Source organism: Acinetobacter sp. UBA3106, from assembly GCA_002365595.1.
Taxonomy (GTDB): domain Bacteria; phylum Pseudomonadota; class Gammaproteobacteria; order Pseudomonadales; family Moraxellaceae; genus Acinetobacter.
On record DFAM01000016.1, the window covers coordinates 19,640 to 73,476 of the forward strand.

57 protein-coding genes and 1 pseudogene are annotated in these 53,837 nt (G+C 41.0%); 17 read left to right on the forward strand and 41 right to left on the reverse strand.

Annotated elements, in window-relative coordinates:
• The 5 genes and pseudogenes from B4C48_RS08020 to rdgB form a co-directional block, all read left to right on the forward strand.
• A pseudogene (locus tag B4C48_RS08020) lies at nucleotides 1-491 on the forward strand (homoserine O-acetyltransferase); the annotation flags it as partial.
• On the forward strand, nucleotides 491-1,084 hold the full coding sequence (gene metW / locus B4C48_RS08025) for a methionine biosynthesis protein MetW (RefSeq protein WP_291355302.1): 594 nt from the start codon (nucleotides 491-493) through the stop codon (nucleotides 1,082-1,084). The pseudogene B4C48_RS08020 and the gene metW, both read left to right, overlap by 1 nt.
• A complete protein-coding gene (locus B4C48_RS08030; protein ID WP_291355304.1) occupies nucleotides 1,081-1,668 on the forward strand; it encodes a tetratricopeptide repeat protein in 588 nt (195 codons plus the stop codon). The genes metW and B4C48_RS08030 overlap by 4 nt, the downstream gene beginning before the upstream one ends.
• Before the next feature lie 140 nt (nucleotides 1,669-1,808).
• A complete protein-coding gene (locus B4C48_RS08035; protein ID WP_291355307.1) occupies nucleotides 1,809-2,030 on the forward strand; it encodes a kynureninase in 222 nt (73 codons plus the stop codon).
• A gap of 78 nt (nucleotides 2,031-2,108) precedes the next feature.
• Nucleotides 2,109-2,735, forward strand: coding sequence for an RdgB/HAM1 family non-canonical purine NTP pyrophosphatase (gene rdgB, locus B4C48_RS08040; RefSeq protein WP_291355308.1), 627 nt, complete (start codon nucleotides 2,109-2,111; stop codon nucleotides 2,733-2,735).
• Nucleotides 2,736-2,910: 175 nt separating this feature from the next.
• Here the strand turns inward: rdgB and B4C48_RS08045 are convergent, their stop codons facing one another.
• Nucleotides 2,911-3,792, reverse strand: coding sequence for a permease (locus tag B4C48_RS08045; protein WP_291355309.1), 882 nt, complete (start codon nucleotides 3,790-3,792; stop codon nucleotides 2,911-2,913).
• 191 nt (nucleotides 3,793-3,983) lie between these two features.
• Between B4C48_RS08045 and tatA the strand changes: the two genes are divergently transcribed.
• The 4 genes from tatA to B4C48_RS08065 all read left to right on the forward strand — a co-directional run bounded on the left by tatA (nucleotide 3,984) and on the right by B4C48_RS08065 (nucleotide 7,606).
• The gene (tatA, locus tag B4C48_RS08050) at nucleotides 3,984-4,202 is read left to right on the forward strand and encodes a Sec-independent protein translocase subunit TatA (RefSeq protein WP_291355311.1); all 219 of its coding nucleotides are present in this window, start codon (nucleotides 3,984-3,986) and stop codon (nucleotides 4,200-4,202) included.
• A 12-nt stretch (nucleotides 4,203-4,214) separates the two neighbouring features.
• Entirely contained in the window at nucleotides 4,215-4,637 is a 423-nt protein-coding gene (gene tatB / locus B4C48_RS08055; RefSeq protein WP_291355313.1) for a Sec-independent protein translocase protein TatB, read from the forward strand.
• Nucleotides 4,634-5,395 carry a twin-arginine translocase subunit TatC gene (gene tatC / locus B4C48_RS08060; protein WP_291355315.1) on the forward strand — a complete coding sequence of 254 codons (762 nt, stop codon included), beginning with the start codon at nucleotides 4,634-4,636 and terminating at the stop codon, nucleotides 5,393-5,395. Before tatB ends, tatC begins: the two co-directional genes overlap by 4 nt.
• Before the next feature lie 225 nt (nucleotides 5,396-5,620).
• Nucleotides 5,621-7,606 carry a PhoX family protein gene (locus tag B4C48_RS08065; protein ID WP_291355317.1) on the forward strand — a complete coding sequence of 662 codons (1,986 nt, stop codon included), beginning with the start codon at nucleotides 5,621-5,623 and terminating at the stop codon, nucleotides 7,604-7,606.
• A gap of 40 nt (nucleotides 7,607-7,646) precedes the next feature.
• On the opposite strand, the gene B4C48_RS08070 is transcribed toward B4C48_RS08065, so the two are convergent.
• A complete protein-coding gene (locus tag B4C48_RS08070; protein WP_291355319.1) occupies nucleotides 7,647-8,429 on the reverse strand; it encodes an NRDE family protein in 783 nt (260 codons plus the stop codon).
• A gap of 92 nt (nucleotides 8,430-8,521) precedes the next feature.
• Between B4C48_RS08070 and lgt the strand changes: the two genes are divergently transcribed.
• From lgt to B4C48_RS08085, 3 genes are all read left to right on the forward strand, one after another.
• The gene (lgt, locus tag B4C48_RS08075; protein ID WP_291355321.1) at nucleotides 8,522-9,334 is read left to right on the forward strand and encodes a prolipoprotein diacylglyceryl transferase; all 813 of its coding nucleotides are present in this window, start codon (nucleotides 8,522-8,524) and stop codon (nucleotides 9,332-9,334) included.
• A 96-nt stretch (nucleotides 9,335-9,430) separates the two neighbouring features.
• Complete coding sequence (locus tag B4C48_RS08080) at nucleotides 9,431-9,817, forward strand: hypothetical protein (RefSeq protein WP_291355323.1); 387 nt, start codon at nucleotides 9,431-9,433, stop codon at nucleotides 9,815-9,817.
• The gene (locus B4C48_RS08085) at nucleotides 9,817-10,188 is read left to right on the forward strand and encodes a hypothetical protein (protein ID WP_291355325.1); all 372 of its coding nucleotides are present in this window, start codon (nucleotides 9,817-9,819) and stop codon (nucleotides 10,186-10,188) included. Before B4C48_RS08080 ends, B4C48_RS08085 begins: the two co-directional genes overlap by 1 nt.
• A gap of 68 nt (nucleotides 10,189-10,256) precedes the next feature.
• Here B4C48_RS08085 and rplT read toward each other — a convergent pair whose 3' ends face one another.
• Together rplT and rpmI are read right to left on the reverse strand one after the other, a co-directional pair.
• Nucleotides 10,257-10,616: a 50S ribosomal protein L20 gene (gene rplT, locus B4C48_RS08090; RefSeq protein ID WP_291355327.1), complete on the reverse strand. Its 360-nt coding sequence runs from the start codon at nucleotides 10,614-10,616 to the stop codon at nucleotides 10,257-10,259.
• Nucleotides 10,617-10,628: 12 nt separating this feature from the next.
• Nucleotides 10,629-10,823, reverse strand: coding sequence for a 50S ribosomal protein L35 (rpmI, locus tag B4C48_RS08095; RefSeq protein ID WP_004637967.1), 195 nt, complete (start codon nucleotides 10,821-10,823; stop codon nucleotides 10,629-10,631).
• Between the two features lie 236 nt (nucleotides 10,824-11,059).
• On the opposite strand from rpmI, the gene B4C48_RS08100 reads away from it, so the two are divergent.
• A complete protein-coding gene (locus B4C48_RS08100; protein ID WP_291355338.1) occupies nucleotides 11,060-12,319 on the forward strand; it encodes an MFS transporter in 1,260 nt (419 codons plus the stop codon).
• A gap of 102 nt (nucleotides 12,320-12,421) precedes the next feature.
• Complete coding sequence (locus B4C48_RS08105) at nucleotides 12,422-13,162, forward strand: energy transducer TonB (RefSeq protein WP_291355339.1); 741 nt, start codon at nucleotides 12,422-12,424, stop codon at nucleotides 13,160-13,162.
• Nucleotides 13,163-13,199: 37 nt separating this feature from the next.
• On the opposite strand, the gene B4C48_RS08110 is transcribed toward B4C48_RS08105, so the two are convergent.
• The 3 genes from B4C48_RS08110 to B4C48_RS08120 form a co-directional block, all read right to left on the reverse strand.
• Nucleotides 13,200-13,625 (reverse strand): YqaA family protein, encoded by a 426-nt coding sequence (locus B4C48_RS08110; RefSeq protein ID WP_291355361.1) that lies wholly within the window; start codon nucleotides 13,623-13,625, stop codon nucleotides 13,200-13,202.
• A gap of 15 nt (nucleotides 13,626-13,640) precedes the next feature.
• Nucleotides 13,641-13,925 carry a hypothetical protein gene (locus B4C48_RS08115; protein WP_291355363.1) on the reverse strand — a complete coding sequence of 95 codons (285 nt, stop codon included), beginning with the start codon at nucleotides 13,923-13,925 and terminating at the stop codon, nucleotides 13,641-13,643.
• 88 nt (nucleotides 13,926-14,013) lie between these two features.
• On the reverse strand, nucleotides 14,014-14,631 hold the full coding sequence (locus tag B4C48_RS08120) for a glutathione S-transferase N-terminal domain-containing protein (RefSeq protein ID WP_291355364.1): 618 nt from the start codon (nucleotides 14,629-14,631) through the stop codon (nucleotides 14,014-14,016).
• Between the two features lie 324 nt (nucleotides 14,632-14,955).
• On the opposite strand from B4C48_RS08120, the gene B4C48_RS08125 reads away from it, so the two are divergent.
• Entirely contained in the window at nucleotides 14,956-15,444 is a 489-nt protein-coding gene (locus B4C48_RS08125; protein ID WP_291355366.1) for an Hsp20 family protein, read from the forward strand.
• Between the two features lie 102 nt (nucleotides 15,445-15,546).
• Here the strand turns inward: B4C48_RS08125 and infC are convergent, their stop codons facing one another.
• From infC to B4C48_RS08145, 4 genes are all read right to left on the reverse strand, one after another.
• Nucleotides 15,547-16,098, reverse strand: coding sequence for a translation initiation factor IF-3 (gene infC / locus B4C48_RS08130; RefSeq protein ID WP_291355881.1), 552 nt, complete (start codon nucleotides 16,096-16,098; stop codon nucleotides 15,547-15,549).
• Between the two features lie 5 nt (nucleotides 16,099-16,103).
• On the reverse strand, nucleotides 16,104-18,026 hold the full coding sequence (gene thrS / locus B4C48_RS08135; RefSeq protein ID WP_291355368.1) for a threonine--tRNA ligase: 1,923 nt from the start codon (nucleotides 18,024-18,026) through the stop codon (nucleotides 16,104-16,106).
• A gap of 234 nt (nucleotides 18,027-18,260) precedes the next feature.
• Nucleotides 18,261-19,418 (reverse strand): alanine racemase, encoded by a 1,158-nt coding sequence (locus B4C48_RS08140; RefSeq protein ID WP_291355370.1) that lies wholly within the window; start codon nucleotides 19,416-19,418, stop codon nucleotides 18,261-18,263.
• Between the two features lie 10 nt (nucleotides 19,419-19,428).
• Nucleotides 19,429-20,715 carry a D-arabinono-1,4-lactone oxidase gene (locus B4C48_RS08145; RefSeq protein ID WP_291355372.1) on the reverse strand — a complete coding sequence of 429 codons (1,287 nt, stop codon included), beginning with the start codon at nucleotides 20,713-20,715 and terminating at the stop codon, nucleotides 19,429-19,431.
• Between the two features lie 233 nt (nucleotides 20,716-20,948).
• On the opposite strand from B4C48_RS08145, the gene B4C48_RS08150 reads away from it, so the two are divergent.
• A complete protein-coding gene (locus B4C48_RS08150; RefSeq protein WP_291355374.1) occupies nucleotides 20,949-22,589 on the forward strand; it encodes an acyl-CoA synthetase in 1,641 nt (546 codons plus the stop codon).
• 126 nt (nucleotides 22,590-22,715) lie between these two features.
• On the opposite strand, the gene yjgA is transcribed toward B4C48_RS08150, so the two are convergent.
• The 12 genes from yjgA to B4C48_RS08210 form a co-directional block, all read right to left on the reverse strand.
• Nucleotides 22,716-23,249: a ribosome biogenesis factor YjgA gene (gene yjgA, locus B4C48_RS08155; protein ID WP_291355376.1), complete on the reverse strand. Its 534-nt coding sequence runs from the start codon at nucleotides 23,247-23,249 to the stop codon at nucleotides 22,716-22,718.
• 2 nt (nucleotides 23,250-23,251) lie between these two features.
• On the reverse strand, nucleotides 23,252-23,521 hold the full coding sequence (locus B4C48_RS08160) for an HPr family phosphocarrier protein (RefSeq protein ID WP_086198359.1): 270 nt from the start codon (nucleotides 23,519-23,521) through the stop codon (nucleotides 23,252-23,254).
• The gene (gene rapZ, locus B4C48_RS08165; RefSeq protein ID WP_291355378.1) at nucleotides 23,518-24,369 is read right to left on the reverse strand and encodes an RNase adapter RapZ; all 852 of its coding nucleotides are present in this window, start codon (nucleotides 24,367-24,369) and stop codon (nucleotides 23,518-23,520) included. Before rapZ ends, B4C48_RS08160 begins: the two co-directional genes overlap by 4 nt.
• Before the next feature lie 26 nt (nucleotides 24,370-24,395).
• Nucleotides 24,396-25,241, reverse strand: coding sequence for a pantoate--beta-alanine ligase (panC, locus tag B4C48_RS08170; protein ID WP_291355380.1), 846 nt, complete (start codon nucleotides 25,239-25,241; stop codon nucleotides 24,396-24,398).
• A gap of 2 nt (nucleotides 25,242-25,243) precedes the next feature.
• A complete protein-coding gene (gene panB, locus B4C48_RS08175; protein ID WP_291355382.1) occupies nucleotides 25,244-26,053 on the reverse strand; it encodes a 3-methyl-2-oxobutanoate hydroxymethyltransferase in 810 nt (269 codons plus the stop codon).
• Between the two features lie 47 nt (nucleotides 26,054-26,100).
• A complete protein-coding gene (gene folK, locus B4C48_RS08180) occupies nucleotides 26,101-26,586 on the reverse strand; it encodes a 2-amino-4-hydroxy-6-hydroxymethyldihydropteridine diphosphokinase (RefSeq protein ID WP_291355883.1) in 486 nt (161 codons plus the stop codon).
• Entirely contained in the window at nucleotides 26,586-28,046 is a 1,461-nt protein-coding gene (gene pcnB / locus B4C48_RS08185) for a polynucleotide adenylyltransferase PcnB (RefSeq protein WP_291355383.1), read from the reverse strand. Before pcnB ends, folK begins: the two co-directional genes overlap by 1 nt.
• A gap of 137 nt (nucleotides 28,047-28,183) precedes the next feature.
• Nucleotides 28,184-28,591, reverse strand: a complete 408-nt coding sequence (locus tag B4C48_RS08190; protein ID WP_291355385.1) for a ComEA family DNA-binding protein — start codon at nucleotides 28,589-28,591, stop codon at nucleotides 28,184-28,186.
• 11 nt (nucleotides 28,592-28,602) lie between these two features.
• Nucleotides 28,603-29,364: a nucleoside triphosphate pyrophosphohydrolase gene (mazG, locus tag B4C48_RS08195; protein WP_291355387.1), complete on the reverse strand. Its 762-nt coding sequence runs from the start codon at nucleotides 29,362-29,364 to the stop codon at nucleotides 28,603-28,605.
• A gap of 339 nt (nucleotides 29,365-29,703) precedes the next feature.
• Nucleotides 29,704-30,396 (reverse strand): hypothetical protein, encoded by a 693-nt coding sequence (locus B4C48_RS08200; protein ID WP_291355389.1) that lies wholly within the window; start codon nucleotides 30,394-30,396, stop codon nucleotides 29,704-29,706.
• A gap of 12 nt (nucleotides 30,397-30,408) precedes the next feature.
• On the reverse strand, nucleotides 30,409-32,469 hold the full coding sequence (locus tag B4C48_RS08205; RefSeq protein ID WP_291355391.1) for a hypothetical protein: 2,061 nt from the start codon (nucleotides 32,467-32,469) through the stop codon (nucleotides 30,409-30,411).
• Nucleotides 32,460-33,968, reverse strand: coding sequence for a hypothetical protein (locus B4C48_RS08210; protein WP_291355393.1), 1,509 nt, complete (start codon nucleotides 33,966-33,968; stop codon nucleotides 32,460-32,462). The genes B4C48_RS08205 and B4C48_RS08210 overlap by 10 nt, the downstream gene beginning before the upstream one ends.
• A 700-nt stretch (nucleotides 33,969-34,668) precedes the next feature.
• Here B4C48_RS08210 and B4C48_RS08215 point away from each other — a divergent pair.
• A complete protein-coding gene (locus B4C48_RS08215) occupies nucleotides 34,669-35,097 on the forward strand; it encodes a hypothetical protein (RefSeq protein WP_291355394.1) in 429 nt (142 codons plus the stop codon).
• Between the two features lie 75 nt (nucleotides 35,098-35,172).
• Here the strand turns inward: B4C48_RS08215 and B4C48_RS08220 are convergent, their stop codons facing one another.
• From B4C48_RS08220 to B4C48_RS08305, 18 genes are all read right to left on the reverse strand, one after another.
• A complete protein-coding gene (locus B4C48_RS08220) occupies nucleotides 35,173-35,814 on the reverse strand; it encodes a 4'-phosphopantetheinyl transferase family protein (protein ID WP_291355396.1) in 642 nt (213 codons plus the stop codon).
• Nucleotides 35,815-35,906: 92 nt separating this feature from the next.
• Complete coding sequence (gene der, locus B4C48_RS08225; protein ID WP_291355397.1) at nucleotides 35,907-37,316, reverse strand: ribosome biogenesis GTPase Der; 1,410 nt, start codon at nucleotides 37,314-37,316, stop codon at nucleotides 35,907-35,909.
• 162 nt (nucleotides 37,317-37,478) lie between these two features.
• A complete protein-coding gene (gene bamB / locus B4C48_RS08230) occupies nucleotides 37,479-38,627 on the reverse strand; it encodes an outer membrane protein assembly factor BamB (protein WP_291355398.1) in 1,149 nt (382 codons plus the stop codon).
• Nucleotides 38,627-39,328 (reverse strand): YfgM family protein, encoded by a 702-nt coding sequence (locus B4C48_RS08235; protein WP_291355400.1) that lies wholly within the window; start codon nucleotides 39,326-39,328, stop codon nucleotides 38,627-38,629. The genes bamB and B4C48_RS08235 overlap by 1 nt, the downstream gene beginning before the upstream one ends.
• A gap of 29 nt (nucleotides 39,329-39,357) precedes the next feature.
• A complete protein-coding gene (hisS, locus tag B4C48_RS08240) occupies nucleotides 39,358-40,653 on the reverse strand; it encodes a histidine--tRNA ligase (protein WP_291355402.1) in 1,296 nt (431 codons plus the stop codon).
• Nucleotides 40,650-41,765 (reverse strand): flavodoxin-dependent (E)-4-hydroxy-3-methylbut-2-enyl-diphosphate synthase, encoded by a 1,116-nt coding sequence (gene ispG / locus B4C48_RS08245; protein WP_291355404.1) that lies wholly within the window; start codon nucleotides 41,763-41,765, stop codon nucleotides 40,650-40,652. The genes hisS and ispG overlap by 4 nt, the downstream gene beginning before the upstream one ends.
• A gap of 24 nt (nucleotides 41,766-41,789) precedes the next feature.
• Complete coding sequence (locus B4C48_RS08250) at nucleotides 41,790-42,581, reverse strand: helix-turn-helix domain-containing protein (RefSeq protein ID WP_291355405.1); 792 nt, start codon at nucleotides 42,579-42,581, stop codon at nucleotides 41,790-41,792.
• Nucleotides 42,572-43,333, reverse strand: coding sequence for a type IV pilus biogenesis/stability protein PilW (pilW, locus tag B4C48_RS08255; protein ID WP_291355406.1), 762 nt, complete (start codon nucleotides 43,331-43,333; stop codon nucleotides 42,572-42,574). The genes B4C48_RS08250 and pilW overlap by 10 nt, the downstream gene beginning before the upstream one ends.
• A gap of 61 nt (nucleotides 43,334-43,394) precedes the next feature.
• Nucleotides 43,395-44,630, reverse strand: coding sequence for a 23S rRNA (adenine(2503)-C(2))-methyltransferase RlmN (gene rlmN / locus B4C48_RS08260; protein ID WP_291355408.1), 1,236 nt, complete (start codon nucleotides 44,628-44,630; stop codon nucleotides 43,395-43,397).
• 122 nt (nucleotides 44,631-44,752) lie between these two features.
• The gene (gene ndk / locus B4C48_RS08265) at nucleotides 44,753-45,184 is read right to left on the reverse strand and encodes a nucleoside-diphosphate kinase (RefSeq protein ID WP_086179247.1); all 432 of its coding nucleotides are present in this window, start codon (nucleotides 45,182-45,184) and stop codon (nucleotides 44,753-44,755) included.
• Nucleotides 45,185-45,294: 110 nt separating this feature from the next.
• Nucleotides 45,295-45,495, reverse strand: coding sequence for a Fe-S cluster assembly protein IscX (gene iscX / locus B4C48_RS08270; RefSeq protein WP_174558460.1), 201 nt, complete (start codon nucleotides 45,493-45,495; stop codon nucleotides 45,295-45,297).
• Between the two features lie 89 nt (nucleotides 45,496-45,584).
• Nucleotides 45,585-46,136, reverse strand: coding sequence for a phosphatase PAP2 family protein (locus B4C48_RS08275; RefSeq protein WP_291355415.1), 552 nt, complete (start codon nucleotides 46,134-46,136; stop codon nucleotides 45,585-45,587).
• Between the two features lie 31 nt (nucleotides 46,137-46,167).
• Nucleotides 46,168-47,451 carry a glycosyltransferase family 4 protein gene (locus tag B4C48_RS08280; protein WP_291355417.1) on the reverse strand — a complete coding sequence of 428 codons (1,284 nt, stop codon included), beginning with the start codon at nucleotides 47,449-47,451 and terminating at the stop codon, nucleotides 46,168-46,170.
• Nucleotides 47,452-47,955: 504 nt separating this feature from the next.
• Complete coding sequence (locus B4C48_RS08285; RefSeq protein ID WP_291355419.1) at nucleotides 47,956-48,366, reverse strand: hypothetical protein; 411 nt, start codon at nucleotides 48,364-48,366, stop codon at nucleotides 47,956-47,958.
• A complete protein-coding gene (locus B4C48_RS08290) occupies nucleotides 48,363-50,702 on the reverse strand; it encodes a fimbria/pilus outer membrane usher protein (protein WP_291355421.1) in 2,340 nt (779 codons plus the stop codon). The genes B4C48_RS08285 and B4C48_RS08290 overlap by 4 nt, the downstream gene beginning before the upstream one ends.
• Nucleotides 50,703-50,706: 4 nt before the next feature.
• Nucleotides 50,707-51,408 carry a fimbrial biogenesis chaperone gene (locus B4C48_RS08295; protein WP_291355423.1) on the reverse strand — a complete coding sequence of 234 codons (702 nt, stop codon included), beginning with the start codon at nucleotides 51,406-51,408 and terminating at the stop codon, nucleotides 50,707-50,709.
• Between the two features lie 111 nt (nucleotides 51,409-51,519).
• Nucleotides 51,520-52,008: a hypothetical protein gene (locus B4C48_RS08300; protein ID WP_291355425.1), complete on the reverse strand. Its 489-nt coding sequence runs from the start codon at nucleotides 52,006-52,008 to the stop codon at nucleotides 51,520-51,522.
• A 902-nt stretch (nucleotides 52,009-52,910) separates the two neighbouring features.
• On the reverse strand, nucleotides 52,911-53,738 hold the full coding sequence (locus B4C48_RS08305) for an XAC2610-related protein (protein ID WP_291355427.1): 828 nt from the start codon (nucleotides 53,736-53,738) through the stop codon (nucleotides 52,911-52,913).
• Nucleotides 53,739-53,837: the final 99 nt, after the last annotated feature.

Genomic DNA, 53,837 nt, shown 5'->3' on the forward strand with positions numbered 1-53,837 from the left:
TGGCGCGTATGGTCGGTCATATCACCTATTTGTCTGAAGAAGCCATGAAACAGAAATTTGGCCGTGACTTAAAGTCGGGCAAATTTATGTATGGTTTTGACGTTGAATTCCAGGTGGAAAGCTATTTGCGTTATCAAGGTGAACAGTTCAGCCGTAACTTTGATGCCAACACCTACCTGATTATGACCAAGGCGCTGGATTACTTTGACCCATCGCGCGAGTACGAGCAGTCACTCAAAAAAGCCATGGCAAATACCAAATGTAAATTCCTGGTGGTTTCATTTACCACTGACTGGCGTTTCACACCGCAGCGCTCGCAAGAAATTGTCGATGCACTGATCAGTAACCATAAGCCTGTAAGCTATCTCGATATTGATGCAGAACAGGGCCACGACTCGTTTCTGTTCCCGATTCCGCTTTACGTTAAATCATTACGTGCATTTTTAGGTGGTGCAGAACACCTCCAAGCCACACCTAAGGAGACTGTGTAATGCGTATCGACCATCAACTTGCAGAAAAATGGATTAAACCCGATTCTAGCGTACTGGATTTAGGCTGTGGCGATGGTGAATTACTGGCGCATATGAGCAAAAAGCACAATATTCGCGCATATGGGTTAGAAATTGATCAGGAAAAGATTGCAATTGCAGTAAGTCGAGGGTTAAATATTATCCAGCAAGACTTGAACCTCGGTTTAAGCCGTTTTGCAGACCAGTCCTTTGACTATGTGGTTATGGCACAGGCTTTGCAAGCTGTAGATGCACCGGACGTATTATTGCGTGATATGGTGCGTGTGGGGAAACAGGCGATTATTACCTTTCCTAATTTTGCCCATTGGAAGACCCGTTCTTTCTTGGCTTTAAAAGGAATGATGCCGGTTTCGGAAGCTTTACCGTATATGTGGTATAACACTCCAAATATTCATTTATGTACTTTCCGTGATTTCGAAGCACTTTGTGCTGAAAACGATATCCGGATTATTAATCGACTCGCCGTGAATGGGGATCAACAAGGAAGTTTACTTAGTAAACATATCCCAAATCTGTTTGGTGAAGTCGCTATTTATAGAGTGAGCGCACTATGAAAAAAATATTATTAAGCACACTATTGGTTGGATTATTTAGCATTCAAGCTCATGCAGAATATGTGGCACCTTCGGCATCGATTTCAAGCCAGGCTGCACAATATTCTGTCATGGATATTAATAGCTTGATCAAATCTGCCAAAGCAGGTCAGGCAGCTGCACAATTTTATCTCGCCACCAAATATCAACAAGGTAAAGATATTCAAAAAGATGATCAGCAAGCTTTTTCCTGGTACAAAGCTGCTGCCGATCAAGGTCTGACTGCTGCCCAGTTGAATGTCGGCCGTATGCTGGCAGATGGTATTGGCACCAAGAAAGACGAAACTTTGGCACGTAAATATTTTGAAAAAGCGGCAAGTCATGGTGATAACCGTGCCAGCTTTAATCTTGCGATGATGGAAGAACAAAAGAAAAATTACATCGGTGCTTACCAGTGGTATGAACTGTCTACCCGTGACGGCATGCTCGACAATAAAGTGATTACTTTATCTGAAGGCAAGAAGATGGCATTGGCTGCCAACTTGACTCAAGAACAGATTCGCATGGCACGTGACCGTGCGGACAAATGGATTCAGGCACAGTAATTCTGCCTGATTCTAAAAAGCACCTACGGGTGCTTTTTTATTTCGTAAAAATAAAAAGTTAAATGAAAAAATATTTAATAATTTATAAAAATTCCTTTATGTTATAAAAAATCTAAAATATAAAATTAAGTTAACAATAAATGAAAATCATTATTCTGACCTGTCTAATACTAATGCTTACTGCATGTGAAAAACCTAACAGTAAACCAACTTATGGAGAAACTGGATTACCCAAAAATTGTCGTGCAATTGTACAAGTAAACATCGATGCTTGGCGATCTCATAAAAATACAGCAGAGGAAGTAATGAACTCTCTTGAACGTAATTGTGGCGCTAATGGTTATTCTTGGGAAAATAAATAAATTGTTAACTTGAAAACAATTTTAAAAAGTAAAATCCGCTAAAATAGTCTTATTCATTGTCACATTAAGATCGAAATAATGGCATCTCAAGATTGGTTATCTCAAGGAACACTCGTACTCGCAAGCAATAACAAAGGAAAAATTGCCGAATTTGAAAAAATGTTTGCAGAGTTAAATCTCCCTGTAGAGGTGATTCCCCAAGGCAAACTGAATATTGAAGATGCGGTTGAAGATGGCTTGAGCTTTGTTGAAAATGCCATTATTAAGGCACGTCATGCTTCTAAGATTTCAGGTAAACCCGCAATTGCCGATGATTCCGGAATTTGTGTTCCACTCCTAGGTGGTGCGCCAGGTATTTATTCTGCACGCTTTGCCGGTGAACATGGCAATGATGCAGCCAACAATGAAAAACTGTTAACCCGACTCAAACCATTTCGTAAAGAAGGTGAAAGCATTGAAGGCATGTTTGTTTGCGTGCTTGCACTGGTTCAGCATGCTGAAGATTCGCTACCTCAAATTTTTCAAGGCATCTGGAAAGGTGAAGTGCTAGAAGCAGCGCGCGGTGAAAATGGTTTTGGTTATGACCCGCTGTTCTGGTTGCCTGAACTGGGCATTTCCAGTGCCGAAATGAGTAAAGAAGATAAAAATAAAATCAGCCATCGTGGTCAGGCGATGCGTTTGTTTAAGGCAAGTTTGGAGAAGTAAACTGCTTTATATCCCCTTTCCTTAGGAGATGTGAGTATCCTCAGAATATATTCTGAGTGCGCAAGGAAGATATCCCCCTCCCTTTTTTAAAGGGTGAGGAACACTGTTCAGCAAGGGGGGATTTATTGTGAATAATGAATCCCCCTAAATCCCCCTTTGAAAAAGGGGGACTTTTTTAAAAACCCGGCACCAATGCATGCAACACTACGCCATAAATCCCGATCAATATCGCACTGGCCACAGTTCCCGACGCAATATATTTCGCTGAGTATCCTGTTCCTTGATAATGCGTTTCCAGCGCCACAATATTGGCTGCGGGAGGTAAACAAAAGAACATCAACATCACTGCATAAGTCAGCATTAAATGTGGAATCGGCAAAAGCAGATAAGCTGCTGCACACAATAAAACTGCCAATAACATACGGCTACTGATGATCAGTAAACTACGCTTTAAATCACGCCAGCCAATCCTGACTTTACTCAGCCACATGCCCAAAACGCACATGCCTGAAAAGGTTACCAGCACCTTGTTCAGCTGATACACCCCTTGCACGACAGGATGATATTCAAAGGGACTGAAATCCCAGAATGACAAAACAGCAGCCGTGGTCAAGGCAATCACTGGCGGCGACAGCAATACATTTTTAATGATGAAACTCAAATCCTGTTTGGCTTCACTGACTGCCATCACCGCACAGATATTGCCAAATAAGGAACCGCCGATATATAAGGCCACGATGGTACTGCTGGCTTCCGGTCCAAATACCGCTAAAGCAAAAGGCAGACCCAACCATGCACCATTTAAATAACTAAAACACAGGGCACGTAATTTGTCTTTTTGAAAATAATAAAAAATACTAAAGAAAATAATGGAACTTAAAAAGCTGAAGCCAATCAGCCACAGACTGCCTTCTTTATAAAATACCATGTTGTAAATGATCAGCAGCGGTATAAAAATCCGGGCCAGTAAAGCTGCCAGTAAGGGCCGTATCGGTTTTAAAACATGCACTCCCCAATATCCAACAAGAAAAGAAATCAAAGGAAGAATCAGGGCCATGACAGTACAGCTTAGCTTATTTAATAAAAAAATATCCTAGCACAGCTGCTATTCAAACATGATTTTGAAAGGTTAATTTTTTATGTTTAACCTTGCCTAAACCTCCCTTGTCTTGAAACCGAAACAGAAATGTCACGTCCTTGTCATCAAACCCTGTTGAGATAAGGACAACAAAAATAGAGGAAAATAACATGGCAGGACTTTCGATTTGGCACGTGCTAATTTTTGCAATCGTGGTGATTTTATTATTTGGTACATCCAAACTCAAAAATCTGGGTAAAGATGTCGGTGGTGCAGTCAAAGATTTTAAAAAGTCGATTAAAGAAGATGACGCTGAACATGCTCAACTCCAAGAGCCCCGTACCATTGATGCTCAGATTAAAAACACTGAAAGTACTGTAAAAAGCTAAGCGAGCGCAGCCATGCTAAATGTCGGTATGACTGAACTGCTGTGCTTTGCCATTATCGCACTGCTGGTTTTAGGCCCTGAAAAACTGCCTGAAGCTGCACGCTTTGCTGCGAAATGGTATGGCAAAGCAAAACGCTTTATTCAGAGTGTGCAAACTGAAGTCGATCGGGAACTGAAACTTTCAGAGTTTCGTGAAGAAATTCAAAAAGAAATTGACCGCATGACAGAAATAGAACAGCGCTTACAAAAGCAGCTGGATGATTTGACTCAGTCAACACAACCACAAAAAACTCAAGCGCCCTCTCCACAGCTTTACACCTGGCTTAGTCCCTGCCGTTTGACCCCATTTTCAGTGAATTTTGTTCAGTCACATGGCGCTGATGTATTCAAGGTTTCGCGCTCTTATCTCCCATCTACATTGAAGATTGCCGTATGAGCCAAAGTCAATTACCTGCCTCTGTAGTCAAATCAGAGACTGAAAATCTAGAACAGATGCCTGTAATGCAGCATTTAATCGTTCTGCGTCAGTATTTATTTAAAATCGTCGGTATTACGCTGCTGCTGTTTTTCTGCTTGTTACCATTTCGCAATTACACCTATCAGCTTCTGTCGGAACCGCTTAGACAGCAATTACCTGTCAGTTCCACCATGATTGCCACGGATGTTACCGCGACCTTTATGGCACCGTTTAAGCTGAATCTCTTTGTGGCCTTGATGTTGGTGATGCCTGTAATCATCTACTTTTTATGGTCATTTGTACGCCCTGCCCTGTATGAAAAAGAGCGCCACCTCGCCATTCCGCTTTTGGTCGGCAGTATTTCTTTATTTTACTTGGGCATAGCTTTCGCTTACTTCATTACCCTACCGGCGATTTTGCATTTCTTTATCAGTGTATCGCCGGAGAGCGTTGCACCGATGACCGATATCAACAGTTATTTAAGTTTTTGTTTAAAGCTGTTTTTGGTGTTTGGGTTAACCTTTGAAATTCCGATTGTCACTTTAGTCCTGATTCTGATTGGTTTGGTCAGCACGCAACGCTTGGCAGAAAAACGTCGCTTTATTGTGGTGGGCTGTTTCTTTGTCGCCATGTTTGTGACTCCGCCTGATGCACTTTCCATGGTCATGCTCGCTATTCCAATGTGGTTATTATTTGAAATAGGCTTATTTTTTGGAAAGATTTTAGAAAAACGTTAAACATTCACTCTTTAATCAACCTGCTTTTATCCAGCTCCACACTTGAAATGTATAGTTTGGAGCTTTTATTTATACCTATTAAAATATTGATTTTATTATTTTTTAAATATAAAAAACTGTCTTCAAATTGACCCAAAAGTGTAAAAAAACTGTCATCACCCGTTTATACAATCGCTCATGATAATCAACTAAACAATAACTTAATTACTATCATACGGATTTAATATGACAGCCACTTCTCATCAGCCAACTCGTCGTGATCTTTTAAAATGGTTTGCGGGAATTCCTTTTTTACCGCTTGGGGCAATGACCACTGCAGCAGCATTAACAGGCTGTAATAACAGCAATAACGACAGTGTCGTGGTAACTCCGCCTGTCGTCAAACCTGCAAATTTAAAAGCAGCTACCTTTACGGCCATGGCTGCGCCTGTGGCAATTGCAGACCGTGCAAAAACTTCAGTCAGTTCAAAATTAAAAATCGATTGGGATGATTCCAGCACCAGCGAATACCAGTTAGGTTATAAGAGTTTCTTTGAAACTGGCACAAAAGTACCGAAATGGGGTGGCGGTGAAATTATCGCAGGCGGTTATTTCAATGCCAAAGGCGAAGCTATTATGGATCTCTCTGTCCCAACGACGCCGCGTCAATATTTTTCAGACTGTCCGGATGGCTCATCACTCATCCATTTAGCAGATGCGAAAGTCGATGGTGTGAACAATCCTGTGTTCCACGTGGTGCAATTTGAATATGCTTCGCAAAACCTGGCAGGTGTCAGTGAGTACGGCAACCTTCCTTCACCTATCGCCATTTTGACTTTAGACCAGAATCAGACCACCGGTCATTTGGAATTGAAAAAATATTTCAATGTGGACACTGCATCCGCACATGGCTTGTGGATTACCTGTGGTGCCAGCATGTCTCCATGGAACACGCATTTATCCAGTGAAGAATACGAACCCGATGCATTTAATCAGGGTATTGGCGGGCCAAGTGTAGCGGGCATGGGCAAAAATTTCTTTGGCGATGTGAATACAGCTAAACCTTATAACTATGGTCATCTTCCAGAAGTGATTGTCAATAAAGACGGTAGCGGCAAGATCGTGAAACACTTCTGTCTGGGTCGTATCTCGCATGAGCTGGTGCATGTTATGCCAGACAACCGCACCGTGATTATGGGTGATGACTATACCAATGGCGGATTCTTTATGTTCATTGCAGATAAAGAAAAAGATTTGTCTGCAGGGACTTTATATGTGGCGAAATACACTTCGGTACTGACTGAAAATAGTACCGGCTCAATCAAGTGGATTGAGCTTGGACATGCCACCAGCAAGGAAATTGAAGATCTGGTCAATGTCAGCAATATCCAGCCAACGGATATTATGGAAAGCCTGACAACGAATCCGAATGATGCGTCTTATACGGAAGTTATTCTTGCCAAGAAAAAGCTTTGGGTCAAAGTGAAACCGGGTATGGAAAAAGCGGCGGCTTTCCTGGAAACACACCGTTATGCAGCGCTGAAAGGCGGCAGTATGGCGTTCACCAAAATGGAAGGCACAACCGTGAATATTAAGGACAAAGTGGCATATTCCGCTTTGGCCAATATTCAGGATTCAATGATTCAAGGCAATGCCGCATGGGTTGAAATGCATAATGTTTCATTTAGCAAAAAAATCAGCGCAGGCGGCGTGCTTGCCCATGACCTTGCTGCATCACAAAGTACGGTTTTTAGTCAGCCCATCAATAGCGAATGGGTGCCTTATCAATCAAAAATGCTGTTGATCGGTGAAGATATTACCGTGGATAGTTTAGGCAACACAGCAAATCCAGATAAAATCGCCAGCCCGGACAATCTTAAATTCTCTGAAACATTGCGTACTTTATTTATTGGTGAAGATAGCGGTAATCATCCGAACAATTTCCTTTGGGCATATAACGTGGATAGCAAAGCCAATCCTGTACGTTTATTGTCGACCCCGGCAGGTGCTGAATCGACAGGTTTACATGCCGTTGACTCGGTAAATGGCTGGACCTATATCATGAGCAACTTCCAGCATGCGGGTGATATGAGCAGCTTGTCAGCTGACTTAAAAGCTGCCACCTTGGCCAACTACAACAATGGCTATAGTGCAAGCGTCGGTTATATTACTGCTGATCCTATTGCACCATCAGTGACCAAAAAAGTGACGAATACCAAGACAGCTTCGTAAATTCAACAGATGAAAATGCCGACCTCATGTCGGCATTTTTTTATTCATTTAAAGGTAAATGTATCTGGATGATGTTGCCTTGGGTTTCCCCTTGCTGGGATTTTTCCTGCCACAGCCACGTATCATTTTTCAGCCTTAAAAAATTGGAACAGCGCGTGCCATACACCGGGCTTTGAATAAAAGTAGATGAAAGCAATTCTTCCATCTCGATGCTAATGCCGGTTTGTGGCAAAAGTTCGGGAATAATTTTCCGTTCATCTTCCAGAATATCCCACACTGCAAATTCCAGATCGGCTTCTGCTGTCTCGGTATGCTGTAGCATCGGCAAAAATTCCTGGGTAAAGCGTTTACGCAAATGTCTGGTTTTTTCCCAATGCTCGGTCATTAAGCCGTTAGAGACCACATATACGCCTTTGGCTAAAACCTGCGGTGCTTCACCGCGGTTACTCATGTATACCGCCTGACTGGAGTCACCTAAAAATAAATTAAATCCGGCATAATCACATTGCCTTTTTTCTAATTCTTGAGCAAATCGGATCGGAGCTAAATCAGATTCTAAAAAGACCTGAATCAAATGACCACGTGAAGTGGGATACTGCTTTTTATCCGTCGCGTCTCTAAAATTGGTCACGACTGCCCAACGACCTGATGCAGTAATTCCCATCCACGTCCCGCCAGACTGCAGGTCTTTTCCGGCAATAATCGGGCTATTTTCCCAGGCATGTAATGCTGAAGTCGGGCGCTGATAAAATTCATCCCGATTGGAAATCAGGCATAAGGGAGTATCCTCAAGGACCTGCCAAGCTAAAGCGACAATACACATAATTCATGCTCTTTATCTTTACACATTGAATGTACAACATTTTTCCTTGGTTTCAGCTAAAATCTGTGCAAAACATAATACAAGGAACAGGAATGCTGACCTATCCCAATATAGACCCAATTGCGGTATCGCTGGGACCTTTACAAGTGCACTGGTATGGACTGATGTATCTACTGGCATTTTTATTTGCCTGGGGACTTGCCACCTATAGAACCAAACAGCGTGATGGATGGACGCCTGACATGGTGTCTGACCTGATTTTCTATGGAGCCTTAGGTGTTGTGGTCGGTGGTCGTATAGGCTACGTATTCTTCTATGGTTTTGAGCAGTTTCTGGCCAATCCACTGTGGTTATTTCAGGTCTGGACTGGCGGTATGAGCTTCCATGGCGGCTTTCTGGGTGTAATGCTTGCCATGCTATTCTGGTGCAAGAAATACCAGAAAACCTGGTTTCAAACACTGGACTTTATTGCCCCTTGCGTCCCGACTGGCCTGATGTTCGGCCGTATTGGCAACTTCATTGGCGGTGAACTTTATGGCCGTCCGGTTTCTGATCCAAACTTTGCATTGGGGATGATTTTCCCAACCGATCCTCTACAGCTGGCGCGTCATCCCTCACAGCTTTATCAGGCTTTGGGTGAAGGTTTAATCCTGTTTATTGTTTTATGGTGGTTCAGCTCCAAGCCGCGTCCACGTATGGCGGTTTCTGCCCTGTTCCTGATTGGTTACGGTATTGCCCGTTTTGTCGTGGAATTCTTCCGCGAACCGGACAATGGCCAGCTGTTCATTGGCTGGATGAGTAAAGGCCAGTTCCTGACTGTACCGATGATTCTGATTGGCCTGTGGATGATGTGGTATGCCTACCACAAGAAAATCTATGATTGGGGTCCACAGAAAAATAGTTGATTTTTAGCGAGGCAAAAGCCTCGCTTTTTTATGGCTGTTTTTGCTACCCGGTTTTTGCTAAAGTGCAGTCAGTTCCCATCTATTTATCAGAAAAACATGCTCGAATTTTGGTTTAATCCTAAAGTTTCCATCCTCCATAAACTGCTGATCTTTGGGGTCATTGCCATTGCAACAGCTGTGCTGTACTGGATGGAACCATTAAAACCGGATGCCATTCTGATGTTTATGGGTACAGGTATTGTTTTCCTGATTTGCCGGTACTGTAAAATTCATTTTGCTGCAAAAAATCCGACTGGCCTGTTCTATCGACTCTTGGTCTGGATTCCAATTGCCCTGCTGCTGGCACTGATTTTCATGCATATGCAGGATGGTGAAATTCTCATTCCGGGTGCCCAAGGCATTGGTTTTATGGCTTTGGCCATCTGTCTGTTTTCACCCTTATCTTTACTGAATAAAAATGATTCTTTGGATGAGCCAAAATAATGCTGGAGTTCTGGTATTCAGACCAATGTAGCCGCCAGCTGAAACTGATGGTCTGCATTGCAACGTGTGTGATCATTTATCTCTGTTCTACCGTACAGCAGCTTTCGCCCATGTTGACAGGAATAAGTGTGGGCATCGGTATGGGGATTCATGTTTTAAGAGCGTTAAGTTTAAAAATTGCAGCAGATAACCCTTATAAGAAAGGTTTTGCCATCCTATTTTTTGTTATACCAATTATTGCATTGATCACTTTAATTTCAGCGTTGCCAGCGCAACATCAGCTGATGCTGGCCATTCAGGCAATTGGATTTACTGCCATTGGCTTATTTATATTAGCGGGCTTTCCCAAGCGCAGCCTGGATGAGAACTGATTCAGATAATAAAAGCCCAAATAAAAAAAGACCGCTAAAAGCGGTCTTTTTCAATCATCGGAAGATGATTAAGCAGCTAATGCATCTTTAGCTTTAGAAGCTAAAGCAGCAAATGCAACTGCGTCATGCATAGCGATGTCAGCAAGTACGCGACGGTCGATGATCACTTGAGCTTTTTTCAAGCCATCGATCATACGGCTGTACGACAAACCATTTTGACGAGCACCAGCGTTGATACGTGCAATCCACAAAGCGCGGAATTGACGTTTCTTTTGACGACGGTCACGGTAAGCGTATTGACCTGCTTTGATTACTGCTTGGAACGCAACGCGGTAAACGCGTGAGCGAGCGCCATAGTAACCTTTAGCACGAGCAAGAATTTTTTTATGACGGCGATGAGCCTGTACACCACGTTTTACACGAGCCATTTATAAATCTCCTTAGATGTATGGGCACATAGCACGAACTGAAGCAACGTCACTTACGTGAACCATCACACAGCCGCGCAATTGACGGATACGTTTAGCAGATTTTTTGGTCAAAATGTGGCGTTTGAACGCTTGTTTACGCTTGAAACCGTTAGCAGTCGCTTTGAAACGTTTAGCTGCACCACGGCGAGTTTTTAACTTAGCCATAACAACCTCTTTAAACACCTGTTCGGCACGTCTGCACCATTGCAAAAACGACCTGCAGGTAAGGGAGCGAGTATTCTAAAGCATCTTTGCTTAAAACGAAAGCAGAGATACTGAAAATTGCACACCAGTGATCAGATTCCCTTAGTCTTATTTTCAATATCAAAAGCGGGATGTTTTTGTTAATAAATCAATTATTCAGCATTATAATTATCACACCATAAGAATACTGGACTGCTATGAACCCTGCACAGGATGCTTTTGCTGCCCTGCGTTATCGTGACTTCTCTATTGTGACGATTAACCAGTTCTGTCTCACCCTCGCCATTTTAATTCAAGAAATCATTGTCGCGTATTCTCTTTATCAAATTACCAAAGATCCGTTGACGCTAGGCTTAATTGGTCTGGCTGAAGCCATTCCATTTATTGCCCTGTCTTTATGGGGCGGTTATTTTGCCGATCGTTTTAATAAACAGACCATCATGAAAATCTGTCTGTTCTTTGCCCTGCCCCTGCCTTTGGTTTTATGGTGGCTGTTTCATGCTTATGGCTTAGGACAGATCGACGTCACAACGCTGTCTTGGGGCATTTATGCGGTTATTTTTGCTTTGGGTACAATTCGCGGTTTTTATAATCCCTCCGCCACATCGTTAAAACCTTTCCTGATTCCGCGTGAACTCTACGCCAATGGTGCAGCCTGGACCACGATTGGCTGGCAAAGTGGCGTGATTATTGGTCCCATGCTCGGTGGTTTCATGCTGGCTTTTTTAGGTCGTGAAACCAGCTTGCTGTCCGTAGCAGTACTTTTGGCCATCTGTTTTATCCTGATTAACCTGCTGCAAAAACGCAGTTTCCCCAAGATTGAAACTGACAACTTGCTAGAAAGTTTGGGCGATGGTTTCCGCTTTATCTGGAAAACCAAAATTGTACTTTGGGCCATTTCGCTGGATCTGGTTTCGGTACTGTTTGGCGGGGTCATTGCCTTACTGCCGATCTTCGCCGAGGATATTTTAAAAGTCGGTCCTGAAGGTTTGGGTTACTTGCGTGCAGCGCCATCAATTGGCGCCCTGATTACCATGATTGCCTTAACCAGATTTCCACCGACCCAAAACGCGTGGCGTAATATGTTGCTCGCCGTTGCCGGTTTTGGGGTATTCACATTGCTGTTTGCCTTCTCGAATAACATGTGGCTGTCTTTGTTTGCTTTAGCCATGACCGGTGCCTGTGACAGTATTTCAGTGGTCATTCGCCAGACCATTCTGCAAATTTATCCACCCGAAAATATGCGTGGCCGTGTTGCAGCCGTGAATGGCATGTTTGTCTCATCCAGTAATGAACTGGGCGCTTTTGAATCCGGTTTGGCCGCTAAATATATGGGCACCATTATGGCAACGGTATTTGGGGGCTGCATGACCATGATTGTGGTGGCAATGAGCTGGGCAAAAACCCATGACTTATTTGGTGTCGATATTACCAAAGTGCATGATCAGGAACATTAATTGTATTTTTAGACTTGCCAGTATTTCCAATTCAGGAAATACTGCGCACTCACCACACTCCGCTACCGCTGCAACATCTGGTTTGACAAGAAATAAATATTTATGAAGCAAATACTGTGTTTTTCTCTACTCATTTGTGTACCCTTCAGTACCGTTTACAGTGCTCAATCTAAAGCCCCAAAACAGCTTGCCGTTCAAAAAAGCGCAGCCCTTCCCGCGCATTTGACCACACGCATTCAGTGGACCAAATTTCCACGCCCGAACTATAAAAATGAAGATTTAAAAGAGCAGAACCGCAGTGCCATTATCCGCATTTATGCAGATGAAAGCGGCAATATCACCAAGGCCAGCGTACAGGAAAGTACCGGCTTAACCCATCTGGACAATCTGCTGGTTCAAGCGGTACGTGAAGCGCATGTCAAACCGCATATCGAAAATGATACGGCAACACCGCTCATTGGCTATCAAACCTTTAACTTAAAATTAAGCCAGGATGATGCTGAAATTTGTCCTTATCCTTTTGAGTCGAAAAATTGGCAGGCTCAACAGCAGAACAGAAAAACACCTTTTACCTACCGTACTCAGCCTCAGTTAGATATGGATTCTGACTTGCTGAATGGACACAATCGCGCGGTAAAATTTAACTTTAAAGTAAATAAACACGGGGACGTGAAAAAGGTCAAAGTCACTCAGGGTTCGGGTATTTATGCTTTAGACCAAAAAGTGGTTCAAGCCGTATCCAATAGTCAAATTAATGTAAAGCGCACCGCCAGCACGTTATGGATGTATAAAAAATCCAAATTTAAAGACGAGATTAAGTTCGACTTAAATCACTGTGAATAGACAAAATAAAAACGAGATGCACAAACATCTCGTTTTTTTAAAATAGACTAAAAGCCAAATAGATAAATAAGTATCGCCCTATTTTAGCCATCGAAACCAGCAATAAAAATCGGGCAAAGTTTTCTTTCAGCAAACCGGCAATCAGGGTAATTGGATCACCAATGACGGGCACCCAGCTGAATAACAGCGACCAGTTACCATACTTTTTATAAACTGTCTGGGCTTTTAACATTTGCTGTTCTGAAACAGGAAACCATTTTTTATCTTTGTAGTGTTCGATCTTAAAACCGAGCCACCAGTTCACACAGGAACCTAAAATATTTCCCAAACTTGCAACAAATAATAGCCCCACAACTGAATGACTACCCTCCGCCAAAAAAGCCAATAAAACCGCTTCAGACTGCAAGGGCAATAAAGTTGCCGCACCAAAGGCAGCAATAAACAGTAAAAGGTAAGCCGGCATTAGGCTGCTACCAATTTAAAGCCCGAGTTTTTTCTTGGTAGAAATATATTCATAAGCTGACCATAGCACCGCTAAAACCAGAACCAGGTAACGGCTATAACTATAGCGTTGCGTCAAAGGCTGAATGGCGACATATAATGCATTTTGGTTCTGCGTATTTAAAGTGGCCATAAAATTCTGGATATGTACGGCTTCTGCAATAAACAGGATTAAACATGCAGCAATACCAAAAATAATGCTCCAATAGACTTTTGCATTTTGTTCCAGAATACGCGTTGAATTTAAAAAGAAATTTTTCATACCAGCCATCCAATAAAAAACCACCGCGAAGGTGGTTCTTATGCATTATTAGCTGCATCTTAGCATAACTGCATGGCGGCGCAATTGATTACACTTTGATTGACAATGCTTTCTGCACAGCAGGACGTGCCGTCAAACGCTCAATATATTCTTTTACGTAGGGATAATCTTCAAGCTCAATTTGCTGCCAGTCGTAACGTAAAATCCACGGCAGAATAGCCATGTCGGCAATCGAATATTCACCGGCCACATACTTTTGACCCATCAGCTGCTTATTCAGCACACCATACAAACGTTTACTTTCATTGACATAACGCTCTATGGCATAGGGAATCTTTTCAGGAGCAAAACGGCCAAAATGATGATTCTGCCCCAGCATCGGCCCCAGTCCACCCATTTGCCACATCAGCCATTGTTCGACTTCAACGCGCTGCTGTTCATCAGTGGGATAATACAGTCCTGTCTTGCGTCCCAGATACTGTAAAATTGCCCCAGATTCAAACACTGAAATGGCTTCACCACGCGGTCCATTTTGATCGACAATCGCGGGAATTTTATTGTTGGGGGAAATACGTAAAAAGTCAGGTTGAAACTGATCATTTTCCAAAATATTGATGGGGAAAATTTGATATTCCAAGCCCATTTCTTCTAATGCTATTGTAATTTTATGACCATTGGGCGTTCCCCAATAATAGAGATCAATCATGTTTCCTACCTTTTGCCTTTTTCGTTTTACATGACATTATTGAACTGCGTATTTACTTATAGCATGTTTTTTATGGATAAATCTTAATTCTGGCTTAAGCTTAAATACGCAAATACTCATCTAAATCATCATTTTCATTCAGTATTCTTGATTTTTAAATACTTTTAAAACATTTTTATGAGCATGATTGAAAATGCTCAAAACAGTCTTATATAACACATAGAGCGATAATCTTTTTAAAGATTGCTTCAAATACTGTGCATGCAATAGCAAACAGGATTTTTCTTGTTTATAAAACTTCGTGATACTCAGGAGGTTCTATCAATGAGCAGTTTCAGCCTTAGTCCCCTATTCCGCCGAAGCATTGGCTTTGACCGTTTAAATGATCTATTCGATTATGCAATGCAAAGCGATACTCCCAACTATCCACACTATAACATTGAAAAAACAGGCGATAATAATTACCGGATTGTTGTCGCCACTGCCGGATTCAATCAGGATCAACTGGAAATTAATCTCGAAAACCAGTTATTAACCATTACTGGTAAAGCAGTTGACGAGTCTTCAGACAGCACGGTTGAATTTCTGCATAAAGGTATTTCCAGCCGTTCATTTAAATTGTCACTACGTCTGGATGAACATATAGAAGTTCAACAAGCCGATTATGAAAATGGTTTATTGAAAATAGATTTACAACGCAGTGTTCCGGAAGAGGCCATGCCGCGCCAGATTCCAATTGGCGGCAAAAGCACAGAAAAAATTGCTTCACCTCAACAGCAAACAGCGGAAAACTCCCAAGAAAATGGACAATGACGGGTCTTTTGAATGCTTGAGATGATCTATTCAAACCCAATTCAAAAATCATAGCCAATAAAAAAGCCCTGCGATTGCAGGGCTTTTCTAATCAACGAGTGCTTACTTTTTCTTTTTAGGACCAAGTAGCATACCCATTTGACGACCTTCCATTTTTGGTGTTTGTTCAACTACACCGAATTCAGCCACATCTGCTTCAACTTTTTGCAATTGAGCAAGACCGAGTTGTTGGTGAGCCATTTCACGACCACGGAAACGAAGCGTGATTTTTACCTTGTTGCCTTCTTCAAGGAACTTGATAATGGCACGTAATTTTACGTTGTAATCACCAACATCAGTCGCAGGGCGTAGCTTGATTTCTTTCACCTGTACTTGATGCTGTTTTTTCTTCGCTTCTTTTTGCTTTTGCTTAAGATCAAACAAATGCTTGTTGAAGTCCATGATCTTACAAACGGGTGGCTCTGCATTGGCAACGATCTCTACAAGATCAAGCTCAACGCTTTCTGCTGCACGTAAGGCCTCAGTTAAGCTTACGATACCTTTTTGCTCGCCATTTTCGTCTACAAGACGGACTTCTTTTGCACGAATTTCATCATTCAAGGCAGGACGGTTTGATTTGTTACCGCCCTGTTGATTACGGTCAGGCTGTTTAATCGCTGTTACTCCACAATGTACCGGCCGCGTTCGGCAACGGCTGCTTTTACTAAGTCAACGAAAGCATCGATTGACATAGTACCCAAATTTGTTCCTGAGCGGGTACGCACGTTTACTGTACCTTCCTCAACTTCACGGTCCCCAAGTACCAGTAAGTAAGGAATACGCTCTAATGTACGTTCACGAATCTTAAAGCCGATTTTCTCATTTCTCAAGTCAGAAATTGCTCGAATTCCGTTTTCTTTTAGTTTCGCGACGACTGACTCACAAGCTTCAGCTTGGGAATCGGTAATATTCATCACACACGCTTGCACTGGTGATAACCAAGGTGGCATGAAGCCTGCGTAGTGTTCAATCAGTATACCAATAAAACGTTCAAAACTGCCAAGAATTGCACGATGTAACATTACTGGCTGATCACGATCGTTATCTTCTGTAACATAAGAAGCATCTAAACGCTCTGGCAAGTTGAAGTCACATTGAATTGTACCGCACTGCCAGACACGGCCTAAGCAGTCTTTCAATGAGAATTCAATCTTCGGACCGTAGAATGCACCTTCACCCGGTTGAAGCTCCCACTCCAGACCCGCAGCATCTAAAGCATCCGCCAAAGATTTTTCTGCCATATCCCAAAGTTTGTCATCACCGACACGTTTTTCTGGACGTGTCGACAATTTCATTTGCACTTCTTCAAAGCCAAAGTCTTTATACACATCCAACGTCAATTTAATAAAGTCTGCAACTTCAGTACCAATTTGTTCTTTGGTACAGAAAATATGCGCATCATCTTGGGTAAAACCACGTACACGCATAATGCCGTGCAATGAACCTGATGGCTCGTTACGGTGACATGAACCAAATTCTGCCAAACGTACCGGAAGATCACGGTAAGATTTTAAACCTTGATTGAACACTTGCACGTGACAAGGACAGTTCATTGGCTTCACCGCATAGTTACGGTTTTCAGAATGCGTAGTGAACATATTGTCTGCATAGTTGGCAGCATGTCCAGATTTTTCCCACAATGTGAAATCAACCACTTGCGGTGTGCGGATTTCTTCGTAGCCATTGTCTTGCTGAACTTTACGCATGTATTGTTCAAGCACTTGATAAATGGTCCAGCCGTTCGGATGCCAGAACACCATACCCGGCGCTTCTTCTTGCATATGGAACAAATCAAGCGCTTTACCGATTTTACGGTGATCGCGTTTTTCTGCTTCTTCAATCCGTTTTACATAAGCCGCGAGCTGTTTTTTGTCTGCCCAAGCTGTACCGTAAATACGTTGTAGCTGTTCGTTTTTCGCATCACCGCGCCAGTAAGCACCAGAGATTTTAGTCAGCTTGAATGATTTTAAGAATTTGGTATTTGGAACATGCGGACCACGGCACATATCCAAATAATCTTGATGGTAGTACAAGCCCATTTGTGTTTCTTCAGGCATGTCTTCAATCAAGCGGAGTTTGTATTCTTCGCCACGTGCAGTAAATTCTTTAATGACTTCATCACGCGGTGTCATTTTTTTGATGACATCATAGTCTTGGTCGATGAGCTTTTTCATACGCTCTTCGATGGCTGCCATGTCGTCTAAAGTAAACGGACGCGGCATCCAGATGTCATAGTAGAAACCTTCTTCAATGACTGGACCAATAACCATTTTTGCTTCTGGGAACAACTGCTTAACCGCATGACCGACCAAGTGCGCACAAGAGTGACGAATGATGTGAATACCATCTTCATCTTTAGGCGTGATAATTTGTAAGGTTGCATCTTCAGTGATGAGATCAGACGCATCAACCAAACGGTCGTTGACACGACCTGCAACTGTATTTTTCGCAAGACCTGGACCAATGCTCAGTGCAACGTCCATCACAGATACGGCTTGATCAAACTGTTTTTGATCGCCATTTGGCAAAGTGATAATTGGCATAAGAAATCCTTAAGGAGTGATGCCCCGTACCATAGGGCATGTCACCGCGAGATTATGATCGAGGCAGAACCTCAAAAGATAAAAACGGTGGATAAATAAAAATCGACTCGAATTTTACACGTCTTATCCACAGGATTAAACCTTTTCACCCAGAAAATTCGCGATTTGGCACATTTTGAATTTATTTGCCACTACTTCGCCTTTAGTTCAATCACGGAATGCCAGTTTTCTTTTTTATTCTCTAAAGTTATCCCATGCTTCGAACTTGCCCTGTGTGTAGGCATACAACTGAGCAAATTGCGGAATTACCGCTTCACTTTGAGTCGGTCGTAAAAATACATATTCATCCCGCTCAATCTCACAGGATTTCGGCAACAGCAGCATTTCCTGATTACTGCTGCGTCCATACAAACTATGCAGCTTACTTTTTTCTGGATAAATATAGTTGGCCTGCCAGTAACCGCCATATACGAACACAGCCTTATATTTATGTGGAAGATGATTCAGCAGTTCCAGACCAGGTAACTGGCTATAGCACAAAACTTTAAGTACCGGTGTGGCAATCCAGAGTGCACAATTTAAGGCAGATAGATTTTCCAGATCAAAATCGCCTGGCTTGAGCAGCATCGAGCCAAAAGCCAGATCATTACAGATACTGTGCTGGCAATGTTGCATAAAGGTTGGACTGCCACCGCCATTAAAACACAGACCTTCATGCCATAAATCCGGGAATTGCTGCTGCAAAATAGTTTTATATTGTTGATAAATCTGCTGCGATTGCTGATAACTTTTGTCGGGACTTTTCAAAATTTTAGGCAGTTTGGCGATATGTGCATCATAGCCCATTAAACCGGTTAATTTGAGATGGGTTGCGTTGTGCTGAATCAGCTCCATTAAGGCTATAAATTGCTGCGAGTTTTGTACACCCCCACGATGCAGTCCGACATCAATTTCAATATTTACGTTCAGGCAGATATTCAAGCTTTGCGCGAGTTGCAAATATTGTTTCAATCGCTCCACATCATCAATTAGCCATTGAATATAAGGCTGCTGATTACTTGTTGTAGCCTGATAAAACCTTTCTACTGCGTGGATCGGCATCGGCTTGCCCAGCAAGATATCGGCTTGCTGAAATGTCTGAATAATCTCTGAAATATGCGGCAGATGAAAAACCATAAAACGCTGGCTATTTAGTTTTTCACTGGCAAGTTTGAGCAGTTGCATATTGGCTAGGGATTTTACAACTAAACGTGGTTTTAACTGCATGGGTAGTTTTGACTGCACAACCTCCAAATTACGTTGATAGGTTTTTAAATCCAAAATCAGTTGTGGTGTTCCGCTGCCCTGCTGTTGTAAATGCTGAGTCAATTCCTGAAAATAGTTCGATTGCATTACCCTCTCCTTATTTTCCAGACAGGAATAACTGTTTCAAATAGGGATTCAACCATTTTTGCTGCGGGTCCAGTTGCTGACGCAGCAGCATAAAATCTTCCCATTTCGGATAAAGGTCGCGCAGCGAGGCTGCGCTCATGCTATGCAACTTGCCCCAATGTGGCCGTCCCTGATATTTCTGAAAAATCGGCTCGACCAGATTAAAGATCGCGTGGTAATCCTGTTTATAAAACTGGTGGATGGAAATGGAGACTGAATCGCGCTGATAAAAAGGACTCAGCCAGATATTATCCGCTTTGACATAACGGAACTCGATCGGGAAAAACATCGGCACCTTATGCTTTCTTAAAGTCGCCAAAACCTCGTCCAGACACTGCAAGCCCAATGCCGCTGGAATCTGATATTCCATTTCATTAAATCTGGTATTGCGCGGAGTTGGAAAAATCTGGTTTGACCAATCCACATAGCAGGTCGGTTTGAGAAACACGCCGAGCATTTTTTGCAAATAGGGATTTGTCCTTGGCAATAGCTGCGTCAATTCAGAACATAGGGTTAATAAGGCATCCTCCGAAGGCCAGCTCTCTTGCCTGGGCTGAATCGCTTCATTGGTTTCATCTAGAGTTTTCAGCATCACTTGATCTGAATGCAGGAATACCCAAAATTCTATGTGCCGGTGCTGCAGCTTCCATTGATCAATATGTGCAAAAATCTCCTGAATCGGGCACAGCCGAATCTGTTCTTTTAATTTATATCTGGGACGATTTTGCAGGGTAATTTGGGTCATCACTCCCATACTACCAAGGGCAACCCGCCCAGCCTGAAAGATGTCTGCATTTTGCTCGCGATTACATCCCAACAGCGCGCCAGCTGCTGTGAGTAATTCAAAACCTTCCACAAAAGCAGATAGACAGGGTAAATCCATCCCTGTGCCATGCGTTCCTGTAGCAATCGCCCCGGCCAAACTTTGCTGGTCTATATCGCCCTGATTGGGTAAGGCCTGATTGATCGGGGCAAGATATTCACCCAGGTCATATAAACGTGTACCCGCTTGAACTGTGCACTGGGTTTTCTTTTCATCAAAAGTCACCACGCCTTTGAACTGATCAAGATTAAGCAAAATGTCATCAGTCTTGGCCAAAGCACTAAACGAATGTCCTGCACCCACAACACGGATATGCTCACAGGATTTCACTATTTTTTGTAATTCATTGATATGCTGAGGTTGAAGAATTTGTGGATGTGCCTGCTGGCTTCCTGACCAGTTCTGCCATCCTTTATCCGCCTGTTGTATTTTCATTATTATTCCTTGGCTGATGCTATTTTAATTGCCCGGTTAGAGTAAAATACCTAAAAAAGCAAATATGGGAACCCATGAGTTCAAAAAAAATCTGTGCTATGAAATAATTTCTTTAATTTTCAATATTTTAAAAATTATTAAATTACACTCGACTAAAGCATAAATGCAAGATTTCTGATAAATGCATATCTTTTCAACAGGATATGAAAATAAATATAGAACGGAGTTTTAAAATGGTTAGCGCATACGATGAATTACCGCGTACCCCCGCAAATTTTGTAGCGTTGTCACCTTTACGCTATCTGGATCGCGCAGCTTATATTTACCCGAATCAAAATGCGATTATTCATGGTAAACGTCGTATTACCTGGCGTGAGAAATACAACCGTTGCCGTCAGTTTGCCAACCAACTCCAAAAATTAGGCATTGGTAAAAATGATACCGTGTCTGTCTTGCTGCCTAACGTCCCTGCCATGATTGAAGCACATTTTGCTGTGCCGATGGCAGGCGCTGTATTGAATACCTTAAATACCCGTCTGGATGCCAAAACACTGGCCTTTATGCTGGAACACGCTGAAAGCAAAGTGCTCTTGGTCGATCCTGAATTTACTGCACTTGCGACAGAAGCACTGGCTCTGATTTCACAAGACATTTATGTGATTGATGTGGCTGATGCAGAGTTTGAAGGTGAAGACAAGCGTATCGGTCAGATCGAATATGAAGAATGGATTGCTCAAGGCGATGCAAACTTTGAATGGCATCTTCCACAAGATGAATGGGATGCGATTAGCTTAAGTTATACCTCGGGTACCACAGGTAACCCTAAAGGTGTGGTCTATCATCATCGCGGTGCTTACATTAACGCGGCCAGTAATATCATTGCTTGTGGCATGACACCACGTGCCACCTATTTATGGACACTACCGCTATTCCATTGTAATGGCTGGTGCTTTGCCTGGACCATGGCGGCCAACGGCGGAACCAACGTCTGCTTGCGTAAAGTTGATGCGGAACTGATTTTTAAACTCATTGCTGAACATAAAGTCGATTATTTCTGTGGCGCACCGATTGTCTTGTCGATGCTGATCAATACCCCGGATGAGAAAAAGACCAAAATTGATCACCGTGTCGAAGTGATGGTCGCGGGTGCTGCACCGCCAGCTGCGATTATCGAAGGCATGCGCAATATTGGCATTAACGTGACTCATGTTTACGGCTTGACTGAAACTTATGGCCCTTCTGCGCTATGCGCATCTCAAGCAGGCTGGAGCGATCTGTCTATTCAAGAACAGGCACAGTTACATTCACGTCAAGGCGTACCGTATCCACTGCAAGATGGCATGAAAGTGCTTGATCCGGACACCATGCAGGAAGTTCCACACGATGGTCAGACCATGGGCGAAATTATGTTCCGTGGCAATATCGTGATGAAAGGTTATTTGAAGAATCCTGAGGCTACAGCGGAAGCGTTTGCTGGTGGCTGGTTCCACACAGGAGATCTGGCGGTTTGCCAACCGGATGGCTATGCCAAAATTACCGACCGTTCTAAAGACGTGATTATTTCTGGTGGTGAAAATATTTCCTCACTCGAAGTGGAAGAAGTGCTGTATCAGCATCCTGCTGTTCTGACTGCAGCGGTGGTGGCAAAACCAGATCCACGTTGGCAGGAAGTGCCATGTGCCTTTGTGGAGCTGAAACAAGGTAAAACTGCAACAGCTGAAGAACTGATTGAGTTCTGTAAGCAGCATTTGGCCCGTTTCAAGGTACCGAAAGATGTGGTAATTACCGAGATTCCAAAAACCTCAACTGGCAAACTGCAAAAATTCATCTTGCGTGACTGGGCCAAAGAACGTGCTACAGGTGAGTTTCAGTAATACTTCATCGGATGAAGTCCCCCTTTTCAAAGGGGGATTATCCCCTTATGGAACATTACTTCTCACCCTTTAAAGAGTGAAAAAAAGCGACTCATATGAGCCGCTTTTTTAGTTTGAGTATAGAAATCAGTTATCTGAAATCAAAGCCACTTGCTGAATATAGTTAAACAGTTTTAACTTAGACGCAGCCAGCTCTTCTTCAGTCGCCTGATTTTTGATATCACGATGGATACGCAAAATATGCTGACGAATTGCATGATGCTCGGCAGCATTATGCGCTTTCATAAATTCTTTAATCACCGGATCACCTTGCGCGATCATACGATCGACCCAACGTTGCAACTGTGCGGTTTTTTTCGCACCTTGCTGCGGCGTTAAGTAAGACAAAATCATGGTTTCATCTTCATTACGCAATAATTTTCCTATACGCTGAAACTGACGGCGACGCGCTTCATGTGAAGTAATGGTTTGCACATCCAGTAAAGCATCAATCAAACGCTCTTCCACAGGAAGATTTTTAATTTGTTTGATACTTAACTGAGCCAGTTGCTCACCCAAAGCAGCCATACGCTGAACTGCTTTTTTCTGTTCGGTTTTACTCGCACGTCCTTCTAGACTTTCAAAGTCATCTTCAGTAAAACGGTTCGGTTGACGTGCCACGATTAATCTGCCTCGTAAAATTTTGCTGCAAATAATGCCTGAATTTCAGATAAAGCTTGTTCTTCATCCGCACCTTCAAGCACTAAACGTAAAGTTGTGCCCTTGCCTGCACCCAGCATTAGCAAGGACATAATATTTTTTGCATCTACCAATTTACTACCTTTACCAATTTGAATCGATGAACGAAATTTGGTGGTAACTTCAATTAGCTTTCCAGATGCACGCGCATGTAAACCTAGTTTATTAATTACGTCAACAGTTGTGTCAATCATGACCAGTGCTTCATTTCTCTATGGAGGACTTGGATAGACCATTTTTCCTCAAGGGCTTTTTTGAGTCTATCTACGATATATACCGAACGGTGCTGCCCGCCGGTACAGCCAATGGATACCGTCATATAGTGACGATGTCCTTCTGCAAAGGCAGGCAACCACTTATCTAAAAAATGATAAATGTCTTGGAACATCTCATTGGTTTGTTCACTTTGCAGCAAAAACTGTTGCACAGGTAAATCTAAACCTGAATATTTGCGCAATTCCAGATCCCAATGTGGATTAGGCAAATGACGTACGTCAAATACATAATCGGCATCAAGCGGAATACCGTGCTTATAACCAAATGATTGTAAAATTAAAATGAGGTTATCTGATTGTCCAAGTTTAGACAACAAGGTATGTTTCAGATCATGGACGCTTTTATCAGTGGTATCAATATGTACCGTTGAACGCAATTGTATGGGAAGCAATAAGGTTTTTTCTTCCTGGATACATTCATTCAAGCTTTTAAAACGACTGGCTAAAGGATGTGGACGCCGTGATGCACTAAAACGGGTAATCAGTTCCTGATCCTGGGTAGTCAAATAAATGATATCCACCGAACCATGTCTTTGCAGTTGCTCAAAAACATGATCAAACTCTTGCAGGTCTGCACGGGTACTGCGTACATCCACGCCTAGCGCCAGTTGCTCTAAATTATTGTCACGATCAAGTTTTTCCACAATTTCCGGCAGCAATGCCAGCGGTAAATTATCAATACAGTAATAACCCAAATCTTCTAGCACCTGCAAAGCAGATGATTTCCCCGATCCAGATTGTCCTGTAACAATTAAAATACGCTTCATGGCAAAGCTGTCCTTAATAACAAAGTCTATGCAGTATGCTTGACCTGCAAGTTATCAATCAGTCGGGTGTTGCCTAATTTGGCAGCTACAAACAGCACCACATCCTGATCAAATGCTTCAATATCTTGTAATTCTGGAGTACGCGCTTCCACATAATCCACAATAAAACCAGCTTGTGTCAACTTTTGCTTAATATTTTCTAACACTTCCGCAAGACTGACACCATTGTGCAGCTCCTTCTCGGCAGCAGTTAAACTCTGGTAAATGGTCGGTGCAATGGCACGGTGTTCAGCACTCAAATAACCATTACGTGAACTCAGTGCCAAGCCATCTTCAGCACGGGTAATTGGCACCCCAATCACTTCTAGCGGGATATTCAGGTCACGGACAAGCTGACGAATCACGGCCAGCTGCTGATAGTCCTTTTGCCCAAAAAAGGCAAAATTCGGCTGTACAATATTAAACAGTTTAGTGACCACCACAGCCACGCCATCAAAATGGCCCGGACGCTGTAAACCACATAAGTCATTGGTAATCTCAGACACGCTAATATTGGTTAACCGTGGCTTATTGCCATACATTTGCTCAACGCTCGGCGCAAAAATAATGTCACAGCCGACATCTGCCAACAAATGACTATCCTGCTCCAAAGTACGCGGATAGCTGTCAAAGTCTTCATTTGGCCCGAATTGAATCGGATTGACAAAGATACTGACCACGACAACATCACAGATTTTTTTTGCTTCACGCACCAGGTTTAAATGCCCTTCGTGCAAATTGCCCATGGTTGGAACAAAACCAATAATTTTTCGTGCCGATCGAGCTGGACTTAGTGAAGCGCTTAATCCCTGAATGGTGGTTTCTGTTTTCATGTTTACAGCTCGACTTGAAAAGTTTGTTCTTTAGCAGGGAATGAACCTTCTTGGACTGCCGCATGGTATGCCTTGAAGGCGTCCAGAATTGCAGTTTCCCCTGCTTGTTCTTTCATAAAATTACGCACAAATTTAGCCACATGACCACCGGTCAATCCCAGCATATCTTGAACAACCAGCACCTGACCGTCCGTATCTGCGCCTGCGCCAATGCCAATCACTGGAGTATGGGGAAATAATTCACTAATTTCCTTACCCACCTGTGCCGGAACACATTCCAGTAGAAGCACTGCAGCACCAGCTTCTACCACGGCCTTACAATCGGCAATCAGCTGATCGGCAGCTTCACGGGTACGCGCCTGAACTTTATAGCCGCCAAATACATGCACAGATTGTGGGGTTAAACCCAAGTGCACGCACACTGGAATACCATTACGGGTTAACACCTGAACGGTTTCGGCCAGCCATGCGCCGCCTTCTATTTTCACCATATGTGCGCCAGCTTGCATCACTTGTTTGGCGCTGATTAATGCATCATTCAGGGTGGCATAACTCATAAACGGCAAATCAGTCAAAATAAACGCATGCTGATTACCACGGCGAACGGCTGCCGTATGATAGGCCATATCATCTACCGTCACCGGTAAAGTAGAATCACAGCCCTGAATCGTCATTCCTAAAGAATCACCTATCAGAATGGTATCAATTGCAGCAACTTCCATTGCTTTTGCCATACTCGCATCATAGCAAGTCAGGCAGGAGAATTTGCGGCCTTGCGCTTTAAATTTTCTTAAGTCACTTAGACTAATCATCCGGATCTTCCTCTTATGACGACTTTCTCAAGCGGTCATGCAAAAAATTAAATATTTGCCCAATTTCCGTCATCCAGCACGGTAAGCGATGGATGTTGCAAGATCGGTAAATCTTTTAATAATTGTCCCTTGAGCTGCAAATTTGCCTCTAAATCAAGCAATGGCATCAGCACAAAATCACGTTCCATCACCCCAATATGCGGCACGGTTAAACGCTCATTAAGAATCTGTTCTTCACCATACATGAGTAGATCCAAGTCCAAAGTCCGTTCGCCCCATCGGCGCAGTCGAACCCGACCTGATTCTTGCTCAAAACGCTGCAATTCATCTAGCAAGGCAAGTGGCTGCAAGTCTGTAATAAGCTGTACAGCCGCATTTAAGTAATTGGGCTGGTCTTGTGGCCCCATGGGCGGACTTTGATACAGCCTGGAGGTTTTCACCGAACCCAGCGTTGCCAGCTTCTGCACCGCTTCTGCCAAAATTTGACGTGAATCGCCTAGGTTACTGCCTAGGCCAATGTACGTTACTGTCATCATTGTGTCGGTCCAAAAACAACCTGGCTTAAATCACGTTTGACTCGTTTGCGTTTTAAAATAGGATGATCATAGCCAATCTCTGAGCCATTTAATGCAGTCGACTGAGCTGGTCTTTCCGTTTTTGCCCGGCTTTTACGTTCACGGCGACTACGCGGTTCAGGCTCGTTCACTAAAGGCTCAATTTCAGCAACCGCAGCGACTGACTTCGTTTCTACCACATCCTCTGTTGCAGATTTACGACGGCTTTTTGCGCGTTGACGATTATATTGACTAATGGCGCGTTCTTTTTCATCCGTAGACATCTGTTGATACGCATCCCACCATTGACCCATACCCTGAGTGGTCTCATCACCTGATTTTTCACGCAGTAACAGAAAATCAAATCCGGCACGGAAACGCGCATGCGTCGATAAAGCCTGAATCTGTTGCGGTTTCGGATTAAGCAAACGGGTCTGCATTTCCCAAACTTCACGAATAAATGTTTCTGCAAAACGTGGAATGATGGTACGGGTGGCCTGACGTTTTAAAACATCCAAACCCGCCTGTGCTCTTGCCTCTGCAGGAATAACACCTTTATTTAAATAAAAGTTACAACGCTCTAAAAAAGGTTTCCACAACAATACCGCATAGAAAAATGCAGGATTGATGGTCTTGCCAATTTGAATACGTTGATCGGTATTGATCGCAGCGCGTTCAATAAAGGTGGAGATATCCGGGCTGATGTCTGCAAACAGTTGACGCCAAATATCAAAATCAATCAGCATCGGTAGAACACGATGCAAATGTCCCATGGTGAATAACTTTTGTGATTCATCATATAAGCGGTGCGGAGAGATATCACGCAACAGCTGGGTCATTTCAGGAGTAAAAATTTCTAAAATTTCAGGCGCAATATTAAAATTTAATTTTGCGGCAAAACGTAAAGTGCGGAGCATGCGCACCGGATCTTCTTCAAAACGTAAGGTCGGATCACCCAACAAACGTAAGGTTTTATTCTTTATATCATCAATGGCATGACAGAAATCCAGCACAATGCCTTTACGCGGCTGGTAATACATCGCGTTAATAGAAAAATCACGGCGGGCAAAATCCTGTTCAATCGTGCCCCAATTATTGTCACGTAAAATCATGCCTGAAGCAGACGTGACTGCTTTTTTAGGCGGTGCACGGAAAGTGGCAACTTCGATCAACTCACGACCAGCATAGACATGAGCCAGCTCAAAACGTCGTCCGATAATACGACAACGTCGTCCGAAGACTTCTTTCACCTGAGCCGGAGTTGCATTGGTGACCGCATCAAAATCTTTAGGATTTAAACCTAAAATTAAGTCACGGACACCCCCACCGACGATATAAGCTTCATAGCCAGCTTTGGTTAAAGCATCGATAACATCTAATATGGAAGAAGGTAATTGAGCGGTTGATAAACCACATTTTGACGCGCGCAAAGTTTGCAAAAGACGCTGTCTCCTACGTCTGAACGTAAAATATCTAAGATGACGCTAATCATATCTCTAACACAATCAAAGGGCAATTTGATTATATCGTTGCTCAATACTTTGTTCGATATTCTAGGTGGCAAAACTCATGCTTACTACAGTCCTAAGCGGTCCTTATTTTTGCTAAATAGCGCCGGTCCAATGCCCTTGACCTGTTGCAATTCTTCAATATTTTTGAATTTTCCATTCTTTTGTCGATAGGAAATAATCGCTTCAGCTTTCTTTTGGCCTACCCCTGACAATTCCTGTAACTGTTCAGCATTGGCTTGATTCAGACTGATCTTTGTCGTTGAACTGGCAGGATTTAGCGCAGGCTTAGCCAAATAATGCTCTCGTGTTGAGACCCGCGGGATTTTCAAACGTGCATCCTGCGCCTCTTGTTCAGCCTTCCATTTTAAATATTGCTGGTCAAATTGCTGAGCGTAACTACTGGATACACTGAACAAAGAAAGTAAACCAAAAATATAAAAAATCCCCTTCAGAATAGGTATTATTTTTTTCATTGAGAAGCCTATTATTTTAATTGTTGTTTCGCTTGCTCCCAAAGCAGATCCATTTCTTCTAATGATAGGGCTTCAATATTTTTATGTTGTTGCTGAGCCTGATCTTCAATGAAAGCAAAACGTGTTCTAAACTTATGAATGGTACTTAGCAGTGCCATTTCACTAGAAAGCCCTAGTTTACGTCCAACATTGATCAGTGAAAATAAACAATCGCCAAATTCGTCGAATATTTCGTCGGAATTTTGCTTTTGCATGGCGTGTTGCAATTCACCTAACTCCTCATTGAGTTTGTCATATGCACCTGCCACATCAGGAAAATCAAAGCCAATTTTTGCAGCATTTTTTTGAATTTCATGCGCTTGCTGAATGGCAGGTCCATGCTTGATCTCATCTAAACGTGATTGTGATTTGCCCTGCTTTTCCTGCTGTTTAATTTGCTTCCACAGTACGGATACATCTTCTGCGCTCAATTGTGAATATTGCTCTGCCTGAAAAACATGCGGATGACGACGAATCAATTTTTCAGTTATCGCATTCACCACATCATTGAAATCAAAAGCACCCTGTTCGCTGTACATTTGCGCCTGAAACACGACTTGCAGCAATAAATCACCCAGTTCATCGCGCACTTCATTTGCGTTTCCAGCCCTGACTGCCGCTTCGACTTCATAGGCCTCTTCTATGGCATATCGCGTTAAGCTTTGCGGTGTTTGCTGCTGATCCCATGGACATTTTTCGCGTAGTTCTTGCATTACTGCCAATAATTTATCCATGTTTTAAGTACTCCCCAACATATTCAGATACAAGCATTTTCTTGCTCCATTGTAGTGACATTGAACCCCATTGCACTCAAAAATAAAGTACCCCAATCATAAAAGTGCAAAGAGAACACATACGGGCACTAGATCGGTATGGGTGAGACAACACAAGATAGGATGCGTGGAATTACGCGACTTGCTGTTAATGAGCTATCGCCTACACACAAAAATAGGGAGAGAATAAATAAAATACCAGCAAAAGAGCCTGATGATCAGGCTCTCCTTTAGTGTTAAATATATTTAATGAACGGTCTAGAGTTTAATGGATTTAAAATATTCATTTAAATCAATATTTTAAATATCATTAAGTACTCTTGGTTTTTCTGCTGAGCTGGTTGGCAGCTTAAATTCAATACCGGCTTTTTTAAACAGCTTAGGATATTCTACCAAAGCCAAGGTTGAATTTTTTGCAATACCGGTAATATCACCCACTACATTTTTAGCATCAACCAATGACATTCCAGTATTGGTCAAGCTGGCTGGATTTGTAATCAAACTGGTACTCACCTGTTTTGCCCCTACCGCCAATTCACGAGCGGTTAAACTTGCAATTACAAAGTTTGTTGCAGAATCCAACAAGTGTTTCTTTTGGTCTGCATTCAATGATGCAAGTTTTGCGACTGTTGCTGCCTCATCCTTTTGAGAAGCTTCTAAAACAGCATTAGACATCGCCACAATTTCTTTTTGAATGGCTTCTTTTTCTTTCAGATCAGAAGTGGTTTTCAGGCTTTTCTGTTTTGCTTTTAATTCATCCGAATCCTTTTTGCTTGCAAGCAATGAAGCTAAAGCAGTACGACTCTGAAGAAACATCGCATTCGCGGCTTTGGCTTGCGTAAAGAAACCATTCAGATCCATATTTGACGAAGATACCCCGGTAGCCGATTCAGTAAGTGTCGAAGCCAGGCTACTCAGTGAACCAAAACCGGCATAAACACTTGATGCCCCCATTGATGCACTGATGGCTAAAACAATCGAAAATTTTTTCATACCCTATTACCCTTATTGTGAAGAATCGGCTTTTTGCACGATTTGATTTAAAATTTTTGGCAAAGCATCAAACATCTGAATGTTATACATTTCATGACGATGCTGATGAACAATGCCTTTGAGTTGAATTTCCTGCTGCAAACCATATGCGCCGATTTTTTCAGCATTCTGGTTGAATCTGCGCGCACCACTCGTCATGACTAATGTCGCATCACAACTGGATTGATCACTATTACATTTCACCGAGCTTTCTTTCACCTCGATCTTAAAGACAGGCTGTAAACATTCATCTTTTGGAAGAAAGAAATTCACATCCATATTCTTTTTAAAACCGGCATTTTCAGTCATACGAACAACAGCGTCTTTTAATAAGGTTTGCCCTTTAAAACCTGCACCAGTGGCATAAAACGGTCGCTTCGACTGGCTGGTAAAAGCGCTATAAAGCAATGGACCAAAACCGTAAAATGGAATTTCACCCACTTGTTCGGTATGTAAACCCGGACATAAAACCCGTGCCTGCTTGGAATCACCGACGGGTGCAGAACTTTCCAGCAAAATACTGTCGCCAGAACGCACCGGCAAACGATCATTGCTGCTGACCGGGAAGTCGAGTTGCGCGGTGACTTTCCTACCTTGACGTTCTAATATGGTCGCTTCCCATGTGGGAATCAGGATATTGCGTCCTGCTGCTTTATCTGAATGATAAACATGTACTTTCATGCCACTACTTAAGCGCTCGCCAGCATCATCAATCGTGATGCTTTGCCCGCTTGAACCCGAAACCTTTAAATCAGAGCGGGTGAATTGAATACCCTTCTGAAATTGTTGACCCAGTTTCAACAGCGCATTTTTCAGCACCACTTCTTTACGAGCTTCCAAAGAAAAACCCATTCCTTCAGAAATCACGTCTTTAATTTCATCTGTTGCATGGGCTGAATAAATCACCCGACCGGAACGATCAATCATTTCGGCAAAAACTTCACTATGAAAGATCTGCTGTTGGGTCATTTTGCCAATCCGCTGCTGATAGGCAATCACAGGAATGACATTAATCCGAATAAAGAATTCTGGCAGCTCGCGCTGATTAATATCGGCACTTTGCGCCAAAGCCGTCTGCTCACTGATACTTTGTGCCATCGCACTATAACGGTGGTTGACTGGTGTCAGGGTAAAAGCTGCCTGCTCACCGATCGCATCCGAAAAAATCTGTTCAATCAAATCTTTGGACTCAGCTTGATAGGTCAATACATCCACCACCAAGGCTTTAGGCTTGTTCATGGCCTGACGTGTATTGGTCGATACTTTGCTAAAGCGCTTGCTATTGCCCTGCATCATCACCGGTATGGCAACAGCATAATCGCTGTCTGCATGTACCACACGAATCAGGTCACCTTCAGCAGAACTGAGTTCATCCTGTATGGCAATCCCCTGCTTAAATCCTTTATCCAGCACCAGATAGGATTTCCATTGGTCAATCACCTGCGTATCAATTTCAGTCACCTGGAGCTTGGTTTTCAAGTCTTGAGTGAGTTGCTGCGTCAAGCTCAACAAGGTACTTTGAAATTTTTGCTTAATGGCTGCTTTTGTTGCAGCTGATTGAATATCAGAACTTAAGACTTGAATCGGTTGAGACAAGGTTGCACTGTCGCTATAAATCACTTCACCCGACAACACATTGGTTAGCTTTAGACTTAAGGTAACAGGTAGGAAAATTTCTGTAGTTGAATCTTTTTTAACGATATATTCACTGGCTCGTAATACGTCCAAGGATGCGACATAGGTACGGTGCTTGGTCTTTTGCGAAATGCTGTCGACAATTTGTTCGCCCAGACTTTGCTTTAATCCCTGCACAAACAGTTGTTCTGCTTGCTTACGAATCACATCATTATCAATGGCCTGGCTAAAGTCACAGACTATTGATGTACCATTGGCTTCATAGTTATTCGGGTCGGTACGGCAACCTTGCTCCAGGCCAAAAATCCCTTTCGAGGGATAAATCTGGATATCCGCATTCGCCCATGCCGAAAAGAGCATTGGCATAGCCAAGCATAAGGCTTTCAATTTTATTTGCATTGTGTACCACCAATGCACAGGGTAATGGTGTTCCCTGCTTGTAAGCGTTCAGCACTGGACAGTGTTGGATTGACCTTGCGCAAAGCTTTAGCCAATTCTGCGCTTATTGGTTTTTCACTCTTATAGGTCATGGTCATTTCAACCAATTTGCCATCCTGAGTACGAATATCAATATTTTCTGCGCCATCCATTTCATCTAAGGCAATATAAAGGTCATCACCTAGACGTGAAGAAACGTTACCAGAAACACTCTTCACAAAAATGGTGATTTCTTTACCGTACATCGAACGGTTTTTTGCATAACCTAAAATCTGTGGCCCGACTTGGCTAATCGCTAATTCACCGAGTTTTTTGGCTACATTGGTTCGGCAAGAATCTGTGGTTGCACCCGTTGATGATTCGGTGCGGGTTTCACCGCCCATTAAAGTCGAATCATCGACTGAATAAATTTTAAAACTGATCGCCCCATCACAAACAAATTGACCTGTTGCATTCGAGCGACCACGATCATAAATATAAGAGCTGCCCGCCATAAACCAGTCAGCTTTTTCTTTACGCGCTGCAATCACCAGTTTATTGAGTTCAGTATCACTCATTAATTGTTGGATAGTCATACTGCGACCATTCAAATACTGACTTTTAAAGCGGTCTGAATCAAGTAAACGTAAATCGTAACGCGATGCGGAACCTGCTATCGCATTTAAAGTTTGGTTATCGCGTTCAGCTTTGGTACTGGGTGTTTGATATTCCACATACTTCACAAAACTTTGAATATCATTCTGGCGTTCAGATTGACTATAATTTGCCGACTCACTGGCATTATAACTGCTTGAAGATGCAGATTTACCTGAGTTGTTGTGACTTGCTGAACGTGCAGAAACGCCTGCGCCAGCCCCATAATAATTACCATAGGCATAGCCTGATGCAGCAGATGAACGGCCTTTAGATGAATAAGAGTCTGAAGCACTGGATTTGGCACTTTCACTTGCCTTATAACTGGCATCTTCATCATAGCTATAACTACGATCGGAAAAATAAGAGGTAAATTCTTTAACAGGTTTAGAGTTATCTTTGGGAACACCGAAATATTCATCCATCACGATCATAATCGGGCTGGTTCGACTATTTTTCTTTGCCAAGCCTAAATCATTAAGAATTGAACGAAATTCTTGATCATCCATTTCCAGACTAACTTGAGTGACTAATTCATTGTTAGCATTGGTATTACTGCCTCGGTTGAACACATAACTGCTGTCAATTTGTTTTACGATGTCATTTAAATATGGACTCGCTTCATTCATGGCTTGAGGACCATTAATACGCTTAATAAGGGCAATGACGGCGTCTGTTTTTGCATTATTGAATGCTTGGTTACGTGTGCCATTTGGATCTTTTTTGATAATAGGTGCAGTGCCTTCCCCATTCACTTTAATGATTTCTGCATTCCCAACTTGAACGGCGCCCAAGCATAAAAGTGTCAATATGGTTTTTTTCATCATTTACCCTCTTCATTAAAGTTTTTAGTCACACCAACACTTTATTTATTAGATTTTTAACGTGATTTTTAAATCTACAAAAAGCAAACAAATAATAAACAAATTTTAATATTAACTCCATCACATAATTTTATTTTTTATTGATTTTTATATGTTATTTAATTACTCAGCAGGGTTTAAAAATTAAATTCACGATAAATTCCTCCTCTAGAAAAAACTTATCCATATATTTTTACAATTAATTTTTCATAGATGTTTAAGTAAATTTCAATAACTTTTACTTAACATGCAAAAAGTGAGGTATTAAAGAATGATCATTGAAAATATTATCGTCTAAATGATCTCCCCCCGACTTAGCAATTCCAAATGAAAGACCTGATCCCTTTCCTACCGATCAATGCATAATCTAAAAAAACTCAAGGTTCATCCAGCAAAATCTAAGCAGAATTTAGCCCTTGTAGTGAGAAAAGATTTGGCAAAAGAAATGTAACAGATAGCGTATAGAAAAATAGCTACCGTGTTCTTTTATGGGCTTAAGAAACAACTTAAAGCTGCAAGGATTTGACCCAAATAATGAAGCGCTAGTCCGCAATAACAATTGGTAAAACTTTACTAAAAAAAAACAACTATTGGCGCTGCGCTATTTTAACTAAAATTATCTACATTCTTCATTTAAGATGAATTTAATAATAAGGTGATAATAATGAAAAATTCTCTTGTTATTTTAATCAGCAGTTTAAATTTAATGGCATGTTCTAGTATGCCTTATTCATCCAATAAAAATACTGCTCAAAACAACTCGATAAATTCAGCGCCTAATGTTAAGCCCACCAAAGAGGTTTCGATTGATGGCAGTTATACCGGTGAAATTGTTGGAGATTATCAAAATTCTAAATTTTCCCAGTTAAAAATTGGCATGTCTAAAAATCAGGTAGAAGATTTAGTCGGGGCTTCAACCGACCAGAGAAGTTATCAAACAGCGAAAGCCTGGATTCCGGTGGCAGGTGCTTTTTCTAAAGATCAGTTCCGTATTGAAACTTACTATAAGGATGCAGGACGTTTAGTCTACGCCTACAATGGAACAAAATTATACCGGATTGAGGTAGATCAGAATGAAGATGGTGTTCAGTAATTGCTGTATCTTTTTACCTACTCGCTGATTGATCACTACCTATCAGTGAAATTATAAGAAAAACATATTTTAAGATCACAAAAATATTTTTATTTCAGGAAAAGCAAAACCTTTACAGGATGCCTCTGAACGCCAGGCAACTGTGAGCATGACAGGGCCTAAATGAAAATTTTGATAAGCAAAGGTACCAATTAAAGGATGACTACACAGTCCGCCATCATGTACGGGATGTACCCGTGTATCCAACTCGCTTAAGTTTAAACGCACCCCCAGCCCGGCAGCTTTCAATACTGCTTCCTTGGTGGTCCAGACTTTGAACCAGTAACCTGGATCCTGTTCCAATTCATTCCAGGACTTTAACTCATGCGGATGAAATGCATGCTTTGCCAGTGCTGTAAATCTGACCTGCCGATCCAGATCTTCAATATCGACCCCGATATCTGGCATATTTGTACTAGTGGCTAAAGCATAATTTTTTTGACTATGGCTATGATTAAAATAAAATTCAGGGAAATGAATCAAATAGGGTTTACCGTATTCAGTCTTTGCCAATTGCTCATGCTGAATGGCGGTGTGTAATTGTTCGGAAAGCAATTGATTGCGAAAGTGATGGATTTGCTGTTTCTGCAACTGAATTTTGCTCTTGCGATCGAGTGTGTGATCCACATGAACAATCTGTGCTAGTGCATTGACATTCACCCGTATCAGTCTGCTCACTAAAAATCACCTTTGAAAAAATAGAAACATATTTTAAAAGAAAAAAGCCCAAAGATCACTTTGGGCTTTTAATGAAACACTATATTTGAAAATTAACGTTTAAATTTCTTTTCAGCTTTTTTGAACTTCTGTACGTAACGACGCTTACGTGCTGCCGTGCGTTCATCAATTTGTGACTTACGCCCTTCAAACGGGTTTTCTGACGTTTTAAACTCGATTCTTACTGGCGTACCTTCAAGTTTGTACACTTTACGGAATACGTTTTCTAAATAACGACGGTAGTCTGCCGGGGTTTTATCCACCTTGTTACCATGAATAACAATCGTTGGTGGATTTTGACCACCAATATGCGCATAACGCATCTTGATACGACGACCTTGTACCATACCAGGTTGATGTGCTTCTGTTGCATCGTTCAAAATTTGCGTGATTTTTGCAGGTGAAACTTTTAAACGCGACGAGTCATAAGCACGATGAATAGATGGATAAAGCTCACCCACACCCGTACCATGCAAAGCAGAAATGAGATGTACTTTCGCCCATGGAATAAAATCAAAACGACGCTCGACATCAAGTTTACATTGCTTACGATCATATTCGGTCATGTTATCCCATTTATTGACCGCAATTACCATGGCACGACCAGCTTCTAATGCATAACCAATCAGATGTAAGTCTTGCTCAACAATCCCTTCACGCGCATCTACAACCACAACAATCACGTTGGCATCTTTAATCGCTTGTAATGTTTTCACAATCGAGAATTTCTCGATCATTTCATCCACTTTACCTTTACGACGCACACCAGCAGTATCAATGAGCGTATATTTACGACCTTCACGCTCGAATGGAATGTAGATCGAATCACGGGTTGTACCCGGTTGGTCAAATGCCACTACCCGGTCTTCACCCAACAGGCGATTGACCAATGTCGATTTACCCACATTCGGGCGACCAATAATCGCTAAACGAAGACCTGTATCTTCATCGCGTTGTTCAGAATCTACATCTTCAGGTACATCATGCAGAACCTCTTCAAGCATTTGTTGAACACCACGACCATGACTCGCAGCCACTTGAAGAGGTTCACCCATACCCAATTTAAAGAATTCTACCAATGCCGCTTCAGCATGTACGCCATCAACCTTGTTAGCAACAAGATAAACTTTTTTACCCAATGTACGTAATTCGCGTGCAATTTGCTCATCAGAAGCAAGTAAGCCTGCACGTGCATCTACCACAAAGATAATGATATCCGCTTCATTAATGGCAGTTTTAGATTGCTCTGCCATGTATGAGTCAATACCACCTTCAGATTCGCCAATACCACCAGTATCAACGACAATGAATGATTTATTTTGATAAGTCGCATCGCCATACTTACGATCACGGGTCAGACCGGCAAAGTCAGCAACAAGCGCATCACGGCTCTTGGTGATCTGGTTAAACAACGTTGATTTTCCGACGTTCGGACGACCAATGAGCGCAATTACGGGTTTCATAAATTAACCTTTATTCAAGATCAGCCAGTAGGTCTGGTCTGAACAAGCAGAAACAATAGAAGAAATAATAGCCAAAATAAATAAAACACGGGGCATTGAATGCTCAATCCCCCGTGTAAAAAAATACGGTTAGCTTAGTTTAACATAAGGCTGAAAAAAATTTTAACGGTTCTGCCAGATGCTTAAGGCGCCCTTACGGGTCGCCACATAAAGTTGATTATCAATCACACGCAGGGTACGTACTTCACCACTGGTCTTTGAGCGACCAATCAACTGGCCTGTTGCCGGGTCAATTAAATGCAATACGCCATCCAGATCACCCACCACCAGATCCTGGCCCAAGATTACCGGATTACTGAGCTGGCGATTTAGCAAGCTGTCATTTTGCCATAATTGTTGGCCGGTAGTCAGTGCATAAGCCGTGATTTTACCATCGGCTTGAGCGACATAGACGGTATTATTAAAGACTTCAGGACGCTGGATACTGCTGGCATCTTCGCTCCACACCACTTGTTGGCTCGCCAGATCCATCACCGTTACCTGTCCCTGGTAGCTGGTTGTTACCAGAAATTGCCCAGCAACTACAGGATCGCCATCCAGATCATTCAGGCGCTGAATATCCGAACGTCCTTCGCTGACTGCTACACGACGCTGCATACGGGGCACACCGCTAATAATATCCAGTGCATAAATATAGGCATTTGATGAAGCAATCAGAACGGTACGCGGATCGAGCGCAACCGGTGTAGCTACACCACGCAAGCTGAACTGTACATTCGGCAGATTATAGGTCCAGACTTGCTGGCCTGTGGCAAGATCATGTGCATACACGGTGTCATCATTGGTAATGGTAATCACACGACCAGATTGAATAAGTGATGCCGATAAAATGGCACCCGACAACTGCGCAGTCCATTTTTGCTCACCAGTCGCCTGATCCAGAGCAAACAGTTGGCCCTTTTTATTGCCAACAATCACCACACCTTCGCCAGCTTCTATACCCGAGCTTAAACCCTGCTTAGAAACTTTTTGCTTCCATATGCGTTGCTTACCTTGATAAGCAGCCACTTCACCATTGGGATCAACCGCAAAAACTACGCCGTTATCTGCATCTAAACGTAGACGCAACGGGTCTGCTTTACTGGTCGAAGAAACACTTTGAGAAAATACAGGAACAAGATTTTTTGCTTGCACCAATTTAGGTAATGGATTCGGCTTGACCTCTTCCACCTTGGTTTTATTGGTTGAACAACCAGCAAGTGCAAATGTTAAAATTGTTAGTGCAAACGGTATTTTGTATTTTCTATCCATCACGACTCATCCACTTGTGTTTCTAAAATTGGGCGTTCAACATCAGGATCATCAACTAAAACGCCGACACTTTCGAGTTTAATTTGTAAAATTTGACGTTCTTGTTTACGTTCAAGTAACGCATCCCATGCGCTCTTGTACGATTTTTTAGCATTTTCGATATCATTTTTAGCCACATAGACGTCACCACGTGCTTCATCAGCAGTTGCCTTGAAAGCAGGATCCGTTACTGCAGCCAATGTCTTAATTGCATCGTCATATTTCTTTTGTGCCAGTTGAGCATAGGCCAAACGAAGTTTAACCACTTGCACCAGACCGGCATCATCCAGTTTAGAATTTGCAACTTTTTTCAAGGCACGTTCTGCATGGGCATAATCGGCTTTATCATAAGCCAGTTTTGCCAATAGCAATTGCGTTTGAATGGCCTGAACAGAATCTGGAGCTTCTTTAACAATTTTGTCCGCAGTTGCAGATAAAGCATTAAATGCATTGGCATCGCCTGCTGCACTTTTTGCATCGTCCATCAACTGTTGAACCTTGGCTGTTTCCATTTGTGATTCAGCCAAGTTCTTTTTCTGCCAATATTCCCATCCGAAAAAGGCAATCAACGCAATTAAAATTCCGCTGATCATGGCAGAACCATACTTCTTAGCGAAAGATTTTAAATTATCAAGTTGTTCTTCATCACTCAATGCGTTCATGGGATTACCTTTTCCTTATGTTATTCGGCTTATTTTGAAGAAAATTTTTCAATGATAAATGGCACAAATTCAGCCACTGCAATTTCAGTCTGTTCTGCTGTTGCCAACTCTTTGACTAAAATGTGCTGCGCTTCCGCCTCACGCTGACCAAAGATTAAAGCATAAACAGCACCTGCCTGATCGGCTTTTTTCATTTGGCTCTTCATTGAACCTTGTGAACCGGTTTTCACACGGATGGTACTATTAGCTGCTTCAAGCTGGTCACGGATCTGTTCTGCAAGAACCAAGGCTTGACCTTGAGTTGCAGGGTCTGAAACCAGAAAGGTTTCACAGTCACGTACTGGCGTATTGTCTTCTACCTGTTCAAGGAGCAGCAATAAACGCTCCATACCCATGGCAAAACCAACAGCTGGTACCGATTGATCAGCCTTGCCTTTCAACTGACCGACCAGGCCATCATAACGGCCACCGGCACACACGGTGCCTTGTGAACCCAAATGCGTTGTGGTCCATTCAAATACGGTTTTGTTGTAGTAGTCCAGACCGCGTACCAGTTTCTGGTTAATCACAAAGTTTACGCCAGCATCAGTCAGATATTGCTGTAATTGATTGAAGTGCGCCAAAGTTTCTTCACCCATAAAGTCGTGAAGTTTTGGTGCATTTTCAAGGATCGACTGAGTCTTAGCATCTTTCGAATCTAAAATACGCAGTGGATTTGTGGTTAAACGGCGCTGAGAATCTTCATCTAAATCGGTTTTGTGAGATTCCAGGAATTCAACCAGTGCCGCACGGTAAGCCGCACGTTCATCCGACTCACCCAAGGTATTCAGTTCAAGTTGAACTTTGTCTGCTACACCCATGCGTTTCCACAAACGTGCAGTCATCAGAATCAATTCAGCATCCTGGTCTGGCGTTGCCACACCAAACGTTTCTACACCAAACTGATGGAACTGACGGTAACGGCCTTTTTGTGGTTTTTCATAACGGAACATTGGTCCGACATACCACACGCGCGGCGTAGCACCACGCAGTAAATTATGTTCAAGCATGGCACGTACGCAACCTGCGGTCCCTTCAGGACGCAGCGTTAACGACTCTGGAGGATTACCCTTATCCAGGAAGGTGTACATTTCTTTTTCAACAATATCCGTCGCATCACCAATAGAGCGTTTGAACAAGTTTGTTTGTTCAACAATCGGCAAGCGGATTTGCTGATAACCATAAGCATCCATTAATGATGCTAAATGCTGCTCAAGACGTCTCCACGCTGCAGTTTGCGTAGGGAGAATATCGTTAAAACCTTTAATTGCGACAATTGAACTCATGATGAACTACGAATGATCTCTTTAGATTTAGCTTCTTCAAGCTCTTGAACACGTTGACGAACCATAGATTCGATTTCATCAACCAATTGATTGGTATCGATTAAATGGCTTTTCTCACCATTACGATACACCAGTGAACGCGGACTTGCACCTACTACGCCAATATCGGCTTCTTTGGCTTCACCCGGCCCATTCACTTTACACCCGATCACAGACACATCCATTGGAGTACGAACATCTTCCAGACGTTCTTCCAGTGCTTGCATCACTTTAATCACGTTAAATTCCTGACGTGAACAGCTTGGGCAGGCAATGAAGTTAATCCCGTTTGAGCGCAGACCGAGTGATTTTAAAATATCAAAACCAATTTTCACTTCTTCTTCAGGTTCAGCCGCCAGCGAAATACGCATAGTATCGCCAATGCCTTCCATCAACAAACCGCCCAGTGCAATTGCTGATTTCACCGAACCGGTACGGTAGATCCCCGCTTCGGTCACACCCAAATGTAATGGATTATCAATTTGTTGAGATAACAAACGATAAGCATCCATGGTCAGGAACACATTCGATGCTTTTACCGATACTTTAAATTCGTGGAAATTTAAACGGTCTAAAATATCAATATGACGCATGGCAGATTCAAGCAGTGCCTGACCTGTAGGTTCACCATATTTTTTCTGAATGTCTTTTTCCAGTGAACCGGCATTCACGCCAATACGCATGGAAATATCGTGATGTTTTGCCGCAGCCACCACTTCACGAATTTTCGCTTCCGAGCCGATATTGCCCGGGTTAATACGCAAACAGTCTGCGCCCAGGTCAGCAACGGCCAAAGCGATTTTATAGTCAAAATGGATGTCGGCGACCAAAGGTACATTGACCTGTTTGCGAATTTCACCAAACGCGGCTGCCGCTTCCATTGAGGGTACAGAAACACGCATGATATCGGCACCGGCATCTGCACAACGCTGAATCTGGGCTACAGTTGCAGCCACGTCACAGGTTTCAGTATTGGTCATACTTTGGATGCTAATTGGCGCATCACCACCCACATACACAGAACCGACACGAATTTTACGAGTGGGACGGCGCTTAATCGGATTTTCAATCATTAATATCGCTCTATTCTTGGCCCATTAACGCGACAAACGGAAATCTGCTTTTCCATTCACGGTATAAGGTGACAATGCAATCTTTTCATTATTTAAGGTTAAAGTAACTGCTGATGTATCATCCAGACGAATTTGGAAAGGCGTTTCACCATTCAATTTCAATGTCGATGCCTGACGGCCTGTTGCCAGTACTTTACCGGTTGAATCTACAATATGCACAGAAGTTGGATGACTAAATTCCAGCTCGAGCTGATCCCCGGAAACCACAGTCGAATTATCCAGATTTAACACCTGAACATCAGATTCAGCAGGAGCGACTTCTTGGCTGTCATTATTGTTGCTAGATGACCAGTTTTGTATTGCCATAACTGCAACCGCGACTGCAACCAATACCAGCAAAGTCACCACAATACGTTTTAACCATTTTTTATTGCGGTCGCTATTAGAACCTGGCAGCCTGCCCATGATTTTAATCGGGGAATTGTTTAAGGCATGATTCGGCAATAATCCAGTATCATTTTGATAAATCTCATCAAAACGTTGAATAATAGAACTTGCATCTACCTTCAGATACTTCGCATAGGTGCGATAATATCCCTTAATAAAAGTTGCTTCAGGCAAAGCCTTATAATCATCTTGCTCTAAAGCAGTCAAAGTTTTTACAGGAATGTTTAAATCTTTGACCACTTCATTTAATTCACGCTTTTGTGCAATTCGAATTTGACGTAAGTACTCGCCTGGACGCTGAACATTTCCTAATGCAGTGGGTACTACGCTTGAACCATTCGATTGCGGTGAATTAGGATTTACTTCCATACGGCCTCAGTACTGTGCTGTAATTGCAGATAACGTTGGTATTCTGGACTTTCAGGGAAAAGTGCACGCAATTGATTCACAAGCACCTGCGTTCCCATTGAGTCACTATTTGCCCGCGCAATTCGGATACCAATCCAAAGCGCACGCGCACCTTGATTCTTTTGACCGACACTACGCACAAACTGTTCATACAATTGTGTGGCGGCAGCGGTCTGCTGTTTGAGATAAAAAATTTCTGACAACTCTAACATTGAAACATAAGAGTCACGATTTACTTGCAGCGCCTGTTTGAATGTTTTTTCAGCATTCACCATATCACCTTGCTTTAAATAAATCCGCCCTGCATTTTCCAATGCTCTATAACGTTGCTCATAGCCCAATGTTGTTCCTGCGACATTGAGCTGTTCAAGCGCGTCATTATAACGCTCAACTTGATATAAATAAGTACCGTAGTTGTTACGTGCCTGTGCATTTTTCGGGTCCGCAGAAATAGCACGCTTAAAATATGAATCTGCTTTATCCATACTGATCTTACTGCCCTCTTGTTGCAGTAAGACCCCCATCATCATATTTGCAGTTGAATCACGTGAATCTACTTCAAGCGCCTGATCCAGAGTACGTTTTGCTGAATCCAGGTCACCAGACTTAATATATTCTGCCGCCAATTGAGTACGAACTTTCACTGCTTTTTCAGGATCTTTCTTCCCTATTGTTGCCGGTGCTTGGCACCCGACAACAAAAATAGCGGACATACAAATTGTTGTAATAAAAGCTAATTTATATGTGGGCTTTCTCAATTGACATCCCCTTTTATTATCCCTGAGTGCGCAGAATCTCATTTTGCTGCGCCACTTTCTTTTTCCACTGTTCCGCACGACGGGTACGGTCAGCAACTTGTCCGACTAACTGCCCACACGCGGCGTCAATATCATCACCACGCGTCTGACGAATCGTACACACAAAACCGGCATCAGACAAAGTTTTTTGGAAAGAAATAATCCGGTTACGGCTTGAACGACCATATGGCGCATGCGGGAACGGATTAAAAGGAATCAAATTAATCTTGCTTGGAAGGTTCTTGAGCAATTTAATCATTTGCTGTGCATGTTCAGGATGGTCATTCACGCCATCCAGCATTACATATTCAATGGTTACATGCTTACGCGAACTTTCATTACCGTCTTTGGCAATGTAACGCTGACAAGCAGCAATCAGTTGCTCTAATGGATACTTTTTATTGATTGGAACCAATTCATTACGCAGCTCATCATTGGGTGCATGTAATGAAATAGCCAGCGCCACGTCAATATCTTTGACCATTTGATCGATTTTCGGCACCACACCTGAGGTCGATAAAGTCACACGGCGTTTTGACATACCATAAGCAAAATCATCCAGCATGGTACGCATAGAATTCAGTACAGCGTCATAGTTGAGGAGTGGTTCACCCATCCCCATCATCACTACGTTGGTTACGGAACGCTCACGCTCAAGCACAGGCACATCTTCCATATAGGAATAGTTTGCCATCCACAGCTGACCAATAATTTCTGCCTGGGTTAAGTCACGCTGGAAACCCTGTTTACCGGTTGAACAGAATGAACAATCCAGCGCACAGCCGACTTGTGAAGAAATACACAAGGTACGGCGCAAGCCACTACGATGTTCTGCCGGAATCAGCACAGTTTCGACGAGGGAACCTTCGCCATCGCCAACACGGAAGACCCATTTACGGGTACCGTCTTTAGAATAGTTTTTATGCACCACTTCGGGCGCTTTAATTTCACAAATCTTTTCCAACTTTTCGCGCAGTTTGCCGGAAATATTGGTCATTTCAGCAAAGTCAGTCACGAAGAACTGGTGAATCCATTTCATCACCTGACCGGCACGGAACTTCTTCTCCCCCATATCTTCGAAGAATTTTTCCATTTGCGGACGTGACATACCCAGTAAGTTCACTTTCTCGACAGCATTTTGCTGTGTCGGAGCGGATGGAGATTGTTGCTGTGCATCAGTAACAGCTGATGTAGCGACTACTTCAGTACTCATGTGTATTACCTAAACTATGTCTAAAGATAAAAGGAGAAGCTCAATATATGAGCAAAGAATTATTCAGAGAATAAAAAAACCAGATAAGTATAATAACACTTATCTGGCTTGAATACTGCGAATTAACGAGTACGTGGAGCAATCTCAGTTTGAGCGAAGAAGTAGTTAACTTCACGATCAGCAGATGCTACAGAGTCAGAACCGTGAGCAGCGTTTTCGTCGATGCTTACAGCGAAATCTGCACGGATTGTACCAGGAGCAGCTTCTTTAGGGTTAGTCGCGCCAAGAATGTCACGGTGAGCAAGAACTGCATTTTCGCCTTCAAGAACTGAAACAACAACTGGACCAGAAGTCATGAATGCAACTAGATCACCAAAGAAACCACGTTCTTTATGCTCAGCGTAGAAGCCTTCAGCTTCAGCTTGAGTCAAGTGTTTCATTTTAGTTGCAACAATTTTAAGACCAGCTTTCTCAAAACGAGCAAAGATGTCACCGATGTGGTTTTTAGCAACTGCGTCTGGTTTAACGATAGATAAAGTACGTTCGATAGCCATGATAGGCTCCTTAAGTCAATTGTTGACATGAAAATTTGCCGCATTATACCGAATAATGGGCTTTTTTCTGCTTTTGATATGTAAAAAAATTGCTTTTTTCGATGTAACGATTAACGGACTTCGTCAATCCAGGCCATTTGAATCCCTTCCAGCAAACCTTCAGTCGATTTGTTGGGATCATCACTAAAGTCAGGTAAAGCACATACCCACGTATGTAAATCGGTAAAACGAATCCATTGCGGATCCACATCTGGATGCGCTTCAGAAAGCTCAATCGCGATATCAATGGTATCTGTCCAGCGTAAACCCATGACTATTCCTAATATTTTCAAATCAGTTGCGCTACTTTAGCAAATTTTATAAAAAACGCATGAATTTCCTGATTCATCTACCCTGATTTTTATAACATGATATTAAAAAATGGCGCGCTCACAATAATTCCACAAGCTACCACCACACCGATTAATGCCCCTACCAGCACGTCACTGGGATAATGCAGCCCTAAAACCATTCGCGATATTGCCACCAAAATGGTAAACGGCAACATTAGAACCAGTAATATGGGTTGAATATAACCCAATACCGTACTTGCCATAACGGCATGCAAAGTGTGTCCAGAAGGAAAACTAAAATGATCCAGCGGCGGTTCCTGCAACCGAATGACCTGATGTACTTGATAAGGTCGTGGACGTACAGTTTTATCTTTTAATATTTTATAAATAGCCGTGCCTACAAGTCCGCTTATCAGCAAATACAATAACTGCACTATATATAATGCGCCTTCCAAAACCCACAAACTGACCAACATAATCAGCCAAAACAAACCATTGCCAAAACGGCTAATTATTTTGAAAAAGTAGGCCACAGCTTGTGACTGTGAAAGGTGGTTCAGATATAAACAGCCTTTTAAATCGAGATCCAACATCGTTATTTTTGCTTTTTTAAAATTCATGATGATGCTCCTTTAAGCTTCTGCTTAAAATTCAGGATGTCATTTCCTTCTCCAATGCTACCCCATACAATGCGTGTTCAAACTGCTGTACGGGATATTGCCAACCTATATGCTGCACAGCTTCTCGAGCCTGAAGCCCCATATGTTTCAATCGCTGATTATTCGGCAAGCTATAAATTGACTGAATAAAACCTGTGGTATCTCCTAAAGCACTTAACCAGCCAGTCTCGCCGTTTTTAACATGCAAATGCGCACAGGCATAATTATAGGCAATGATTGGCAAGCCACTCGCCATAGCTTCAAGTACCACATTTCCAAACGTTTCTACTTGACTGGCAAACACAAAAACATTTGCACTTGCATAGGCTTGAGCAAGCTTCAAACCTGATAAATTTCCTGTAAAAACAACCTCTCCATCTTGGCATAACATTTCCAAACGATTCCGTTCCGGCCCATCACCTACAATAACCAGCTTAATATCCTGCTGGGTATTTTTCTTCATTGAGAAATAGGCTTTGATCAAAACATCGATTTCCTTTTCAGGAGAGAGTCGTCCTACATACAACATAACCTTGGTGCTGGAGGTCACTTTCCACTGTTGACGTAAAACATCCGAATAATATTGCGGAGAAAACCGGCTCACATCTACACCACGTCCGACCACCAGCAAAGGACAGCAAATACCAAATTCTCTTAAAATATATTCTGTATCTTTACAGGGAATACAGGTGAGTTGTGTATTGTTATGAAACCAACGTAAATAGCGCTGAATAGGCTTAATTAAAAAGGCTAAATCGAAATAGCGACTAAATTCCTGAAAAGGTGAATGGAAACCGCTTGAAACAGGAATACTTTTACTTTTAGCCGCTTGCAACACACTGAGTCCTAATGGCCCTTCGGTCACAATATGCACCACATTCGGGGCAAACTGATCCAATGCTTGAGAGACTTTTAAAAATTGTGGCCAGCCAAATTGCAAGCTTGGATATTGAGGAATAGCTTGGGCTTTAACCAGACATTCCTGATTTGGCAGGAATTCATCACAAACCAGCTTTTGCTCCGGTCTAATCAATAAAATTTTATGACCTTGCTTTTGTAAGCCCTTACAGAGTTGCAGTAAAGACAGTGCTACACCATTAATTTCCGGAGACCAGGTTTCGGTCACAATCGCAATTTTGAGTCGTGGACGAATTAAGTCCTGGAGTACAGCTACTTCATCACAAATGTTGCCTTGCTTATCTTTTTTTAAATAAAATTGAAAACTTTCTGGAAAATCTTGTTGTTTTAGCAGGCTGGTTGCATTCACATTTGTCATACCACACCATGATCATTATTTTTAATTCAATTTAGATGTGGTTTCTTTCAGTTTGATGATTTTTAGATGACCGTTTATTGAATTTGGTATAACCATAGAACTACCCTATAAACCATTCACTTCTAATTCATTTCTAATTCATTTCATTTTTAAAGATTATTTTTATTTTCATCTTTGAACTCAAGGAGGTTATTCAGTAGAGCAATATAACTAAAACAATAGATTTACAAAGATGACATCACTATAAATACCCACGGGGGTACGTATGGAAGGCTGCTCTTCTAGTCGTACTGCAATAACATATTTACTATCTTTTGAATTTCCTGATTGAAACCGAAGAACATTCCATTGATTTCTCACAGGACTTAAAATACTCATTCGGGTTTTCAAGCGATAGCTTCCATTTGAAACAAAACTTGAACCGTCCGAACTTCTTAAATTTTAATACATCTATTATTAAATAATATTAGACACTTAAGAAGTCCGTTTAAAAACAAATTGATACTAAAATGAAATTTCAACTGAAATTCTATCTCGATAAGTTCCTGCAGGAACCCCATTTAAGGGATTATCTTCAAGTCTTACCGATATGATATATTTTTGTCTTTGTGCTGCACCTTGATTAAGCTGCACCCCCCATAAATTTTCATTCGTACCAGTTAAATTCAACCGTGTACGTAATTTATAAGGACCATTTGAAACAAAGCTTACTCCGTTTGGCGTTATTAAATTTTGGCTATTAAATAAAATTGAATAGCCACTATCACATGAAATATTAAAAGAAGTAGCAGACTGACTACGCTGATAACTTGTCAAACGCATCTCAGCACTAGTAAATCCATCAATTGAACATTGCTGAGCAGCAACTCCACTACTGATCAATGTACCAATCCATATTAAAATTATTTTTTTCATTTCATCACCTCTTTACATACGGACTGCAAAACCTGATTTTCGGAATTTTGGAATTGACCTTCATTCACGACAATTTGGGCCTGACATTGTCCGTTATTCTGGGTTTTTATCTGAAGTTTATAATGACCAGGTTTTAATAAATATAGGTAGACCACTCCGTCACTATCAACAAAATATGGCTCATTTGAAACGCCCTCTATCAGAACCTCTGATCCTGCTGACAAGTTATTTCCATTGATATCTTTAACATTGATAGCAATGCGTTTTGTTTTATTAATTGGAAAGTCAATTTTATAACCACGTTGATCTAGTCCAACTAACTTTTTAGAAGAATATGGAAAAGTTTCTTCCATAGCTAACTGATTATGATCAAAAGAAATATCATAATTTATATAAGGAATAATATTATGTACAAACATATAACCTTTATCATTGGTACTACCGACCAAAGATGAGGACCTATAAATATCTAAATCTGGATGATTATTCACTTTAACAAGAGCAAAAGCATTATCTGCATATTTAGTTAATGCAGCTTTATTACCCAACCAAACTACCGAACCCTCAAACATTGCCTGTGAAACACGATTATCTTCATATTCATCATGAGAAACTCGCAAATTACCTATATCAGTTTTCCATAAACCATAAGCATTGTAATTTATTTCATCTTCTATTCGGTTAACACCGACTACATAGTCAAATCCATTTTGGGTAATAGAGGTTTTACTAAAATTTAGTCGAGTTTCATCATTTTCAGTATCATGGGTTAAATTAATTTGTCCTTTTTCCGCCCAATTATAAGTAAATGCAATGTTAAACCCATAGTCTTCTTCATCACCAAAATTTCTGGAAAAACCGAGAGTTGAATATAGATTTTTAGTTAAAATTTTCCTTACCCTAATATCAAAAACTTTTCGATCTAAGTAGTTAATATTATTGGAAGAATAATTTGTCTGATCAATATAACTTATATTAAGTCCATCTATATATTTCATATTATAAAAATTAAAATAGATAAGATTGGAAGTTTTAATATTAGAATTATATTCCTCATCAGCAATATATTTGTATTCTTCAGAAAAAAAACGACTATTAATCCCAAATGACCAATTTAGAAAATCTCGACTAAGAGATAGAGAAGCTCCATAGCCCTGCTCATTTTCAGCATCACTTCCTGCCAGAGAAGTATCTAAAAGTACATATTTACTTAATGCTTGAGTCCATAATAAACTGACATTGCTTGCCTCTTCACTATATAAAATATCTGTTCCTAGAGTGGTGGATGAGGTAATTCCGCGTCTAAAATAGAACTTTGAGAAAAAATCTCGGTAATCATCATCAACCTGATCATAGTTATATCTTAATTTTCCTAAAGAAAAATTATATTCATTTAATTTAGGTTTTAGTAGTTGATTATGGATATAGATAGGAAAATTCTGAACCGTTCTATTCCCCAAAATATCTTCCACAACAATTTGAGCATTCCCCGCTTGGTTAATAAGCGCACCCGTAGGCAATGAGTAATTACCTGGAGTTACAGAGTTTTTATATAATTGAACACCATTCAAATATAAATCAACTGTAGAAGGCAGAGCAGCACTCCCACTTAAGGTAGGTGCATTCCAATAAATAAAATCTGGACGATCTGTATAATTTGTTCCAATACTTATCCCTCCAAACCGGAATGAATTATTTAGGCTATTGTAATTACTGGTTGTGTCTCCTAAAGTTAATATTAAAAATTTTTCAGGAAATTCAATATCAAAGCTACTGCTTACTCGAAGCAATTTCTTTTCTATTTCATTAGGATTATTTCTATATAAAAGAGAGTTTTTTAATAACCAATAATCTTTAAATATTCCTAATTCAGAAAAAGTATTAAAATCCTGTTCATAATCATCTTTACTATAAAAAAGACTATAATTCAAAAAACCACCAAAATTTGCCTTCTCTGGAGGTGTAGTAGAATCTAAACCATACTGAGTATCTTCAAAATAATCGGGGGGAAAATGTAATTTTATTGCTTGTAAAGCCTGATCATCTTCAAATTTCACTTCAGGCATACTCAATAAACAAAAATCTTTTTTAATTGAATCTCTACTCAACTTCTCAATCCGTACTCCTACATTTTTTAATGCCTGACATTCAATGAATTTTTTCGCATCTCTCGAAAAAGTTAATGCTTCCGTTTTATAATCAAGGCCATTGATCCAAATATTTACAATGACCATATCCATTTCTTGTTGTGGATTTACCTTTTGATTAATATCCGCTTTTACATATGTAAAACCCATACTACAAATTAGCATTGTAAGAATTTTAGTGGCCTTCATAGCACTATCCTTTCACAGAGTATTCCAAATACTTCTCATCCTTATCTGTTTTAATTCTAATTTTTAACTCATTATTATTTGTAATTTCTCCAAGCTCGAGTTTGATTCTATTCCCTCCTAATACATATTGAGCTAATTTTTTTTTCAAAATTTCTTTATTTCTATTATCTGTTACAAGAATTTCAACAATTTTTATATGTGATTTAGCTAAATTATCAATATTTAAATAAGCTTGATTCTCATGTTTTTCTAATTTTAGATCTAATCTCGGATTAACTTGCTTACCAGCAAATAATGGCAATGAAAAATTAAATAAAAAATTAATAGAAGAACTATCTTCTTCAATGGGGGTTACTTCTTTAAAAATGATACGCCAGGTTTGTTCTTGATCTATATTTGATAAGGGCTGACTAAAACCAACACGTACAATCTGTTTACTTTCAGGTTTCAATTCAAAAGTTTTAGGGTTAAATAAAAGTGTTTTATCTTCTTCTAAAATATCTTCACCTTTCTGATTTTGCTTCCATTTTAATGCGGAAATTTCAAATATTCTTGATTTTTTTAATCCGGTACTTTCGACACTTACAGTCGTACTTCTTTGCCGATTAGAATCTTGAATATATAATTGTATAGGGTTAAATTTTATTCCTGCCGACACTGAAAAACTCAACAAAAGTAATCCGAAAAAACCTATTATTTTTTTCATCTTTATTTACCCCAAATATAAAAATTATTTTTTTGTTTTAAAGGCTAAAAATAGGAGATACTGAAATGCATCTCCTATATGATATTTTTTAAAATAGAGAATACTTACAATCTAGAATTTGATTTCTACACCATAAGTTCCGCGATAAGTACCTGCATATGTCCCGATACCGATGTTGCGAGCTTGAGCTCTTACACTATAAGTATGCTCTCGCCCATCCCAACTTACAGTAGAACCGCTGGTATATTCAGCTCTACCTCGGCTAGTTACCACATCTACTGGTACAGTTCGGGTACCATTTGCCAATGTTCCAGGCGGGGTAATAGCTAAACTATAATCAGCATTTGTACGCACACCAAAAGTTGTGGAATCAGTGTAACGATTTTGTTCTGTAAGTACTAAAGTTGAATCCTCAATATCAAGATCGCAATGTTTTGGTACTTCCAATACAATATCAATTTTTCCTTTACAATCATTACCACAACCGGATTTTCCTGGTTTATGTGGTCCACCTCCACGATCTTCATCTCCTGCATACACGCTTGTTGCACATACACCAAAGGCTAATGCTGCTAATGCTACTTGTATTGTTTTATTCATAGCTTTCTCCATTTCTTTTTTTAATAAAAGAATATGCATATGTAGTTATTTTAACGATTACACTGTAACACTTATTATTATGAGTAAGGTTAGGTAACCGTTGACCTATCTTATTATATTTAATTTAAATAAATGCATAAATGTTATTATTCACAATATACTGGTCTTTAATTTATTTACTTAGTCATTCTATAAAATTATTCTGTATTTATAAAAACTTAAGCCAAAAAATAAAATAATACAATTTAAAAATATTTCTAATTATTTCAAAAAAAATAACAATATAATATTTAAAAAGCATAAATAAAATATAAACCTATAATTTTATTATTTTTTTCAACTGTACTTTAGTTTACATAAGCATAAAATAAAGTTGCATAATTTACAAAAAATTGTAAATTAAAGCTTATTATTAAAGAAATACGTGAATTTGTCGATTTTTTTACTTTATTTTTCCTATATCATAAATTTTCGTAGATGAAAAAAATTAATTAGAAACCATAAAAAAATATAAATTAATTGAAAAAACAATAATTTAATATACAATTAAACTTATATAAATTATTTTTATTAAAAATAAGAAGAGAGAAAAATATTTTTTAGAATTGTTTTTATTTAATACCAAGATTTTATCAAACGTAATCTATCGTACTTACTTTAATTCAGTAAGTAATTTTTTACTGTTAACCTCAATTTAAGTTCATTTTACTAAATATTATTATTCATATGAATATTTATAAAACGAATATTCATTTAATTAAAAATTTTCATCTTTAAATTATAATTAATTTAAAATTAATTCTTTCATTTATAATTTTTTAAAAATAACTGTATAATTTAGCCGCATAGTATCACTAAATATTTTATCTATACCTTTAAAAATATACTTCTATCATCTTTTTTTAATTAATTTCCAATCGGGTTAATAAACCTTCTTTCACTTGATACACCTGACCATACCCAAAATCAATTTGTTGTTTTTCCCCATGAATAGCTGGAAATCCAGTAATATTTTCCAATTGTGGTGAACGCTGAAATTGATTAATTTTAGGATTATATATCCAGTAAATAAAACGCTTATCTTCAATTTTTCGTTCATTTGACGTATCTGATAGAACAATGTCTTCGTAGCCATCAAAATTAACATCCATATAACCAATACTCTTAGGATAGGCGGTAAATCCTGTGAGACTTTGAATCATCTTATTGCGGGTTTTATCCCATACTTCTACTTGTTTTAAAGATTTTCCATAAGGTTGCTGGGCATTTTCTACACCATAAAATTTAAAGATGAATAGCGGTCTTTCTCCTGTTATAAATGCTGGCCTGAATTGAATTGGAATATTTTCATTATTCTTTTGTGCAATGAAAACTGCTGACATTTCTCCTGTATTTGGATTTAAATTTCCATTTAATTGATATTGCTCATCTGTTATTACCTCTGCCTTTACACTCACCGATTTAAGACTAAGCTGATCACCCTTTTGCGATCCCTTAAAGGCAATTGTTTTTTGATTAGTCAAATCATGAAGTGTGCCGTGTGGATTCGAGATACCGGCATATAAATCAAGAAAATAGCGCCCATCATCTGAACGCAACATGCGTTGCATAGAAACACGAACATTTGTGAAAGTTTTGAAATTGGCAGTCGTTGTTGCTGGAATAGTTTCAGCAAAATTTAAACTTGAAAAAGATAAAGTGGTAAGACATAGCAGGATTTGAATTTTCATTACTCAGCCACACTTAGCAATAAATTATGTCTACTCTATCACAGTTAAAATTGAATCTAATCTATCTGCAATCCCAGTGTTTTGTTGCGAATTATTAAT

Coding starts and splice junctions, on each gene's coding strand:
- metW (WP_291355302.1), top strand. CDS start 491: ATGCGTATCGACCATCAACTTGCAGAAAAATGGATTAAACCCGATTCT.
- B4C48_RS08030 (WP_291355304.1), top strand. CDS start 1,081: ATGAAAAAAATATTATTAAGCACACTATTGGTTGGATTATTTAGCATT.
- B4C48_RS08035 (WP_291355307.1), top strand. CDS start 1,809: ATGAAAATCATTATTCTGACCTGTCTAATACTAATGCTTACTGCATGT.
- rdgB (WP_291355308.1), top strand. CDS start 2,109: ATGGCATCTCAAGATTGGTTATCTCAAGGAACACTCGTACTCGCAAGC.
- B4C48_RS08045 (WP_291355309.1), bottom strand. CDS start 3,792: ATGGCCCTGATTCTTCCTTTGATTTCTTTTCTTGTTGGATATTGGGGA.
- tatA (WP_291355311.1), top strand. CDS start 3,984: ATGGCAGGACTTTCGATTTGGCACGTGCTAATTTTTGCAATCGTGGTG.
- tatB (WP_291355313.1), top strand. CDS start 4,215: ATGCTAAATGTCGGTATGACTGAACTGCTGTGCTTTGCCATTATCGCA.
- tatC (WP_291355315.1), top strand. CDS start 4,634: ATGAGCCAAAGTCAATTACCTGCCTCTGTAGTCAAATCAGAGACTGAA.
- B4C48_RS08065 (WP_291355317.1), top strand. CDS start 5,621: ATGACAGCCACTTCTCATCAGCCAACTCGTCGTGATCTTTTAAAATGG.
- B4C48_RS08070 (WP_291355319.1), bottom strand. CDS start 8,429: ATGTGTATTGTCGCTTTAGCTTGGCAGGTCCTTGAGGATACTCCCTTA.
- lgt (WP_291355321.1), top strand. CDS start 8,522: ATGCTGACCTATCCCAATATAGACCCAATTGCGGTATCGCTGGGACCT.
- B4C48_RS08080 (WP_291355323.1), top strand. CDS start 9,431: ATGCTCGAATTTTGGTTTAATCCTAAAGTTTCCATCCTCCATAAACTG.
- B4C48_RS08085 (WP_291355325.1), top strand. CDS start 9,817: ATGCTGGAGTTCTGGTATTCAGACCAATGTAGCCGCCAGCTGAAACTG.
- rplT (WP_291355327.1), bottom strand. CDS start 10,616: ATGGCTCGTGTAAAACGTGGTGTACAGGCTCATCGCCGTCATAAAAAA.
- rpmI (WP_004637967.1), bottom strand. CDS start 10,823: ATGGCTAAGTTAAAAACTCGCCGTGGTGCAGCTAAACGTTTCAAAGCG.
- B4C48_RS08100 (WP_291355338.1), top strand. CDS start 11,060: ATGAACCCTGCACAGGATGCTTTTGCTGCCCTGCGTTATCGTGACTTC.
- B4C48_RS08105 (WP_291355339.1), top strand. CDS start 12,422: ATGAAGCAAATACTGTGTTTTTCTCTACTCATTTGTGTACCCTTCAGT.
- B4C48_RS08110 (WP_291355361.1), bottom strand. CDS start 13,625: ATGCCGGCTTACCTTTTACTGTTTATTGCTGCCTTTGGTGCGGCAACT.
- B4C48_RS08115 (WP_291355363.1), bottom strand. CDS start 13,925: ATGAAAAATTTCTTTTTAAATTCAACGCGTATTCTGGAACAAAATGCA.
- B4C48_RS08120 (WP_291355364.1), bottom strand. CDS start 14,631: ATGATTGATCTCTATTATTGGGGAACGCCCAATGGTCATAAAATTACA.
- B4C48_RS08125 (WP_291355366.1), top strand. CDS start 14,956: ATGAGCAGTTTCAGCCTTAGTCCCCTATTCCGCCGAAGCATTGGCTTT.
- thrS (WP_291355368.1), bottom strand. CDS start 18,026: ATGCCAATTATCACTTTGCCAAATGGCGATCAAAAACAGTTTGATCAA.
- B4C48_RS08140 (WP_291355370.1), bottom strand. CDS start 19,418: ATGCAATCGAACTATTTTCAGGAATTGACTCAGCATTTACAACAGCAG.
- B4C48_RS08145 (WP_291355372.1), bottom strand. CDS start 20,715: ATGAAAATACAACAGGCGGATAAAGGATGGCAGAACTGGTCAGGAAGC.
- B4C48_RS08150 (WP_291355374.1), top strand. CDS start 20,949: ATGGTTAGCGCATACGATGAATTACCGCGTACCCCCGCAAATTTTGTA.
- B4C48_RS08160 (WP_086198359.1), bottom strand. CDS start 23,521: ATGATTGACACAACTGTTGACGTAATTAATAAACTAGGTTTACATGCG.
- rapZ (WP_291355378.1), bottom strand. CDS start 24,369: ATGAAGCGTATTTTAATTGTTACAGGACAATCTGGATCGGGGAAATCA.
- panC (WP_291355380.1), bottom strand. CDS start 25,241: ATGAAAACAGAAACCACCATTCAGGGATTAAGCGCTTCACTAAGTCCA.
- panB (WP_291355382.1), bottom strand. CDS start 26,053: ATGATTAGTCTAAGTGACTTAAGAAAATTTAAAGCGCAAGGCCGCAAA.
- folK (WP_291355883.1), bottom strand. CDS start 26,586: ATGACAGTAACGTACATTGGCCTAGGCAGTAACCTAGGCGATTCACGT.
- B4C48_RS08190 (WP_291355385.1), bottom strand. CDS start 28,591: ATGAAAAAAATAATACCTATTCTGAAGGGGATTTTTTATATTTTTGGT.
- mazG (WP_291355387.1), bottom strand. CDS start 29,364: ATGGATAAATTATTGGCAGTAATGCAAGAACTACGCGAAAAATGTCCA.
- B4C48_RS08200 (WP_291355389.1), bottom strand. CDS start 30,396: ATGAAAAAATTTTCGATTGTTTTAGCCATCAGTGCATCAATGGGGGCA.
- B4C48_RS08205 (WP_291355391.1), bottom strand. CDS start 32,469: ATGCAAATAAAATTGAAAGCCTTATGCTTGGCTATGCCAATGCTCTTT.
- B4C48_RS08210 (WP_291355393.1), bottom strand. CDS start 33,968: ATGATGAAAAAAACCATATTGACACTTTTATGCTTGGGCGCCGTTCAA.
- B4C48_RS08215 (WP_291355394.1), top strand. CDS start 34,669: ATGAAAAATTCTCTTGTTATTTTAATCAGCAGTTTAAATTTAATGGCA.
- der (WP_291355397.1), bottom strand. CDS start 37,316: ATGAAACCCGTAATTGCGCTCATTGGTCGTCCGAACGTCGGAAAATCA.
- bamB (WP_291355398.1), bottom strand. CDS start 38,627: ATGGATAGAAAATACAAAATACCGTTTGCACTAACAATTTTAACATTT.
- B4C48_RS08235 (WP_291355400.1), bottom strand. CDS start 39,328: ATGAACGCATTGAGTGATGAAGAACAACTTGATAATTTAAAATCTTTC.
- hisS (WP_291355402.1), bottom strand. CDS start 40,653: ATGAGTTCAATTGTCGCAATTAAAGGTTTTAACGATATTCTCCCTACG.
- ispG (WP_291355404.1), bottom strand. CDS start 41,765: ATGATTGAAAATCCGATTAAGCGCCGTCCCACTCGTAAAATTCGTGTC.
- B4C48_RS08250 (WP_291355405.1), bottom strand. CDS start 42,581: ATGGAAGTAAATCCTAATTCACCGCAATCGAATGGTTCAAGCGTAGTA.
- pilW (WP_291355406.1), bottom strand. CDS start 43,333: ATGTCCGCTATTTTTGTTGTCGGGTGCCAAGCACCGGCAACAATAGGG.
- rlmN (WP_291355408.1), bottom strand. CDS start 44,630: ATGAGTACTGAAGTAGTCGCTACATCAGCTGTTACTGATGCACAGCAA.
- ndk (WP_086179247.1), bottom strand. CDS start 45,184: ATGGCTATCGAACGTACTTTATCTATCGTTAAACCAGACGCAGTTGCT.
- iscX (WP_174558460.1), bottom strand. CDS start 45,495: ATGGGTTTACGCTGGACAGATACCATTGATATCGCGATTGAGCTTTCT.
- B4C48_RS08275 (WP_291355415.1), bottom strand. CDS start 46,136: ATGAATTTTAAAAAAGCAAAAATAACGATGTTGGATCTCGATTTAAAA.
- B4C48_RS08280 (WP_291355417.1), bottom strand. CDS start 47,451: ATGACAAATGTGAATGCAACCAGCCTGCTAAAACAACAAGATTTTCCA.
- B4C48_RS08285 (WP_291355419.1), bottom strand. CDS start 48,366: ATGAAAAAAATAATTTTAATATGGATTGGTACATTGATCAGTAGTGGA.
- B4C48_RS08290 (WP_291355421.1), bottom strand. CDS start 50,702: ATGAAGGCCACTAAAATTCTTACAATGCTAATTTGTAGTATGGGTTTT.
- B4C48_RS08295 (WP_291355423.1), bottom strand. CDS start 51,408: ATGAAAAAAATAATAGGTTTTTTCGGATTACTTTTGTTGAGTTTTTCA.
- B4C48_RS08300 (WP_291355425.1), bottom strand. CDS start 52,008: ATGAATAAAACAATACAAGTAGCATTAGCAGCATTAGCCTTTGGTGTA.
- B4C48_RS08305 (WP_291355427.1), bottom strand. CDS start 53,738: ATGAAAATTCAAATCCTGCTATGTCTTACCACTTTATCTTTTTCAAGT.